The following is a 55,840-nucleotide window of genomic DNA, read 5'->3' as shown; positions in this document are numbered from 1 at the left end:
GGTACGCCGAGCTCGGCGACCTGAGCGGTCAGCGCGGCCAGGTACGCGTCGTCGACCGTCACCGGTGCGGACAGGTAGTCGTCGTGATAGCGCATCAAAAGAGTGCGAAGGGAGGCACGTTCGTCCGGGGTCGGCTCGCGCACGACCGGCGGACGCCTCGTCAGGAGCCGGTCGAAGAGGTGGAGAGCCTGCCAGTGCTGGGCGTCCCACTCGTCGCCCTCGCGGCAGACTTCGGGGACCTGGGCGTCACGGGTCGGGCCGTCGGGCCGTACTGCGACGTTGAGCAGGAGCTGATCGAGGTAGAGCGTGCCGGAGCGGCGCGGGGCGACGATGCGGACGGTGTCCATGGCGGGGTGCGGACGGCCGTGCATGTCGTAGCCGTACCGCACCCACGCGGTGCGCCAACCGGTGAAGCGGAGGCGGAAGTCGAACCAGGCGTCGGTGTGTTCGCCCCGGCCGAACTCGAAGCGGACCGTGTCCTCGACGGGCTTCTCGTTGAAGATCCACACCGAGAAGGTGTCCACCGTGCCCTGCCAAGCCTGGTCGTCGAGCGGCCGGTACGGGTCGGGTGCGTACTCCAGTCCGGCGGTTACGACGATGCGGGAGTGGGCCCCGTGGTCCCAGCGCAGCGCATGCCCACCGCAGACCGCCGCCCGGTCGCTGATGGTCAGTCGTGAACCGCGCTCGGCCGTCATGTGCGGCGGGACGGCGGTCTCCAGCAGGAAGGCGGGCGGCCGGAGGTCCAGCGCCCGCTGCTCGAGCCCGGCGGGGTCCATGGCGGTGACCTCGGCGGCCGCCACGCCGGAGGGCGCGTCCGCAAGACGATGCGAGGTCCCCGCGGCGGCGGGGAGGGCGAGCGTCCTGGCCGCGCTGACGGCGGCGGCGAGGACCGTACGGCGGGGCGTGCGTGCGGCGTCGTCCGACAAGGTGCGTTCTCCTCGGGTCACTTGCCTGCACTGACGTGCCTCTGAGCTGACGTGGATTGTGTGGTGAGTCTCCGTCAGCGTCAACCATCTTCGGGCGGCGCGTCGGCCCGCGGTGACCCGCGCCGCGGGGTCGGCCATTCGGTGACGGGTGCGCGTCCGGTTCGCCGGACGGGGCGAGCGTCGCCGCGGACAACCCGCCGAGGCCCCCGGCGGACCCGCGGAGAACCCGCGCCCTCGGGCACCGCCTTTCTCCTGACGCTGCCGTCTCATCTGCGGCCCGCCAACCGGACCAGCTGCCTCCGCGATCCGCGGCCACCGATCCGTCGTCACTCGGCGAATAGTGCGAACCTGAACGCATGGGTTGGGAAGAGGTCGCCGACCAGTTGTACGCGCTGCCGCCCGAGCAGTTCACCGCGGCGCGCGACGAGGCGGCCAAAGCCGCACCCCGCGGACAGGCGGCGAAGATCCGCGGGCTGCGGCGGCCCACCTTGGCGGCGTGGGCCGTGAATCTGCTCGTCCGCAGCGACCGGGACCAGATCTCCGCCCTCCTCGGCCTCGGTGAACAGCTCCGCCGCGCCCACCAGGACCTCGACGGCGGTCAGCTGCGCGAGCTGTCCCACCAGCAGCGCAAGCTGGTGACGGCGCTCTCCCAGCAGACCCGGCGCCTGGCCACCGAGGCCGGACACCCGGTGGGCGAGAGCGTGCTGCGCGAGGTGGAGACCACCGTGCAGGCCGCCCTCTCCGACCCGGATGCGGCCGAGGAGCTCGCCACCGGACGGTTGACCAAGGCCCTGACGCCGGCTGCCGGTTTCGGCCCGCCCGTCAGCGCGACCGTGCACCGGCTGCGTCCGCGCGAGCCCCGCACCCGTACCGGCGCGCGCCCGGGCAAGGGTTCATCGGGGTCCCCGGGCCGTACGGCCTCGGTGACCCACCTGGCCGAGCGGGCGGAGGAGCAGGAGCGCGCCGAGCGCGAACAGCGCGAGGCACTGGCCGCTGCCCGCGAACGCGAGGAGGAGCTGGAGCGCACCGCCCGCGCAAGCGAGCGGAAGTCGACGGACTCCCAGGACGACCTCGCCGATGCGGAGGACCGGAGACGGCGGGCCGAGGAGCGCGTACGGGAGCTGGAAGCCGAGCTCAAGGAGGCGCGGGCGGAGCTGACCGAGGCGAGGAGGGGCGAGCGGAACGCGCGCGTGCCGGCCCGGCGCGCGCGCGAGGCGGCCGAGCGGGACCGCAAGCGGGCCGATGACGCGGCCGACGATGTGGACCGGCTGGAGGCCGAGGAGCCGCGCGGCGGCCGCGGAACGCGCCGCTGACGAACCGCCGGCAGAACGCGGAATGCCGCATCGGCCCACGGGCCGGGGGTGCACGGAACGGGCCGCTGGGCCGCGCGGTACGGGCCGCGGGACGGGACTGCGCGGTACAGGCCGCTGGATCTGGCGCCCGTCAACTGCCGGCGGCCCGGCGCACGGGCCCATGTGCACGAGGGGAATCACCGACCGTCCGCGCCGGCCCGGCGCGGACGGGGCGCCGGAGCCGCCCGCTTCTTGCGGACCCTCATTGCACGGTGCGCGGTACACGCCTCCGCTTCTCCGTGCCGGTTCATTTGCTCTCGGCGCCCACGCCACTTTCCATGACAACACCGCGGCCCCCTGCCGTCCAGAGCTCGCCCCGCCGACCTTCCCGAAGGCTCCGCCGCACCCGCCGTGACCACCGGGCCTGCGCGTTCGGACGACCCCGGTGACACGCTGCGTACCCGGGCGCCCCGGCCTAGGCTTCCGTGCATGAGCGCACACTTTGACGTCGTGGTCCTGGGCGCGGGCCCGGGAGGATATGTCGCCGCGATCCGGGCCGCCCAGCTCGGCCTCAGCACGGCGATCGTCGAGGCGCGGTACTGGGGCGGGGTCTGCCTCAACGTCGGCTGCATTCCCTCCAAGGCACTGCTGCGCAATGCCGAATTGGCGCACATCTTCACCCAGGAGGCGAAGACGTTCGGTATCCGGGTCGACGGGCAGGTGAGCTTCGACTACCGCGAGGCGTTCAACCGCAGCCGCAAAGTGGCGGACGGGCGCGTCAAGGGCGTGCACTACCTGATGAAGAAGAACGGCATCACCAAGTACGAGGGCATCGGCAGCTTCATCGACGACCACACCCTGCAGGTCACGGTCGCCGACGGCAGTACGGACACCGTCTCCTTCGATCACTGCATCATCGCCACGGGCGCGACGACCAAGCTCCTGCCCGGTACGTCGCTGAGCAGCCGGGTGGTGACGTACGAGGAGCAGATCCTCAGCGAGGAACTGCCGCAGTCGATCGTGATCGCCGGGGCCGGGGCCATCGGCGTCGAATTCGCGTACGTCCTGCACAACTACGGCGTGCAGGTCACACTCGTGGAATTCCTCGACCGCATCGTGCCCCTGGAGGACGAGGAGGTCTCGGCCGAGCTGGCCCGCCGCTACCGCAAGCTCGGCATCAACGTGCTGCCCTCCACCCGCGTCGAGGCGATCGACGACTCGGGCGACAAGGTCCACGTCATCGTGACCACGGGCGGGCAGCGACAGACGCTCGAGACCGACAAGGTGCTGCAGGCCATCGGCTTCCAGCCACGGGTCACCGGCTACGGCCTGGAGAACACGGGCGTACGCCTGACCGATGGCGGCGCCATCGACGTCGACGCCCGGTGCCGCACGAATGTGCCCCACATCCTCGCCATCGGCGATGTGACGGCCAAGCTCATGCTCGCGCACGCGGCGGAGGCGATGGGGATCGTCGCGGCCGAGACCATCGGCGATGCCGAGACGATGGAGCTGGAGTACGTGATGATCCCGCGGGCCACGTACTGCCAGCCGCAGATCGCGAGCTTCGGCTGGACGGAGGCGCAGGCGCGCGAGCAGGGCTTCGACGTGAAGACGGCGAAGTTCCCGTTCAGCGCCAATGGCAAGGCCCATGGTCTCGGCGACACCGCGGGATTCGTCAAGATCATCAGCGATGCCCGCTACGGTGAACTGCTGGGTGCCCACCTCATCGGTCCCGAGGTCACCGAGCTGCTGCCGGAGCTCACGCTGGCCCAGCAGTGGGACCTGACGGTCCACGAGGTCGCAAGGAACGTCCATGGCCACCCGACGCTGGGCGAGGCGGTCAAGGAGGCCGTCCACGGCTTGGCGGGCCACATGATCAATATGTGACGGAGGCGGGGGCGGGCCGGGGTGCCGCCCCTCGTACCGGGGTATGCCTGCCCCCTCCCGTACCGGCCGGGCGACGGCTCAGGCGGCCCACTCCAGGAGCGGCTCGTGCCGCTCCGGCGCCCTCAGCTGGGCCAGCGCCTGCTTCTCGAGCTGACGCACCCGCTCGCGGGTCAGCCCGACGCGCTCGGCGACCTGGCCGAGCGTGTGCGGACGCCCGTCGTGCAGCCCGTAGCGGAGGGTGAGGATCATCGCCTCGCGCGGCTGCAGGGTGCCGATGGTGGCGCGGAGCTGCTCGGCGAGGGCGCGGTACTCCACGACCTCGGGCGCCTGCAGCACCTCGCTGTCCTCGATCAGATCGCCGACGACGGTCTCCCCCTTCTCGCCCACCGGTGTGTCCAGGCTGATCACATCCCGGCCGACGCGGCGCAGCCGGGTGACCTTGTCGACCTCGAAGCCGGTCTCGTCGGCTGCCTCCTGCGCGGTGGGCTCGCGGCCGAGCCGGAGCTGCAGGGCCCTCTCGGTCCGCCCGAGTTTGGAGAGGTCCTCGACGACGTGGACGGGTAGCCGCACGGTCCTGCCGTACTGGGCGAGGCCGCGCTCGATGGCCTGCCGGATCCACCAGGTGCCGTACGTGGAGAACTTGTAGCCCTTCGTGTAGTCGAACTTCTCCACCGCCCTCATCAGCCCCAGATTGCCTTCCTGCACGACGTCCAGGAAGGACAGACCTCGGCGGCTGTGCCGCTTCGCCACTGAGACGACGAGACGGAGGTTGGCCCGGATCATGTGGTCCTTGGCGCGCTGACCGTCGCGGGCGATGACCTCCAGCTCCTGCCGGTTCGCCCCCGCGGGCCCACACCCGTCGGCCTCGGCCTCGCGCAGGAGCCCGTCGGCGTACACCCCGGCCTCGATGCGCTTGGCCAGCTCGACCTCCTGCTCGGCGGTGAGGAGCGGGGTGGCGGCGATCTGGGCGAGGTACTGGCGCAGCAGATCGGGTTCCTCGTCCTGCCCGGCCGGGTCGCGGCGGCGGTTTTCGGTGGCGCTCGACTCCGTGGGCATGATGGCACCTCCTCTGCGAACCATGGCCCACACGGGTCCACCGGCGCCCGTCGGAACCATGGGCCACGAGCTGCACGTACCCTCACGGCCGCCCTTCACGCGCTCCGGGTCGCCCCCTTCACGCGCTCCCCGCCTCCCTTCGCGCTGCTCCGCCGAGGGCCTCCGGTCCCCAAGGCCGTTCGGCAGACCCGCGGCCGTGGAGCGCCACCGCCACCGAGGGGGACTGGGTGGCGGGGGCGGGCCTTCGGGGGCGGGATCAGCGCCGGGAGATGGGATCAGCGCTGGACGCGGTCAGCCCTGGGCGGGGCGGAACCGGCGGTGAAGCACGACGCCGCCCAGCAGCAGCCCGGCTGCGGCCGACAGGGCGGGGCCCGTCACGTCCGCTCCGGTGTGGGCCAGTGCGGCCTCGGTGTTCGTCTCGCCGGAGTGCGCGACGCTCCGCGGCGGCGCCGGGGTGTCCGCCTTCGGCGGCACGGAAGTACGGGGTGCCTCGGGGCGCTCCTCCGCCGGGACGTTCGAGGAGGAGTTGCCCACGGCGCTGTTGCCGACGCCGACGACATTGGCCGAGTTGCCGGTGACGTTCACCGGCACGTCCACCGGAATGCGCACCGCGTTGTCCGAGGCGGTGCCCGGGGGCCCTTGCCCCTGCGCCTGGGTGGCGCCGGGGGCGGGCCCGGCGCGGTGCGAGTCCTTCCCGTAGCTGCGGCCGGAGCCGTCCTGGCCGCCGGAGTCATGCGTGCATTCGTTGCCCGAGGCACGGTCGAGCAGACCCACGACGTCGACCGTATTCCCACAGACGTTGGCCGGGGACGTCGACCGGAAGCTTTGAGCCATCGGCAAGTTGACGATGCGACACGGATGAAGTCCGTTCACCGGTTGATCGCTTCTGGCGAACCGCCGGAGCCAACTCCCCCATGGCCGCCTCCCATTCATGCCCCCGTGTCGTCGAGTCGCGCCATCTCGTCCCCGGTGAGCATCAGTTCGGAAGCCGCCAGGGAGTCCCGTACGGTCTCGGGGCGGCTCGCACCCGGAATCGGGATCAACTGCGGCGACTTGGCCAGCATCCAGGCCAGGCAGACGCGCTGCGGGCTCACCCCATGCGCCCCGGCCACCTCCGCGAACGGCGCGAAGGGCGAACCGGGCGCGGACGCCTGCGCCACGCCGCCCAGGGGGCGCCAGGGCAGAAAGGCGATGCCGAGCTGATCGCAGAGGTCGATTTCCGGCTCACTGGAGCGGAAGTCGGGCGCGAACCGGTTCTGCACGGACGCCAGTCGGCCGCCGAGGATGTCGTTCGCGAGTCCGATCTGCGCGGGGTCGGCGTTGGAGATGCCCGCCATGAGGATCTTGCCCTCATCGAGGAGGTCACGGAGCGCGCCGATGGACTCCTCGTACGGCACTTCGGGGTCCGGCCGGTGGAACTGGTAGAGGCCGATGGCCTCGACACCGAGCCGCCGGAGCGAGAGTTCGCATGCCCGCTTGAGGTGTTCGGGCCGTCCGTCCAGGGCCCAGGCGCTGCCCCCCGGGCGCACGTGGCCGCCCTTGGTGGCGACCAGCACCTCGGAGCCACGCTCGTGGTTCGCCAGGGCTTTCGCGACCAGGCTCTCGTTGTGACCCACGTCCTCGGAACCGAGGCTGTACGCGTCGGCGGTGTCGATCAGTGTCGCGCCCGCGTCGAGCGCGGCGTGGACGGTGGCGATCGAGCGCTCCTCGCCGGGCCTCCCCCGGACCGACATGGGCATCGCCCCGATACCGATCGCGCTGACCTCGACGGTGCCGATACGGCGAGTCTGCATACGGCTGCCTTCCTCGTGCCCGATGTGACGTCCCGCGCCCGGGGACCGCGTCCGTGCCGTCCAGCCTCGCGCCGGACTCGTCCATCTGTCCAATAGGAGAATGTGAAAGCATTCAGCGACTAGGCTGCTGAATCGTGGAACTACGGCATCTCGAGCACTTCGTCGCCGTCGCCGAAGAGCGTCACTTCACGCGTGCGGCGCAGCGGCTCGTGGTCTCCCAGTCCGGGCTCTCGGCCTCGGTGCGCGCGCTCGAACGGGAGCTGGGCACCCAGCTCTTCGTGCGCACCACCCGCAGTGTCGAGCTGACCGGTCCCGGCCGCGCGCTGCTGGTGGAGGCATCCCGCGCGCTGGCGAGCGTGCGGGCGGCCAAGGAGGCGGTGGCGGCCGTTCAGGGTCTGCTGCGCGGCACGCTGTCCGTGGGCACCGAGCAGTGCATCGCGGGCGTGGACGTGGCCGCCCTCCTCGCGCGCTTCCGGTCGGAGCGTCCCGGGGTGGAGGTCCGACTCCGTCAGGCGGGGTCGGCAGGCCTGGTCGCCGAGGTGGCCGCGGGTCGGCTCGATCTGGCCTTCGTGGCGCTGTGCGGCCCGCCTCCCGTGGACGTACGCCTGCTGCCGCTCACCCATGAGCCGATGGTCCTGCTCTGTCACCCCGGGCACCGGCTGGCCGGGTCGGAGGAGGTGCACTGGGGCGAACTGGGCGGCGAGTCGTTCGTGGATTTCCATCCCGACTGGGGGGCACGGGGGTTGACCGACCGGGGGTTCGCGGAAGCCCGTACGGAGCGGCAGGTGGCGCTCGAGGTCGGGGACGTCCACAGCCTCATCGAACTCGTCGGCCATGGGCTCGGGGTCGCCGTGGTCCCGAGGCCGCTGGCCCGCAAGCCGCAGGCGGCCGGGTTGTCGGAGGTACGGCTGGCGGGTGGACCGGAGCCGATGTGGGAGGTCTCCGTCGCCGTCCCCGGCGGGGACCGGGTCGGCCCCGCCGCGCACGAACTGCTCTCCTACCTCGGCGCCGAACTCCCCTGACGGCGCGGCAGCATCCGTCTGCGGGGGACGGACGGAGCGGCGCCGACGGGTCGGCGGCGGGCCGGCACGCCGCCACCCGCCGCCGATGAGTTCGCCGATTGTCCGGGCCCGCCGGCCCTCACATCGTCTCCAACTTGATGTACCGCCGGATCCCTGGCGCCTCCGCCACGAGGGCCGTGATCACGGCGGCGGCCAGGAGGCCGACGGCGGCACGCACCATGACCGCCGGAATGAAGATGCCGTTCTTCATCGGGGATTCACCTCCTCTCCCCTGAGCAACTCCCCCACCAGGGATTCGACCAGGCGGACGGCCTCGTCGACGGCCGCCTTGACGGGCGGGCTCAGTCCGACGACCACATCCGGCTCGTCGCCGTTCATCCGCACCATCGGCTCGCAGCCGACGACGAGGATCCGGGGAAGCGGTCCCTCGCCCAGGTGGCGGGCGAGCGCGAGGACCTTCACGGGGTCCATGGCGTGCGCTTCGGGCGCGACGTCGCCTTCGGTGACGTCCGGCTCGATGACGCTCAGGGTGCCGGGCGCAAGGCCGCGCGGGGCTGCGTCCACGAGAAGGGCCACGTCGTATCCGTCGAGCAGCCGGTAGGCGAGGTCCATGCCACGGATGCCGAAGTCGGCGACATGAACGGTGCCGGGCAGGGAGACCCCGCCGAGCGCAGCGGCCACCGCGGGCCCGAATCCGTCGTCGGCCATGAAGACGTTGCCGATGCCGGCGACGAGGATCCGCGTACGGGCGGGGCCGCCGTCGGCGGGCGGTTCCGCGGGCTCCAGTTCCTCGGGCGCGAAGAAGAAGCGGTGACCGATCTGGCCGCTCGACCCGAAGTCACGGCCCGGATCGCCCTCCAGCACCACAGCGACATGGGTGTTTCCCTCGAAGTCCTCCTCGACGCCGTCCACTTCGGCGGTACGGCCGGAGAGCGCCAGATCGAAGATGTCCGCGCTGCGCGTGGGCCGCAGCCGCACCCGGCTCCCCTTGCTCAGCGTCACCCCGTCCACCGTGACGGTCCGGGTCCGGGACAGCCTGACGTCGTCCCGCGTCTGCTCGCTCACACGTCCTCCAGGGGCCGGAACTCACGGATGGTCCCGTGCAGGGCGATCAGTTCGTCGGGGGTGAGCCCGGCGCAGCGGTCCAGGATCTCCCGCGCCCTCGGGTCGCAGGCCCTGGCCTCCTGCTGCTCCTCCTCGGTCAGGCTGAGCACGCTGAGGACGAGCAGTTGATCGATCTCGGTCCCGTCGAACAGGTCGCCCGGACTCTCGGGCGCGACGGCCGGGAAGTCGTAGAGCGTGACCGGGGAGGAGAGCACCGTGTGCGCGCCGTCCTCGGTGTCGCCCTCACCGACGAGTACGGGCCAAGTCCCCTGGTTCTCACAGGACTTGGCCGCGGTGTGCAACCGCTCGGGCGGGTCGATGAGCGAGACGAAACGGCCCGGGGCGGTGTCCAGGACGGTGTGCGTCGAGACGAAGGCGTACGCGGCGGCCGCCTCGCGGGCGTGCCGGGCGCCGGGACCGGGCACGGAGCAGGGCGTGGTGTTCTCCACGCGTACGGTCAGCCGGTGCACCTCCTCGGCAACGCGCTCGGCGGAGACCTCCACGGCGCCGGTCAGCGCGTTCCAGCCGCGGACGAGCGCGCCCACGCGCCGGCCCGACACGTCGGTCAGGTCCTCCTCGTCGGTACCCGCCGGGATGTCGACGGCAGTCGTGACGGGCCCGCCGAGGGCGGCGCTCAGCCTCACGGGCACGGACACCTCACGCTCGGTCGCCTCCTGCCAGGCCACATGGCGCTCGCCGTCCACCGTCAGTTCGTCCACCGGCTCAGCTCCGTCCGGCCCGTCCCGGAGCACACCGCGGTCGACCACGTGCAGGAAGCGCACGCGGACCGACACCTCGGAGTCCGCCGGCCCCTCGATGAGGACCTGGGTCTGCATGCGGCTCGGTTCGCCGAGTCCGACAGCGCAGGACTGCGGGAAGACCCCGCCGAACGTCCAGCGCTTGGTGTTCTTCAGCGCGGACCTGCGGTACGGCCACAGCAGATAGCCCTCGTAGAGGCAGGTGCGCACGATCTTTTCCACGGCTCGGTCCGCGGTCTGCGGTACGGCTGCCTGCTTCACTGCGTCCATGGCGCTCCGGCGGTTGCGGGTGGTGCGGGGATGTCGGAAACTGCGGGGCCCTCCGGGGCGCGTGCCGCCGCGTCGAGCAGGCTGCGGACGGTGTCGTCCCAGCCCATGCGGACCTCGCGGGTCCGGTACGCGTCGAGCCGGTCGTAGGTCTCCCGGGAGAGCCGCAGCCAGGGGCTGCCGTCGAAGTAGCGGTCGGTCAGTTCGTGCCACAGCCCCCCGGGCATGCGGTAGCGGGCGTCGCTGTTCCAGGAGATCTGCGCCGTGCGCAACCCTCCGCCGGGCGCCTCGTAGAAAATCGTCCCGTTGAAGAGGAAGTCCAGCGGCACGTCTCCGTCGCGGACGGCGCGCAGGTACTTGGTGACGGCGAGCTCGGTGTCGTAGGTGCAGGGCACGCTCAGGGCCACCGTGGTGCTCTCGTCGAAGGGTGGCACGACGACCGTGACCTGCGTCCACGACAGCGGCCGCACGGTGCTGCCCCAGCGTTGCGGCTCGCCGAACAGCTCGGCCAGCGCCCGCTGTTCGGCGGCGTCGTAGCGGCGGCGTGCGACGTCGATGCGGATCGCGGTGGTGAGGGTGACCGAGCGGACGGGGCCGCCGCCCGCTCGGCCGATCTCCAGCCCGAACGTCAACGTGGGAACGGCCGCGAAACGCTCGGGTTCCACCCCCGTGACCGTGAAGACCAGGTCCGGGATGGCGTGCTGCGCGGTCACGCCGGGGAGAGGTTGGGCATGTCGGGGTCCACCGGGTCGCGGTGCTTGGCGTTGATCCCCGTGGACCTGCGAGCCGTGGAGCGGTCGTCCTTGCGGTGTCCCGGCTCGCGCTTGCGGTCTGTGTCGTTGCCTGCGCGGACGCCCTTGACGTGCGCCGCCTTGTCGGGCTTGACATCGGCCTTGCCTACGTTGATGTCGGCCATGACGCCTCCTTGGCTCCTGGGTGGGAGTCGGTGGACAGTTCGCGGAAGAAGCCTTCGATCCGCTGCCAAACGTCGGGACCGCCGCCCAGTCCCTTCCAGTGTGCGCGCACCAGGGCGACCAGGCGATAGCAGTCGTCCAGCGGCACCAGCCAGTGCTCGCGGGCGCCCCGGGCCCGGTGGACCAGCAGGGCCTCGACGTCGTCCGCGAGACCGTCCAGCGCGGGGTGGATCGCCCGCACTTCGGCCCAACTCTGCGGGTCGACGGCGGACCACAGCACGCCCAGCGGACTCGGGTAGCCCACGGAGACCTCGCCCGACGCCTCACCGCGGGTGAAGAACGCCAGGTCGACGGGCACCCCGAGCCCCGCCCAGAGCATGTCGTCGATCTCGCAGCCGTCCAGTCGCAGCCGTCGCTGCGGCAGCAGCCGGTAGTGGGCGCCCCCGGACTCCTTGCGGTCGAACAGCAGGGAGCAGGCGCGGCAGGCGCAGGAGACCCGGCCTTCCTGGATGTCCAGCAGATGGCGGTGGTCCGGGGCGAGCGCCTCGGCACACAGGTCGCACCGTTCCGGTGCCGCGGATCCCGCCGTCCCACCCGGCTCCGCGGAGCGGGAGGGACGGCGGGCGAGATTCCGCAGCCGGGGCGCGGCGAAGGAGGAGGCGGTCACCCGGCACCGCGTCCGCTGAGCGTGCGGTCCCGGAAGAGCGCGTCCACGGGGATGAGCGTCTCGGGCTCGGGGGCCTGCACGGTCTCGATGTCGATGCGTTCGGCCTCGGGGACCGCTCCGCCCACCGCGTCCCGTACGGCCTGCTCCAGGGCGTCCGGCGAGGACGAGCAGCCGCGGCCGCCGCCCTGCACCCGGATCCGTACCGTCCCGTCCTCCAGATCCAGCAACTCGGCGTCGCCGCCCAGCGATTGGAGTTGCGGCCGGACCTGCTCGACGGCCCGGCGGACGCGGACGTCCGCCGGGTCGGGATGCAGATCGTGCACCAGCAGCAGATGGCCGACGAGTTCGTCGTCCGCGAGCCGCCGGGCCAGGGCGTCGCCGCCCTCAGCGGACGCGGCGTGCTCCATCACCCGGCCGAGGCACTCGCCGTAGAGGTCGACCAGCGCCTCGACGCACTCCAGGGCGCGTGCGGCCGCGACGCCGTCCGGCAGGGTGTCCAGACCGGACAGCAGTTCCTCGGTGCGCGCGACGTGCCGACGCGCGTTCTCCTCGTCCCACGGCATGCGGCCCGCCTAGTTGAGTGCGCCGAAGGTGGGCGAGTGCGACTGGCGCAGGGTGCGCCCGCCGCCGAGGTACATGTGCACGCCGCAGGGAAGACACGGGTCGAAGCTGCGGACGGTGCGCATGATGTCGATGCCCTTGAAGTTGTCCGGGCCGTTCTCCTCGAAGATGGGTGTGCCCTGGACGGCGTCCTCGTACGGACCGGGGGTGCCGAACGAGTCGCGGGGCGAGGCGTTCCACGGCGTCGGCGGGTACGGGTGGTAGTTCGCGATCTTCCCGTCCTCGATGACCAGGTGGTGCGAGAGCACACCGCGGACCGCCTCGTGGAAGCCCACGCCGATCGCTTCCTTGGGCACCTTGAAGTCCTCGAAGACCTTGGTGCGTCCGGCCCGGACCTCGCCCAGCGCCTTGTCGACGAAGTGCAGGGCCATGCCCGCGGCGTAGGCCACGAAGTACATCCGGGCCCGGTTGCGCTCGATGGTGTTCGGGAACGGCGGCGGTGTCCACTCGAGACGGGTCTCGGGCATCCCAGGAGTCTTGGGAAGGTCGATCTGGACGCTGTGCCCGGTGGAGCGGACGTACGGAGTGTTGACCAGGCCACCGAGCGCGGTGGCCCACAGACGGGCGATGGGGCCACCACCGGTGTCCAGCGCCAAGTGGTCGCCGGTGCGCTTGTCGAACCATCGCGGGCTCATGACCCAGCTGTACTTGCCGCCCTCCAGGTCGCGCTTCTGCGGCGCGGGGAGGGTGGTCTGGTTCCAGGGGTGGCGGCGGTCCACGGGGTTGCCCAGCGGGTCCTTGTCGACGAACGTCTTCTCGTTCGTCCAGTCCTCGTAGTAGGAGCTGCCGAGCATGATGCGCATGCCGAGGTTGATGTCGACCAGGTCGGTCGTGATCAGCTCGTTGTCGACCACGATGCCGGGGGTGACGTACATCGCCCGGCCCCAGTCCGTCATCGTCCGGTAGTTGTAGTCGACCACGTCGGGGTTCTGGAACGCGCCCCAGCAGCCGAGCAGGGTGCGCCTCCGGCCGACCTCCTCGTAGCCGGGCATGGCCTCGTAGAAGAAGTCGAAGACGTCGTCGTTCATGGCGACGGCCTTCTTGATGAAGTCCATGCAGCGCATCAGACGCACGAGATAGTCGGTGAAGACCTGCGGCGTCGCGACGGTGCCCACTCCGCCCGGGTAGAGCGTGGACGGGTGGACGTGCCGGCCCTCCATCAGGCAGATCATCTCGCGTGTGACCCGGCTGATCACGAGGGCCTCGCGGTACACCTCGCCCTCGAACGGGTTGTAGGCGCGCATGATGTCGCCCACCGTCTTGTAGCCGTGCAGATCGCCGCGGGGCGCGGGCGTACGGTCGGCCTGCTCCATGACGCCCGGGTTGGTCTCCTTGACCATGCGCTCGCAGAAGTCCACGAAGACCAGGTTGTCCTGGAAGATCGTGTGGTCGAACATGTACTCGGCTGCTTCGCCGAGGTTGACGATCCATTCGGCGAGCGGCGGGGGCTTCACCCCGTACGCCATGTTCTGGGCGTACACCGAGCACGTGGCGTGGTTGTCCCCGCAGATGCCGCAGATGCGGCTGGTGATGAAGTGGGCGTCGCGCGGGTCCTTGCCCTTCATGAAGACGCTGTAGCCGCGGAAGATGGACGAGGTGCTGCGGCACTCGGCCACCTGGCGGTTGTTGAAGTCGATCTTCGTGTAGATGCCCAGGTTGCCGACGATCCTGGTGATGGGGTCGAACGCGACCTCGGTGAGGGTGCGTTGCTCGGGCGGGATGGTCTCACTCGTCGTCACAGAATTGGTCCTTGTCTCGCAACGTCAGCGGCCCGACCAGCGCGGCGCGAAGCCGGAGGTCAGCTCGGCACGGTTGTGGCGCCACTTGGGTTCGCGGTTCACCGTTCGGTTGGTGATGCCGCGCAGCGACCTGATGAGGGGCCCGTAGGTGGAGCCCAGTACGGCGGAGGAGAAGGAGCCGCCGGGGGGCTCGTCCATGAAGGGCATGAACATGTCGGGGAAGCCGGGCATGGTGCAGCCGATGCAGATGCCGCCGACGTTGGGGCAGCCGCCGAGGCCGTCCATCCAGCCGCGCTTGGGGACGTTGCAGTTCACGACGGGGCCCCAGCAGCCCGCCTTCACCAGGCACTTGGGCGAGTTGTAGTCCTTGGCGAAGTCGCCCTGCTCGTAGTACGCGGCGCGGTCGCAGCCCTCGTGCACCGTTTTCCCGAACAGCCAGGTGGGACGGCCCTGTTCGTCCAGCGGGATCGGCGGCGCCATGCCCGCGGCCTGGTAGAGCATCCAGGTCAGGGTCTCCATGAAGTTGTCGGGCTGGACTGGGCAGCCGGGGACGTTGACGATGGGCAGCCCGCTCGCGGACCGGAAGTCCTTGCCCAGGTAGTCGACGAGCCCCATGCAGCCGGTCGGGTTGCCCGCCATGGCGTGGATGCCGCCGTACGTGGCACAGGTGCCGACGGCGACGACGGCGAAAGCCTTGGGCGCGAGACGGTCGATCCAGGTGTTCAGGGTAATCGGCTCACCGGTGTCAGGATCGTTGCCCATCGAGGTCCAGTAGCCGTCCCCGTTGATCCGCTCGTTGGGGATGGACCCCTCCACGACGAAGACGAAGGGCCCCAGTTCGCCGCGGGCGGCCTGATGATAGGGCTGCATGAAGTCGTCGCCGGTCTCGTACGCCAGCACCTTGTTGTGGAGGTGGACCTTGGGCAGGCCTGGGATGGCCCCCATCACGACGTCTTCGATGCTCGGCAGCGACGCGGCCGTGACCGAAACCGTGTCGCCGTCACAGCTCATGCCTTCCGACGTCCAGAGGATGTGAACCTCATCGACGCCGCTGGGGGTCGAGGTGACGGTGCTCATGGGGCCTTCTTTCGTGGGACCGGGTTCTACGGAAGGCTGACATGACGTACATATACCTACAACTTGAACACGCTACGGGGGTCCTTCCGGACGAAGGCCCCGCGGAGGGCGTGGTACGGCGCCTCCGGATCGAAGAAAACCTTCCGCATCTGGGCCAGCTCCTCCACCCGGTACTCGCCCAGCGGCTTGCGTGCCTCGTCCCGTTCCCGCGCGCCCTTCTTCGCCGCGATGCGATCGCGCAGCACCGTCGAGGAGGCGAGCCTGAGCGCCATTCGGGTGGTCTCCGCCCCGAACTCCCCGGGCCCCGAGTCCACGACGCGGTCGACGAGTCCGGCGCGCAGCGCTCCGGCGGCGCTGACCGGCAGCGCCTCCCGGGTCAGCCGCTGCGCCTCGGCGTCCCCCACACGGCGCGGCAGGGAGTACGTCCAGTACTCCGAACCGTGGAGCCCCATGCGGCGGTAGTGCGGATTGAGCACGCTGCCGGTCCTGCACCACACCTCGTCCGCCGCCAGGGCCAGCATCACTCCCCCCGCGGCGGCGTTGCCGGCCAGCGCGGCGACGACAAGCCGGTCGGTCGTGGTCAGGATCTCCTCGACGAGGTCGTCCATGGCCTGGATGTTCGCCCAGGACTCGGCCGCCGGGTCGTCGGCGGCCTCGATGACGCCGAGGTGGATCCCGTTGGAGAAGAAGTCCCGCGCGCCGCCGAGCACGACGACGTCCGTGGGGCGGGAGCAGGCGAAGCGGTACGCCGTCAGGAGCCGCCGGCAGTGGTCCGTGCTCATCGCGCCGCCCGGGAAGGAGAACCGAAGGAAGCCGACCGGGCCGCTCTCGTCGTAGCGGATGTCGGACCAGGTGCCGTGACCGTCCTCCGGCCACAGGGGGGCGGGGATCTCGGGCACGTCGGGCAGCCGGGATCCGAGCGCCCGGGCGGCGGGCAGCTTGAACCTCCGGGGACCGCCCGGCCGACGCCGGGGGCGCAGCTCCGGGATCCACACCGCGCCGTCGGCCGTCGCCCGGCAGATCGCCCCTCCGCGCGTGGCCAGGACGCGGCCGGGCTCCCCCCGCAGCGCGTCCTCCGGATGGCCGCCGTGCAGGAACCACTCGCCGTCCAGGAACGTGTCCAGAATGCCCGGGCGTGAGTCGGCGGTGCGCAGCTTCCGCACCACGGTGTCGGTGGAGTCGGTGTCCCAGTCGACCCTGCGCAGGTCCTGGGCGAAGTACGGGCGCCAGCCGTCCCCGGTCGACGGCGCGTGCGTCCGCGGCACGTAGGTCCCCGAGGCCAAGCGCTCCACGGCGAGCAGGACGGCTCGCAGCGCGGCGTCGGCGGCCTCGCCTCGGTACAGGTCGCTCTTGGCCACACGCGCAGGAACCGGGAAGGACGCCGAGGCCCACACCGGGCCCGCGTCCAGCTCCGCGGCCGCCTGCAGCACCGTCACCCCCCAGTGGGAGGCGCCCTCGTGGACGGCCCAGTCGAGGGACGACGGGCCGCGGTCGCCGGGCGGCCCGGGATGCACGATCAGGCAGGTGTGCTCCGACCAGACGTCCTCGGGGATGGCGATCGTCAGCATCGGCGCGAGGACGAGGTCCGGGGCGTGCCGCCGTACGGCCTCCCGTACTGCCTCGTCGGAGGCCGCGAGCTCCACCTCGACCGAGTGGCGGCGGTCGCGGAGTTCTGCGAAGACCCGCTGCGTCAGGCTGTTGAACGCGCTCGGGACGAGCAGGATGTGCATCACGCCTCCTGGGCATGGCCGTTGCTCTCGGGGTCTTGGGACGGCGGGGGCCCGGGACGATGAGGTCCCAGGAGGGCGGGGCCTCTGCGGAGGGCGGGGTCCGGGGCTCCCGGGAGGCGATGGTGGCCAAGGAAGCGGGCGGCCGGGCGCTGGACGCGCCCGTGTTGGGCCGCCCGGGCGAATTCAGCAGCCCCCGTAGGCTCGCCGGAGTCCGGCGTGCCTCCGGCCGTGCCTACCGTGACGCTCCATGCATGAGCTCTCGATCGCCCTGTCCGTCGTCGAAAGAGCCGAGGAGGCCGCCCGCGAACACGGGGCCGCCTCGGTCGAGTCGGTGCGGCTGCGCATCGGTGAGCTGGCGGGGGTCGTGGCGGACGCCCTGCGGTTCTCCTTCGAACTGGTCGCGGAGGGCACGCTGCTGGCCGGGGCCGGACTCGTCATCGACGAGGTGCCGGCGCGCGCCCGCTGCACCGCCTGCGACGCGGAGTTCCCGGTGGGATCGCCACCACGGCTGTCGTGCCCCCGCTGCGAGGGGTGGGCGACCGAGCTGCTGACCGGACGCGAGCTGGAGCTGATGGACGTGACGCTGCCCGAGGGCGGCTCGTGCCCAGGGCCCGGGACCGCGCGGCACGCCGCGCGAGAGGGAGAGTGCTGCGCATGATGTGCCGTGTCGTCGACCTGCAACAGGCGGTGCTGGCGAAGAACGACGGGCTGGCGGCCGCGCTGCGCGAGGACCTCGCACAGCGCGGGGTCACGGTGGTCAACCTGCTGTCGAGCCCCGGCAGCGGCAAGACGGCGCTGCTGGAGTGCGTACTGCGCCGGGCGACCCAACGCGCTGTCCCGGTTGCGGCGCTCACGGCCGATCTCGCCACGGAGAACGACGCCCGCAGGCTGGCGCGTTCGGGTGCGCCGGTGAAGCAGGTGCTGACCGGCGGGCTGTGCCATCTGGAGGCCGACCAGGTGCGCGGGCATCTGGAGGGCTGGCTGCCGGAGGGGACGCGGGTGCTGTTCGTGGAGAACGTGGGCAACCTGGTGTGCCCAGCCTCGTACGACCTGGGCGAGCGGCTCCGGGTGGCGATGATGTCGGTGACCGAGGGCGAGGACAAGCCGGTCAAGTACCCGACCGCTTTCGGGCTCGCGAATCTGGTCGTCCTCGGCAAGACCGATATCGCGGAGGCCGTCGGGTTCGGCGAGAAAGAGTTCGCGGCAAGCGTCGAGCGCGTCAACCCGGGTGTGGAGGTGCTCCGTACGTCCTCCCGCACGGGCGAGGGCGTGGACCTGCTCCTGGACCGGGTCCTGGCCGTGTGCCACGGCGACCTGCCGCACCAGCCCCTCCTGGCCGCACAGCACCGGAGCGCGCATCGCCACGACCACGGTCCCGACGGCGGTCATGTGCACGACCACGCCGACGGCCTCACGCACCGTCACGGCCACGACCCTGCGCACGACCACAGCCATGGCCCCGTGGACGAGGACCCCGGTCCCGGTGCGGAGACCGCCCGCACCACCGGCGTCCCGGTCCGCTAGAGCCCGGGGGGCGAGGAGCGCGCCATGACGACGCTCGCTGACGACCGCCGGGCGCAGGGCTCCCCCTGCACGGCCGTCCGGAGACGTGTCACCGTACGAGGTGTGGTCCAGGGAGTCGGTTTCCGTCCCTTCGTCCACACGCTGGCCACCGGTCTGGGCCTGTCCGGCCATGTGGTCAACAGCGCCGCAGGCGTCGTCGCCGAGGTCGAGGGAGACCCGGCGTCGGTGGAGGCGTTCTGTCTCCGCGTCGGCACCGAGGCGCCGCCGCTGGCCGTCGTCTCGTCCGTCACGCACGAGGCGATGCGGCCCGAGGGCCCGTACGCGCCGGGTGGAGGGCACGCTCCCGGAGGCGGGGGGCGGAGCTTCACCATCCGGCCCTCCGAACACGGAGAGGGCCGGACCCTGTTGCCACCCGACACCGCGACGTGCGAGGACTGCCTGCGGGAGCTGGCCGACCCGGGCGACCGCAGGTACCGGCACCCCTTCATCACGTGCACCCACTGCGGCCCGCGACTGACCATCGCGACCGCGCTGCCGTACGACCGGGTGACCACGACCATGGCGGCCTTTCCCATGTGCCCGGACTGCGCGCGGGAGTACGGCGATCCGGCCGACCGCCGCTTCCACGCCCAGCCCGTCGCCTGCCTCTCCTGCGGCCCACGGCTCCGCCTCACCGGGGCCCCCGGCACCGAACTGCCTCTCCGCGAAGGCGAGTCGGCGCTCACCGAGGCGCGGATGATGCTGTCCCAGGGAGCGATCCTGGCCGTCAAGGGCATCGGTGGCTATCACCTCGCCTGCGACGCCACCGACTCCCGCGCCGTCGCCACCCTGCGCGAGCGAAAAGCGCGGGGTGCCAAGCCGTTCGCGGTGATGGCCGCCGACGCCGGGACCGCGGCGCGCCTGGCGTGCGTCGGCCCTGCCGAGCACGCGATCCTCACCGGGCGGCGGCGCCCGATCGTCCTCCTGCGCCGTCACGCCGACGAGAGCGGGGTTCCGCTGGCCCCCGAGGTGTGCCCCGGCAGCCCCGACGTCGGTGTGATGCTGCCGTACACCCCGCTCCACCACCTGCTGTTCGGGCTGTCCGGTGACGCACCGGGCCCCCGCGCCCTGGTGATGACCAGTGGCAACCGATCGGGCGAGCCCATCGTCACCGGTGACGAGGAGGCCCTCGACCGGCTCGAAGGGCTGGCCGACGCCTGGCTCTGGCACGACCGGGCGATCGAGGTGCCCTGCGACGACTCCGTGGTGCGCGTGCGCCCGGACGGCAGCGAGGTCGTGCTTCGCCGTTCCCGCGGATACGCCCCGGCGCCACTCCCCCTTCCCTTCCCGGTCCCTCCGGTGATGGCCGTCGGCGGAGACCTGAAGAACACACTCTGCCTCGCCGAGGACGACCGGGCCTGGTTCTCCGCCCACATCGGGGACATGGGCGACCTGGCCGGGCTTCGGGCGTTCGAGGGCGCGGCACACCGGTTGCAGACCCTGACCGGGGTCATCCCGGCGCTCCTCGCCTCCGACCGGCACCCCGGCTACCACTCCGTACGCTGGGCCCGCCGCCACCGGGACGGACGGCCGCTGCATCTGGTGCAGCATCACCACGCCCATGTCGCCTCGGCGATGGCGGAGCACGGTCTGGACGGCACCAGCCCGGTCCTCGGCTTCGCCTTCGACGGCACCGGCTACGGCGACGACACCGCCATCTGGGGCGGCGAGGTTCTGCTGGCCGACTATGCGGGCTTCCGGAGGTTCGCGCACCTGGCCTACGTCCCGCTGCCGGGCGGCGACGCCGGGGTGGGCAACCCGTGCCGGATGGCGCTCTCCCGCCTGCGCGCCGCGAGGATCCCGTGGGACGACAACCTGCCGTGCGTGGCGGCGTGCACCCCCGAGGAACGGCATCTGCTGGCTCGTCAGCTCGTACGCGGTACGGCGTGTGTGCCCACCTCCAGCATGGGACGGCTCTTCGACGCCGTCTCGTCGCTCGCCGGCGTGTGCCACCGGGCGGTCTATGAGGCGCAGGCCGCCATCGAGCTGGAAGCGGCGGCGGCCCGCGCGTGGCACGACTGCCGCGACGCGTACGCCTTCGGCCTGCGCCGCGGGGAGAACGCGGCACTGCTGGACGCGGAGCCGGTGCTGCGGTCGGTCGTCCACGACCTGCGCGCCGGCACCGGACCCGAGGTGATCGCCGCACGCTTCCACCGGGCGGTGGCGGACGCGGTGGCGTCCCTGGCCCGCCTTGCGCGCCGGGAGACGGGGGCGAGCACGGTGGCGCTGACCGGCGGTGTGTTCGCGAACGCACTGCTGGACGAGGCCTGTTCGGAACGGCTGGAAGCAGCCGGCTTCACCGTCCTGCGTCACCTGGAAGTCCCGTGCGGCGACGGCGGGCTGGCGCTCGGTCAGCTCATGGTGGCGGCCCGGCTCGGCAGCCCGTAGTCCCACCCGTCCCGTGCCTGCGGCATCGTACCGACGCGCCGCGCTTGTCCCTCTATGCCCTGACAACGACGAAGGGAGAACACCATGTGCCTGGCAGTGCCCGGCAAGGTGGTCGCCACCGAGGATCGTGACGGCACGCGCATGGCGCAGGTCGACTTCGGCGGCGTGGTGAAGGAGGTGTGCCTCGCCTACGTGCCGGAGGCCGAGGTGGGCGAGTACGTGATCGTCCACGTGGGCTTCGCGCTCCAGCGGCTCGACGAGGAGTCGGCCCGGCAGTCGCTGGAGCTGTTCGAGCAACTCGGCCTTCTGGAGGAGGAGTTCGGCGACGCATGGGGACGCGCGGCGGAGGAGGCCGGGGCGGAGCGCCCGGACACCCCCGGTCAGGGCTCTGCGGATCCGACGACGGCGGCGGCCGCACCGGCCGCCGCGACTGCGGCGACGGCAGCGACTGCGGCGGCACAGGAGGGCACCCGATGAAGTACATCGACGAGTTCAACGAACCGGCTCTGGCACGGCGGTTGCTGGACGACATCCACGCCACGGTCACCCAGCCCTGGGCGCTCATGGAAGTCTGCGGCGGCCAGACCCACTCCATCATCCGTCACGGCATCGACCAACTGCTGCCCGAGAAGGTCGAGTTGATCCACGGCCCGGGCTGCCCGGTGTGCGTGACCCCCCTGGACATGATCGACAAGGCGCTTGAGATCGCCTCGCGCCCGAACGTCATCTTCTGTTCCTTCGGCGACATGCTGCGGGTGCCGGGCACCGACCGGGATCTGTTCCGTGTCAAGGGCGCGGGCGGGGACGTACGGGTGGTGTACTCACCGCTGGACGCTCTCACCATCGCGCAGCGCAACCCGGACCGCGAGGTGGTCTTCTTCGGCATCGGCTTCGAGACCACCGCGCCCGCCAACGCCATGACGGTGCATCAGGCGCGACGTCTCGGCATCCGCAACTTCAGCCTCCTCGTCTCGCACGTGCGCGTGCCCCCCGCCATCGAGGCGATCATGCGGTCCCCGTCCTGCCGTGTACAGGCGTTCCTAGCCGCGGGCCATGTGTGCAGCGTGATGGGCACGGCCGAGTACCCGGAGCTGGCCGAACGGCACCAGGTGCCCATCGTCGTCACCGGATTCGAGCCGCTGGACATCCTGGAAGGCGTGCGCCGTACGGTCCACCAACTCGAGCGCGGCGAGCACCGGGTGGACAACGCCTACGGGCGCGCCGTCCGCGATGACGGCAACCCGGCGGCCCTGCGCATGCTCGAGGAGGTCTTCGAGGTCACGGACCGGTCCTGGCGCGGCATCGGCACCATCCCGGACAGCGGCTGGCGGCTGTCCGCGGCGTTCCGCGAGTACGACGCCGAACACCGCTTCCAGGTCGACGGCGTACGCACCTGCGAGTCCGCTGCGTGCCGCAGCGGTGAGGTGCTCCAGGGCCTGCTCAAGCCGAACCAGTGCGAGGCGTTCGGCACGGTCTGCACCCCCCGGAATCCGCTGGGCGCCACCATGGTCTCCAGCGAAGGGGCGTGCGCCGCCTACTACTTGTACCGGCGCCTGGAGCACGGGCCCGCGTCGCCGAAGGAGGCGAGCCCCGTTGGGTGAGACGGCTGCGACGACGGGCCGGGCGACCGATGTGCCCGCCCAGGTCAACCCCGCCGAGTGGTCGTGCCCGCTCCCCCTGCGCGACCACCCGGTGGTTGTCATGGGCCACGGCGGCGGGGGTGCGCTCTCCGCCGAGCTGGTGGAGCACCTGTTCACGCCCGCGTACGGCAATGCCACCCTTGCGGGTCTCTCCGACTCGGCGGCTCTGTCCCTCGGCGGGGCGCGGCTGGCGTTCTCCACCGACTCCTACGTGGTGCGGCCGCTGTTCTTCCCCGGCGGCAGCATCGGCGACCTGGCCGTCAACGGCACGGTGAACGATCTGGCGATGAGCGGCGCCCGGCCCGCGTACCTCTCCTGCGCCTTCATCCTGGAGGAGGGCATCGAGCTGTCCACCGTGGGCAGGGTGGCCGAGGCGGTGGGGGCCGCCGCGCTGGCCGCCGGGGTCACCGTCGCCACGGGCGACACCAAGGTCGTCGACGCCGGGCACGGCGACGGCATCTTCCTCAACACCTCCGGCATCGGGCTGATCCCGGAGGGCGTCGACATCCGGCCGCAGCGCGCCGTACCGGGCGACGTGATCATCGTCAGCGGGCCCATCGGGCTGCACGGCGTGGCCATCATGAGCGTCCGGGAGGGGCTGGAGTTCGGGGTGGAGGTCACCAGCGACACGGCACCGCTTGCAGGACTCGTCGAGGCGATGCTCGCGGTCACGCCTGACCTGCACGTGCTGCGCGACCCCACGCGCGGGGGCCTGGCCACCTCGCTCAACGAGATCGCCGCGGCCTCCGGCACCGGCGTCGTACTCACCGAGCGCACCCTGCCCGTACCGGACGCCGTCACCAACGCCTGCGGCTTCCTCGGTCTCGATCCGCTGTACGTGGCCAACGAGGGGAGGCTCGTGGCCTTCGTGCCCCGCGACCGGGCGGACGCGGTCGTCGAAGCGATGCGAGCCCACCCCCAGGGCACGGGCGCGGCGGTGATCGGCGAGTGCGTGGAGGAGCATCCGGGGATGGTGGTGGCCCGTACGGGGCTGGGCGGTACGCGGGTGGTGGACCTGCCGCTGGGCGAGCAACTGCCGCGTATCTGCTGACACATCACGGCAGGACGCATGTCGTCCTGTCACGGAGATGAGCCTGCGCCGCAGGAGGGTGCGCCTTCACGGCGGGGTCCGCGTTCAGGGCGCGCCTTCACGGCGGGGGCGTGCGCCCATACGGCGGGGTGACCGCGCGGCCGGTCCCGCGGCGAACGCGCCGCGGGACCGGCCACTGCCGTCTCAGGAAGGGACGGCTACCCGGCCCGTCAGCCGCAGCCGGACCTGGACCTCCTGATCCCCGGGTACGACGTGCCCCTCCTCTTCGGTGCGGAAGGAACGGGCGAGGGCTTCTTCGAGCCGGCGTACGGGACGGTGGCAGCCGAAGAGGTCGGCGGTCACCTCGCCGGCGAGGGCCTCGGGCTCCGCCGCACCCGATGTCCGTACGTCGAAAGTCTTGATCCACACCATCGGGTTGTCGAGCCGCGGATGCCGCTCGCAGTGCGCTCCGGTCTCCAGGTCGACGGCTGCGGGGAAGGCGGCGAGCAGGGCGTCGAAGACGGAGTCCGCGTCCCGCGGTGAGCAGTCGGTGAGGTGGACGCTGACGTGGTCCGAATGCTGCAGGGTGGTCATCGCGGGTCCTCCAGGTGCGCGTGCGGGTTCATGGGGCCGACGCGAGGGGACAGAAGACCGGCGGGCCCGGGCGGCCGGGCGGGGGCATCGAGGGGAACGATCCGGTACTCGGTCATGAGTCCCGCCTCCGATCGGATTCTCCTTCTCGATCGTCCGCCCGCCCCGGGAGGGCTGTCAACGCGTCCTCGTACCGCAAGATCGTCGCCGGGACCGCACGCGAACGGCAAGGAACCGGGTACGCGGGCTCTCCCCCGCGCACATCAGCGCACGCCCGCGGTGATCTCCCGGTACACGGAGGCGGCTCGGCCTCCGAACGCTGCATCTCTTCCGCACCGAGCTGACCGAGGCGGGTCCGCACCTCAAGTCGAAGGCGACGCCCCGGTCCTTTGGACCCGGCGGCCGGGCGGGTGTGTACGAACGATCCAGCGGGGCACCGATGACAGCCCGCCCCCGCGAGAACAGCTGAAATCCGTATCCCTATGCGGATTTGGGGCCGTCGGGTGGGCCGTCCCGCCGGTGTCGACTGACAGTCCACCTCGAATTCGCTCCTGGGCCGCCTCATTTCGGCCCAACTCCTCTACTCTGCTGCCACTTTCACCACCCCCCATGTCGAAGGTGGCATCGCATGAGCAGGATTCGCTCTGCAGGTTCGGCCGCGGCTCTGCTGTCCGCCGGGGCACTTCTCGCCGGAGCCGCGACGGCCGGAGCAGCGCCGGCCGGGGCCGGGGACTCCGGGAGCCTTTCGTACTCCGGCTCGACATCGGTCGGCGTCCACAACGCCTACGAGAAGGACACGTTCCGGTACTTCGCCGACGCCCTGGATTCCGGGGCGGGGCTGCTCGAAATCGACGTCTGGACGAACGCCCTGAGCAAGAAGTGGCGGGTCTCGCACAGCAACCCGGTGGGCAACGACAACAATTGCGAGAACGCCGGTTCCGCGGCCGAACTGCGCACCAAGGCACGCAATCAGAGCCTGGGCGGCTGTCTTTCCGATATGCGGGCCTGGCACGATGCCAACCCCGGCCACCGCCCCATCCTGGTCAAGGTCGAGATGAAGGACGGCTTCAACAACAAGGGCGGCCTCGGTCCCGATGAATTCGACGCCCTCGTCCGATCCGAGCTGGGCGACGCGGTGTTCGGCCCGGCCGACCTCATGGGCGGTCACTCCAGCCTCGATACGGCGGTGCAGGTGGGCGGCTGGCCCGAGCGGTCCGCGCTGGCGGGCAAGTTCCTCTTCGAACTCATCCCGGGCACGGTCGAGCAGAGCAATCCCTTCGACTCGTACTGGACCGACCGCGAGTACGCGGAGCATCTGCGCTCTCTGTCCGCCTCCGGAGGCCTCGGCTCCGCGACCGCCTTCCCCGCCGTGACCGGCGCCGCACCCGGTGACCCGCGGACCCGCTACGCGGACGCCTCGATCCGGCCCTGGTTCGTGGTCTTCGACGGCGACGCATCGACGTACGTCACGGATGCGGGCATCGACACCGCCTGGTACGACCGGCGCCACTACCTGGTCATCATGACCTCGGCCCATGCGGTGGCCCCGGAGATCGACTCGGTGAACCCCCCGGAGGCGGACGCCCGCGCCCGTGTCGCGGCCCTCGCCGCCGAGCACGGCTCCATCGTCACCAGCGACTGGTCCCCGCTGCCCGGCGTGCTGTCGACCGTCCTGCCGCGCGGCTAGGCCGTGCGTCACCGGTCGGGCGATGCCGTCTGTCGCTGATCGTCGCACTCCCGGACACTGGTCGAACACCCCTCCAACTACCGTTGGAAGGGCCCAGGCCCCAGGGGGCGGCGAGAGGGAGGCACGGCATGCGGGTGTCGGTCGACCGGTGGCACGGCGTTCTCACCTCACCGTGGCAGCGAGGTGCGGTGGCGGTGGCCGCGGGCGCGTTGCCCGCACTGGCCTTCCCCGAACCCTCCCTGTGGTGGTTGGCGTACGCATCCCTGGTGCCGTGGCTGCTGCTCGTCCGCACCGCGAAGACCTGGCGCCGCGCGGCGTACGACGGATGGCTGGGCGGCACCGGTTTCATGATCGCGGTGCATCACTGGCTGATGCCCAATCTGCACGTCTTCACCCTGGTGATCGGTCTGCTGCTGGGCCTGCTCTGGGCGCCGTGGGGCGTGCTGGTCGGACGGCTGCTGGGCGGCGCTCCGAGCCCGCGGCGTACGGCTTCCGCTCTGGTGCTGGTGCCCGCGGGCTGGGTCGCGGTGGAGATGATCAGGTCCTGGGAGGCCCTGGGCGGTCCGTGGGGCCTGCTCGGCGCCAGCCAGTGGCAGGTCACGCCCGCCCTGCGGCTGGCCTCGCTCGGCGGCGTCTGGCTGGTGACCTTCCTGATCGTGCTGCTCAACACGGCGATCGCGGTACTCCTTGCGCTGCCCGCCGCCCGTACGGCCGCGGTGGCCGGGGGGCTGACGGTGGCGGTGGCGGGAAGCGCGGCATGGGCGTGGGCGCCGGAGCCGGACCGTACGGGCAGCGTGCGCATAGCCGTGGTCCAGCCCGGTGTCATCCAGGGCGGGCCGGACGGCAGGGAGCGGCGGTTCGACCGCGAGGAGGAGCTGACCCGGCAACTGGCCGGGAAGGACGTGGACCTGGTCGTCTGGGGCGAGAGCAGCGTGAGTGCGGATCTGGGCAGCCGACCCGACCTACGGGACCGGCTCGCCGCCCTCTCGCGCGAGGTGAACGCGGAACTGCTGGTGAATGTCGATGCGCGGCGCTCGAACCGGCCCGGCATTTTCAAGAGCTCGGTGCTCGTGGGCCCGGATGGGCCGACGGGGGCGCGCTACGACAAGATGCGCCTGGTGCCGTTCGGCGAGTACATCCCGTTCCGTTCGGTACTGGGCTGGGCGACCTCGGTCGGCGACGCGGCTGCCGAGGACCGCAGACGAGGCACGGCACCGGTGGTGATGCGGATCCCGGGCGCGGGCGGACTGCGTGTCGGCCCGCTCGTCTGCTTCGAGACGGCCTTTCCCGACATGAGCCGCCGCCTCGTACAGGACGGCGCCGACGTGCTCGTCGCCCAGTCGGCCACCAGCACCTTCCAGCAGAGCTGGGCCCCCGAACAGCACGCGTCTCTCGGGGCACTGCGGGCGGCGGAGAGCTGGCGGCCGGTGGTGCACGCGACCCTGACCGGCGTCAGCGCGGTGTACGGCCCGCACGGCGAGGCCGTCGGGGAACGTCTCGGCACGGACAGCAGCGCAACCATGGTCTACGAGGTGCCGCTGGCCACGGGCACCAGCCCGTATGTGACGGCCGGCGACTGGGTCCTCTACGCGTCACTGGTGGCGCTGGCGGCCTACGGCGTCGTGGAAGGAGCCCGCGCGGTCAGGCGCCGGCCTGTTCAAGGACCTCCCGAACCACCCGTTCGCACAGTTCATGGGTCCGCAGGGCGTCCTCGGCACTGAGCAGCCTCCCGGTCCGTACGGCGTCCAGGAAGGCGTGCACGACCTGCTCGATCCCGCGCTGCCGGGCGACGGGCACCCAGTCGCCCCGGCGGCGGACGGTCGGCTGGCCCTTGTGGTCGATCACTTCGGCGAGATTGACCACCTGGCGCTTGGTGTCCTGTCCCGAGACCTCGAGGATCTCCTCGGTGGAGCCGCTCATCCGGTTCATGGTGCCGATGGCCGTGAACCCGTGACCCGAGAGCTGGAGCACCACGTGGTGCAGGAGCCCGTCCCGTACCCGGGCTCGGACGTCGACATGCTCGACGGTGCCAGGCGCCAGGAAGCGGAGCGTGTCGACGACGTGGATGAAGTCGTCGAGCACGAGCGTGCGCGGGGCCTCGGCCAGTCCGACGCGATTCTTCTGCATGAGGATCAGGTCGCGCGGGTGCTCCAGGCACTGGGCGTAGCCGGGCGCGTAGCGGCGGTTGAAGCCCACGGCGAGGCTGACGCCGCGCTGTCCGGCGAGCCGCACCAGCCGCTCGGACTCGGCGTACTCGTAGGCGAGCGGCTTGTCGACGTACGTCGGGACGCCCGCCTCCAGGAGCCGGGAGACGATCTCGGCGTGCGCCTCGGTGGCCGCGTGCACGAAAGCGGCGTCCGGCCCGGCGTCGATGAACGAGTCAAGCTCCGCGTGGCGCCGCTCCTCGGGGATGCGGTGGGCGGCGCCGAGGCGTTCGAGGGTCGCCCGGCTACGGGTCTGGAGGTGCAGGTCCAGCCCGGGCCGGGTGCTGAGGACCGGTAGATAGGCCTTCTCGGCGATGTCCCCGAGCCCGATGCAGCCGACCTTCACGGTTCGTCTCCTCACTGCCGGGTGATGCGCGGGTGCTCCGCCTCCCCTGTTCCGGCAGCATACGTGTGCGACGGCGGCCGCCAGTCGGCGATTCCCTCGAAGCTGCGCAGCGCGAAGTGGGGCCCGAACCGGCTGAGGGCACCGATGAGGGCGGAGCGCAGGGCGACGGCGGGACGGGAGGAGAGAGCCACGGCACGGCGGATCCGCGCGGAGCGGTGAACGACGTCCATGGTGCGGGGCAGCCGCTCAGCGGAGTAGGCGGCGAGGGCGGGACCGGGGTCGGGGGCGAGGGACGGTGCGGGGTGGGGTTCGGCTGTGTGTGCTGGGCGGTCGGCGGATCCCGTGGGCTCGGGACCGCCGACGTGTGCGGCGAGGACAACCGCGTCCTCGATGGCCTGGCAGCCGCCCTGGCCCAGCATGGGCGCCATCGCATGCGCGGCGTCACCCAGCAGGGCGACCCGTCCGCGGTGGAAGGCCGGCAACGGCACGGAGGACTCGTACAGGTCGTGGCGTAGGAAGGGGCCGCTGCCGGCCGCTCCGGCGGTGGCGAGCACGGCCGGGACGGGCTGGTGCCACGATCCGAACCGGCGCAGCAGCTCCGCCCGTTCGCCGTCCGGTGCCTTCCCGCCCTCCGGGACGACCGCGGCCGCGTAGGCGTAGATCCTGCCGTCGTGGAGGGGCTGGGTGCCCCAGAGTGCACCGCGCCCCCACGTCTCGTGCGGGGCGAACGGCTCGTCGAGCGCGGGGACGACGATGCGCCAGGCGGTGAGTCCGCTGTAGCGGGGGCCGGGGTGGGTGGGGAAGAGCGTGCGCCGTACGGTCGAGTGGATGCCGTCCGCGCCGACGACGAGGTCGGCCTCGATCTCCTCCCCGTCGCCTGCCGTGACGCGGGCGGGGCGGCGGGGGCCGCCGGCGTCGGCGAGTGCGGCCGGGGCCGCTGTGCGCACGGCTCCGGCGTTCAGCCGGGAAGCGAGCAGATCGATGAGGGTCGGGCGGTGCACCAGGACCATGGGGCCGCCGAAACGCCGCGCGAAGGCATCGCTGGTGGTGCGCGAGAGCCAGCGCCCGTCGGGGTGGCGCATCCCGCCCTCGTGCTGCCACATCGAAAGGGCGCGGACGTCGTCGCCGACGCCGAGCGTGTCGAGGGCCCGAAGTGCGTTGGGGGCGAGGCCGATTCCCGCTCCGACCTCCCCCAGCACAGGGGAACGCTCCAGGACGGTGACGGACCACCCGTGACGGTGTAGGGCCGCCGCGGCGGCGAGCCCGCCGATCCCGGCTCCTACGACGACGGCGCGGGGCGCGTTCATGGTTCCTCCGGAGGTCGCAGCTCACTACACCTGTAGTTGAACGCTACTACATGTGTAGTAGAGCGCGATAGGTTGGCCCCATGACCTCCGGCGCCATCCGCTTCCCCGACCGCCTCGCCCTCATCGCGGACACCGCGATCGACCTCCTCGCGGAGCGCGGCCTGCGGGGCCTCACCCACCGGGCCGTCGACGAGGCCGCGAGGCTGCCCCCGGGGTCCACGTCGAACCACGCCAGAACGCGCGCCGCCCTGCTGGAGGCGACGGTCAGGCGGCTGGCCGTACGGGACGTGCAGACGTTCCGGCTCGAGGCCGTACAGGTGACCTCCGGCGGTCCCGACGTGATGCCGGAAGCGCTCGCGCTGATCATTCACCGATACCTGACGGACTCCCGGCATCTGCTGATCGCGCGGTACGAGCTGGCTCTCGAGGCAACCCGGCGCAGGGAGTTGAGGGAGATCTACGACGCGGCTGGACAGGAGTTCCGGGAGATCCTGGTGGCCCTGACAGCACGGATGGGGTCCCGGGAGCCGGAGCGCCACGCCCTGTCCTTGTTCGCCTGGGCGGAGGGTGTGATGTTCTCGTGCGCCGCGGGCGCCCATCACGCGCGGACGCCGACGCGGGAAGAGTTGCGGAAGAGCGTCGGAGAGCTGCTGCGCGGCATGCTGCCGGCGGGCGGCGCCTAACACCACCGCCGGCGAACGCGCCATGCTGGAGGGCTGGCTGGAGTCCCACCGCGCCACGATGGCCGCCAAATGCACGGGCCTCGACGACACTCGGCTCCGCGAGGCGACCGTACCGCCGTCCTCGCTGTCCCTGATGGGACTCGTACGGCACATGGCGGAGGTCGAGCGGCACTGGTTCCGCCGCTGTCTCGCCGGGGAGGACGCGCCGCCCCTCTACTACACGGACGAGGACCCCGACGGGGAGTTCCGTCTCTCCGAGGAGGACACCTGGAAGGACGCCTGCGCCGCGTGGCAGGGCGAGATCGAGCGCGCCCGGGTGACCGCCGCCGGCCGTTCCCTGGAGGACTTCGCCGCCTCCAAACACCGCGACGGCTCCAGCATCAACCTCCGCTGGATCTACACGCACATGATCGAGGAGTACGCACGCCACAACGGGCACGCCGATCTCGTCAGGGAACGCGTCGACGGCTCCACGGGCGTGTGAGCGGGCCCCCACGGTCACCCGTGCGGGGTGCCTTTCCGTCGAACGGACGCCCCGCCGTCCACCGCACCAGCAGAGTTGCGCGGGTGCACCGACTCGTCTCAGCAGCGCTGCTTCTCGCAAGCCCGGCCTTCGCGGGCTGCGTCAGCGTCTCCGCCCCGCCGCCCGCGTCGGAGCCGTCGTCGACGCCACGTCCGGCGCCCGGAACGGCCCGGTCGCAGATCGCGGAACCGTCCGCGCACGAAGGGCCGGAGACCACGCCCTCCGGCCGGGCCCGCTCCTCGCCCGCGTCCCATCCGCGGGCCGCGGCCGCCCGCACCTCTGCCCACCCCGCCGCCCCGTCGGCACGCGCGCCGCGCGGACGGACGGTGTCGCGGTCGGGCACGTCCGTATGGCCCACGCCGCAGCCGTCCCGGGTAACGGTGCCCGGCCCGAGGCCGGTGGTGACCCCCGGCGTATGCGACCTCGGCGAGACCTACGGGGAGTGGGCTCCGGGCAGCACGCAGTCCCGCATCTGCCGCGATGTCTACGGCCCCTGATGGCCCCCCCGAGCGGGGCACGGACCGGGTGGCAGGGGCCTGGAGGCGCCCGGCCCCCCTGACGGCCGGCCGGGGCACGGGGTGAGCAGGGGCACGGGGTGAGCAGGGGCACGGGGTGGACGGTGCATTGGGTGTCGGGGGCACGGGATGGACGGGGGCCTGCTCGGCAGCGCGCACCGACGGACGCGACGGCAGCTCCCCCGTCGGACGCGGTGTCAGATGTGACGTCAGTCAGGCCGCCGGGCCCTCCAGCCGCAGCTCGAGGCGGGCAATGGCGGCACGGACGCCATCGCCGTACTCGTCGTCACCGAGCACCCCGGCTCGCTCCCGCGCCCGGTCCAGCTCACGCCGCGCCGCCGCGTGACGGCCCAGCTTCACATAGTCCGCGGCCAGGTTGAGGTGGAGCGAGGGGTAGAGGGCACGCAGCGCGAGGGTCCGGCGCTGCCCCGCGGCGCCGTGCCCCGTGGGGCGGTTGTCGGTCAGCGCTTCGGTGAGGCTGTCGGCCGCGCGCAGGGCCAGGACGTCCCAGGCCAGCTCGTCGGCCGGGTCGTCCTGGGTGTCGGCCATGTAGTGCGCGAGCGTGCAGCGGTGGAGCGGGTCTCCGTCCTCGCCGATCTCCTCCCAGAGTGCGGCGAATCGGTTGCGGGCCTCGTCCCGGTCGCCGCCCGTGTGGAGCATGACGACCTGCCCGATTCTCGTCATCAAGGCGTCCGGCGACGCCTCTCCCCGCTGCTCCTCCGCCACGTGACCTCCCGCGCTCGTCGCTGCGAGGTGACCCTTCCCTGCCGGAGGCGGACGCTAGCCCAGGTCGGGAATCCGCCAGTCGACCGGCGCATGACCCTGTGCCGCGATGGCCGCGTCGATCCGGCTGAACGGGCGGCTGCCGAGGAACTTCCTGGCGGAGAGCGGCGACGGGTGGGCGCCCTCGACCACCGCATGGCGTGCGGTGTCGATGAGCGGGAGCTTCTTCTTCGCGTAGTTTCCCCAGAGGACGAAGACGGCGGGGTCGGGCCGGGAGTCCACCGCCCGGATGACCGCGTCCGTGAACGTCTCCCAGCCCTTGCCCTTGTGCGAGTTGGCCTCTCCCCCGCGGACGGTGAGCACGGCGTTGAGCAGCAGCACCCCCTGCTCCGCCCACGGCATCAGACAGCCGTTGTCGGGCACGGGGTGCCCCAGGTCGCCGAGCAGTTCCTTGTAGATGTTCCGGAGGGAGGGCGGGGTCCGCACGCCCGGCCGGACGGAGAAGCAGAGGCCGTGGCCCTGGCCCTCCCCGTGGTACGGGTCCTGTCCGAGGATCAGCACCTTCACGCGATCGAACGGGGTCGCCTCCAGCGCCGCGAACACCTCGGCCCGCGGTGGGTACACCGGACCATTGGCCCGCTCCTTCTCGACGAACTCGATGAGCTCCCTGAAATAGGGCTTCTCCAGCTCCTCGCCGAGGACGCCGCGCCAGGACTCGGGCAGCATGTCGGTCACGTCAACAACCTCCGGTGTGCGGTGTGTTCTGCACGGCAGAACCTACCGGCGTCCACTGACAGTCCACTCGCACGGACGCGGTGGACGGCCACACCGGCCGTCCACCGCCGAACGGGTTCCACCCGCACCGGAATTCCGGCGCCGTCGACCCCGTTCCCGGTGCGCCGGTCCGCCCCCGTCACGGACCGGCTCTCCCTCAGCCGACGCCGGCGTTGAGGAAGATCCCACCGTCGACCTGGAGGGTCTGGCCGGTGATCCAGGCCGCGCGGTCCGAGAGGAGGAACTCGGCCGCTCCTCCCACGTCCTTGGGCGCGCCGAGCCGCTGCAGCGGGTAGGAGGCTGCCGCCTCCGCCTCGCGCCCCTCGTACAGCGCCTGTGCGAACTTGGTCTTCACCACCGCCGGGGCGATGGCGTTGACCCGTACGGACGGAGCCAGCTCCTGGGCGAGCTGGAGGGTGAGGTTGATCATCGCGGCCTTGCTCATGCCGTAGGCGCCGACGAACGGCGATGCGGAAAGCCCGGCGATGGACGCGATGTTGACGATCGCGCCGCCGTTGTCCCTCTGCCACGCCTTCCACGTCTGCTGGGCGAAGCCGAGGGCCGAGATGACGTTGGTCTCGAAGACCTTGCGGACCACCGCGAGGTCAAGGTCGGCGATCGGTCCGAAGACCGGGTTGGTTCCGGCGTTGTTGACGAGGTAGTCGACGCGTCCGAATGCGTCCATCGTCTGCTCGACGGCCGCGGCCTGGTGGGTCTCGTCGTGGGCCCTTCCGGCGATCCCGATCACCCGGTCGGCGCCGAGCTGCTCCACCGCCTCCTTGAGCGTGTCCTCGTTGCGGCCGGTGATGGCCACGCGGTCGCCGCGGCCGACCAGCGCCTCGGCGATGCCGTATCCGATGCCGCGGCTGGCGCCCGTGACGAGCGCGACCTTGCCGCTGGCCGGGACTTTCTCCGTCATGTCCGTGTCCGTTCCGTTCAGTTGAGCGGGCCGCCGGCCACGTACATGACCTGGCCGGAGACAAAGCCCGCCGCGTCGCCCGCGAAGAACGCGATGGCGTTGGCGACGTCCTCGGGGCGCCCGACGCGCTGGACCGGGATCTGTGTGGCGGCCGCGGCCTGGAAGTCCTCGAAGCCCATGCCGACGCGCTCCGCCGTGGCAGCGGTCATGTCGGTGGCGATGAAGCCGGGGGCGACGGCGTTGGCGGTGATCCCGAACTTGCCCAGCTCCTTGGCGAGCGTCTTGGTGAAGCCCTGCAGACCGGCCTTCGCGGCCGAGTAGTTGACCTGGCCGCGGTTGCCCAGCGCCGAGCTGCTGGAGAGGTTGACGACCCGGCCGAACCCGGCGTCCACCATGTGCTTCTGACAGGCGCGCGTCATCAGGAACGCGCCCTTGAGATGCACTCCCATGACCGTGTCCCAGTCCGCCTCGCTCATCTTGAACAGGAGGTTGTCGCGCAGCACGCCCGCGTTGTTGACCAGGACCGTGGGCGCGCCGAGCTCGGAGGCCACGCGCGCGACCGCGGCCTCGACCTGTTCGGCGTCGGAGACGTCGCAACCGACGGCGATGGCCCTGCCACCGGCCGCCGTGATCTTCTCCACGGTGTCCTTGCAGGCCGCCTCGTCGAGATCGAGTACGGCGACGGCGCGGCCTTCCTCGGCCAGGCGCACGGCGGTCGCCGCGCCGATGCCTCGGGCTGCGCCCGTCACAATCGCAACGCGCTGCTCGGTGGTGGACATGCGGGAATCTCCTCGACTCGAATGAAGTGAGCAACCGCTTAGTAGGTCGGTGGACGAAACGCTAGAAGCCGCGGCACCCTGTGTCAACGGGCCCTGCCCACACCGATGCCCCATGTCAGTCGCATGTCACATGCGGCCGGTGACATACGGCCCGTCCCGCACAGCGCTGAGCGGAGGCCGCAGCTGAGCGGACGGTCGCAGCTGAGCGGACGGCCGTACTCAAACGGCGGGTACGGCCTTCCGCTCAGCGCACCAGCAGGTCCAGCAGCCGCTCGACCTCCGCCTCCGGATCCGTCGTCAGCCCAGAGTGCACCGGGCCTGGCTGGACGACCGTACTGCGCGGCGCGATCAGCCAGCGGAACCGCCTCCCCGCGTCGTCCGCGCCCGCCGCGCCCGCCTCGTCCCCGCCGTGGCACACGCCCTCCACGGCGCGCAGCGCGGCGCGTACGCCGGCCACGTCCGCCGTCGGGTCCAGCGCCCGCAGCCGCTCCTCGTCGAGGTGCGTACGAGCGGTCACGAACGACCGCGCGCGACAGTAGACGACCACGCCCGCATTGATCAGCTCCCCGCGCTCGACGCGCGGCACGACGCGCAGCACCGCGTACTCGAAGACATCGCGTCCGCCCTGGGGCCCGGTCACGTCGCGGCCTTTCCGTCGACCCAAACGCGCAGCCACTCCGGCGCCCGCGACCGGTGCTTCTCCCGGGGCGCGCCGAGCGTGATCCGGGTGTGCACCGTCGCGGCCCGCGCGGCCAGCGCCTCCGCGTACGCACTGCGCACCGCGTCGGGGTCGGCGAACCCGGGCTCGTCGGTGAGCCACTCGTCGGGGACGTCGGCCACGACGGAAGCCAGCAACTCCTCCGTGACCAGCGGCACGAGTGCGGCGGCCGCCCCGGCCACATCGGGCGCGAAAGGGGCCAGGACGTGGTCGGAGGCGTCGTACGGCTTGGCGACCGAGGAGGCCGCGGTGGGCCAGTTGTGGTGCCAGATCATGGTGGCCCCATGGTCGATGAGCCAGAGCCCCTCGTGCCAGACGAGCAGGTTGGGGTTGCGCCATGACCGGTCGACGTTGTTGATCAGGGCGTCGAACCACACCACCCGCCCCGCCTCTTCGGGCCCGAGCTCGAAGGCGAGGGGGTCGAAGCCCAGCGAGCCGGGGAGGTAGTCCATGCCCAGGTTGAGGCCCCCGCTGGCCTTGAGCAGGTCCTGCACCTCCTCGTCGGGCTCGGCGAGGCCGATGATCGGGTCGAGCCGGATCCGTACGAGGTCGGGGACCCGCAGGCCCAGCGCGCGGCCGAGCTGTCCGCAGACGACCTCGGCGACCAGCGACTTGCGGCCCTGGCCCGCGCCGGTGAACTTCATGACGTACGTGCCGAGATCGTCGGCCTCGACGATGCCCGGCAGCGAGCCGCCCTCCCGCAGGGGCGTGACGTAGCGGGTGGCGGTGACTTCGGGAAGCATCCCCCCAGGCTAGTGAGTCGTTTCCGCGGGCGGACGCCTCTCACTCGTCCTCGGACGCCCACCGGCTCCCGCGCCCGCTGATGCCCGCCCACGGCACCGCGGACGACGACAAGGGGTGGCGCACAGCCCACGGCACTCGGCGGCGCCGCCTCCCTCTCTCGGCAGCGCCGTCGGCGGCCGCGCGACGCCCTCACGGGGTCCGCCCCGCCCTCCTGGGTCACGCATCTGGCGGCATCGGAGGATGTGGCCGAGAATCTCCTCCTGCTCCAGATCGTTTTCCTCCGTGAGGCGCTCGGTATCGCGGACGATCTGAACGCCTGAGCACCCCGGTCCGTACAGATGGACCGAACCGGCCGCGCGGGCCGGTCAGGGAAGACGCCCAGCCAGCGAAGGGGACGTAAGCACCATGACGGGAACTGAGGGGACCGGGCCGAACGCGAGCCGACGCGCCGTGGTCGCCGCGGCCGGGGCCACCTGTCTGGCCGCGGCGCTCGCCGCATGCGGCGACTCCGGTGACGCATCGCAGCCGAAGGAGGACAGCTCCGCACCGGACTCCGGCGGGGACGGCGCGGGCGCCGCGCTCGCGGCGGCGGCCGACATCCCCGTCGGCGGCGGCAAGGTGTTCCCGGACCAGAAGGTGGTGGTCACCCAGCCGACGGAGGGCGAGTTCAAGGCCTATGCGGCGATCTGCACCCACCAGGGCAGCGCGCTGAACGAGGTGTCCGGCGGCACCATCAACTGCCCGTTGCACGGCAGCAAGTTCGCCATCGCTGACGGCAGCGTGAAGAAGGGCCCGGCCACACAGCCGCTGCCGGGCAAGGAGGTCACCGTGGACGGGGATTCGATCAAGCTCGGGTGACCACCGAGCCCGACCGGATCCCGCCGGTCCGCCTCACGCGGACCGGTCCGGCCTGCTCCAGCGGGCCAGTACCTCGTCCGTCGCTGTGACCATTGCGACCAGGGCGAGGGTGTGCCGCACCATCGCGGGCGTGTACTCGGGGGGTACGCCCGCGATGGCGTCGGCCGGTACGACGGCGGTGTAGCCGAGGTTCACCGCGTCGAAGACCGCCGCCGGGACAGCGACGTTCGCGGAGACCCCGGTGACGACGAGAGTGCGGCATCCGAGGTTGCGCAGCAGGCCGTCCACGCCGGTACCGGCGACCGGGGACAGGCCGTGCAGGCGCCGCACGACGAGATCCTCCTCCGCGACCGTGACGGGTGCGGCGACGCGTACGGCCGCGGAACCGGCGAGCTGCCGCACGGGAAGCCGCTCGGCGGCGCGGAACAGGCGCGCGTTCCGGTTCGCGCCGCGTCCGTCGGGACGGCGCTCGGCCACGGCGTGCATCACCTGGACGCCGGCGTCACGGGCGGCGGTGACCAGCCGGGCGACATTGTCCAGGGCGCCGGACGACCGTGCCTCCGCGGCGAGTTCGGGGAGCGCGCTGACCGGCCCGACGACGCCTTCCTGGCACTCGACGGTGAGCAGCACCGTGGTCGCCGGGTCGAGCACCCCGGCCGGCAGGTCCCGCGAGCCCATGTGTCTCCCCACTCGTTCGGCACCGTCAACGGCGGCGCCTCCTTCATCCGTACGGCAGCCCGATCAGCCGCTGCGCTGCCCGGTCGGCGTGCGGGTGCCGGGGCTCCGGTACGGGTGTCCGTTCGGCGTGCGGGTGCCGGGTCCGCAGTACGGGTGTCCGGTCGGTGTGCCGGCGTACGGTCAGCCGGCCGGAGCCCGGTCAAGGGCGCCGGTTCGGCCATCCGCACACTCGCACGATCCATCGGTCAGGCCCGGACGTTAGCGGGACTTGCGCCGACTCGGAAGAGCGCCCCATGCTATTTCTGACACACCATCAGAACCTGAAAGAGGGACGGCCGATGGAAGCCACCCCGCGGGAAGCCGGTACGCAGCGGCGCGGACGCCGGATCATGATGACCGGCGAAGAGCTGGACGCCTTCCTGACGGAGCAGCGGACCTGCCGGATCGCGACGGTGGCCCCGGACGGGCGCCCGCACGTGAGTCCGCTGTGGTTCGCCTGGGACGGCACGTCGCTGTGGCTGTACTCCCTCACCCGCAGCCGCCGTTGGGCCGATCTGCGCCGCCAACCGCGCGCGGCAGTGGTGGTCGACGACGGACACGACTACGGGAAGCTGCGGGGCGCCGAACTGTCGGGCCCCGCAGTCCTCGTGGGCGAGGCGCCGCGTACCGGCGAGGCATGCCCCGAACTCCGGGACCCGGAGCGGTTGTTCGCGGCGAAGTACTTCGGCCTCGACACGATGCCTCACGACGGCCGCCACGCCTGGCTGCGGCTCACCCCGGACGCCGTGGCCTCCTGGGACTTCCGCAAGATGGCCTCACCGGAGGAACGGAACTCCTGACGGAGACGGCGCCGTGCAGCACCACCGCGGTGCGTCAGGTGCACGGGTCGTCCTCGATGACCGGCGCCGTCTCCCGGCGGCAGCCGCCCCTGACGAACTCGTGCGGCTCGGCGGGGATCGTCGCCGGGGATGTCGCCGGATGTCACCCCTCCCGTCACAACAGCCCGCCCTTTTTGCCCTTGTCTTCGCGTTCAGCTGTCGGGCTTGCCGAACCACCTGGACATCCGGCCGAGCAGTTCCTGCTGGTCGCCGCCGACCCAGGCCACGTAACCATCCGGCCGCAGAAGCGCAGCGGGCACGTCCAGCTCCTCGCTGACGTCGACGACGTGGTCCACCCGATCCGCCCAGCCCGCCACCGAAAGACGGCCGGTCTGGTCGAGGAGTAGCCCGCGGCCGCCGTGCATCAACGCGTAGAGGCGACCGCGCTTCAGCGCCACGTCCCGCAGCCGCCTGCCGAGCAGTTCATGTCCCTCACCGAAGTCGTAGCGGACCCCGATCGCGGTGATCTTCTCGATCAGGTACCGGTTGACCTCCTCGAAGTCCATCAGCTCGGCCATCAGCCGGCGTACGGCCTGGGGCCCCGGCTCGAGGGAGAGCAGTTCGGACTGCGCACGGATGTTGTCCAGCACGCCGGCGGCCACCGGGTGTCGTTCGGTGTGGTAGCTGTCCAGCAGCCCCTCCGGTGCCCAGCCGCAGACCTCGGCGGCCAGTTTCCAGCCCAGGTTGAACGCGTCCTGGACACCAAGGTTGAGTCCCTGCCCGCCCAGCGGCGGGTGGACGTGCGCCGCGTCGCCCGCCAGCAGCACACGACCGGTCCGGTACCTCTCGGCCAGCCGGGTGGCGTCGCCGAACCGGGACAGCCAGCGCGGTGAGTGCACGCCGAAGTCGGTGCCGGCGAAAACCCGCAGGCGCTGTCTGACCTCGTCGAGGGTCGGGGGGACCGTGCGATCCTCGGCCACCCCCGCCGCGGGCACGACCACGCGGTACACCCCGTCTCCGACGGGCCCGGCGCCGAACCTGTGATGGGTCTTGCGGACCTCGGCCACCACGGCGGCCAGCGTCTCCGGCTCCTCGGCCACCTCCATCTCGCCCAGCAGCCACTCGTTCCTGGCGGGTTCGCCGGGGAAGCCGACAGCGAGCAGCTTGCGCACCGTGCTGCGGCCGCCGTCGCAGCCGACGAGATAGCGGGAGCGCAGCCGCGTGCCGTCGGCCAGTTCGGCGGTGACCCCGTCGTCGTCCTGGCTCAGCCCGACCAGTTCGCAGCCGCGCCGGAGCTCCGCGCCGAGCTCGGCGGCACGCTCGGACAGCAGGCGATCGGTGGTGGGCTGCGGGATGCCGAGGATGTACGCGTGTGCGGTGTCCATCCGCTCCGGCCACGGCTTGTCGATGCCGGCGAAGTAGCCGCCGAGCGCGTACTGCTTGCCGTGCGCGAGGAACCGCTCAAGCAGGCCACGCTGGTCCATCACCTCGATGCTGCGCACGTGCAGGCCGAGCGAACGGACCGTTTTGGCCGGCTCCAGCTCCTTCTCCAGCACGAGCACGTGCACGCCGTGCAGTCGCAATTCACTGGCCAGCATCATGCCGGTCGGTCCGCCGCCGGCAACGATCACGTCAATCATGAGCCCCCCATTGGACAATGGTTCATATCGGCCAGCAACTCCGCGCAGCCATTCGACTCCCCGCGCGGCGGCGCGCACTCCCGCGCGTCCACGCCGGGTATCGGCAACCGCACTCAGGGCCACCGGTAGCGCGAATCCACCATTGGCGTCACGTCTCACCCGACATACATCGACAACAGCACACGCACTACACGAAACGCGAATTTGCACAGCTTCTGGCCTCGGCCGACGATTCTGCGGCACGACCCGGGGCTTGCCGCAAGGCCCCCCGTGCGCTATACATTGAGAGTGGCAAGGAGTAGGAACTCCTTGCCTTTTCCTTTTTGTGCGCTCAGGTCTCAACGACTCTTGCGCTCAGGTCTCAACGGCACTTGCGCTCAGGTATCCACGTCCAGCGCCGCCTTGCGCAGTGCGTCCACCGCGGCGCGAATCGAGGGCCGGCGGTCAGCGTCCACCCGCCACACCGCGTAGATGTGCCGCCGCATCGTGGAACGCACGGGCACCACCCGTACGTTGGCGGGAACCGGTCCGCGCCCGAGCCGCGGTGCGACGGCGACGCCGAACCCGGCGCCGACCAGGGTGAGTTGGGTGTGGTGCTCCTCGGCCGTATGCGTGATGCGCGGCTCGACGCCCTTGCTGCGCAGCGTGAACATCAGCCAGTCGTGGCAGAACTCGCCCTTGGGCCAGGAGATCCACTCGTCGTCCGCGAATTCCTCGAGGTCCACCTCTCTCCGGCCCGCGAGCGGATGGTCCGCGGGCATCGCGACATCGGCGGGATCGTCCAGCAGGGGCGCCTTGGCGAGTCCGTCGGGGAGGGAGAGCGGCTTGTTGTACCAGTCCAGGACCACGGCAAGATCGATGTCCCCGCGCACCAGGAGCGGAACCGACACATCGGGTTCGAGCTCCTGCAGCCGGACCTTCAACTGCGGGTGGACGGCGCGCAGTACGGCCATGGTGCCGGGGAAGAGACCGCGTACGGAAGTGGGAAACGCACCCAGGAGCAATTCGCCGACCGCCTGCCCGCGGTGCGCCTCCAGATCCGAGTGCGCCAGCTCGACCTGGGAGAGGATCCGCGCCGCATGCTCCGCGAGCAGCCGGCCGGCGTCGGTGAGCCGGATGCCGCGGCCGTTCTTGGCGAGCAGCTGCTGCCCCGCCTCGCGCTCCAGCTTCGCGAGCTGCTGGGACACTGCCGAGGTGGTGACGTGGAGCCCTTCTGCGGCACCGCTCACGGAACCGTGGCGGGCGACGGCATCCAGGGTCCTGAGGCGGTCGAGGTTCAACATGTAAGCAATACTAAGCGATGCATCTACGAAAACTCGCTTGTCCTACCAAGTCGTCCGCGTGAGTGTGGAGGGCATGAGCTCCGCCGCGACCTCCCGAATCCCCGAATCCACCCCGCAGTCCGCTTCGTCGTCCGCCTCGCACACCGCCTCGTCGGCGCCCGCTTCCGTCGCGGCCGGAACCGCAGCTCCAGGAGCCGGGGGCCTTCCTCCCGCTTCTCCTCCGAAGCCCATGGGCCGGTCCGGACCGGAGACGGGTTCGCCCTCCGTACCGCCCGTGCGACGCCCGGCCGTTGACTGGCGCATCCGGTTCGCCGTGCTCTCCCTGATCTGGGGCTTCAGCTTCCTCTTGATCAAGGTCGGCACCCAGGCGTACGTACCGCTGCAGGTCACGCTCGGGCGGATGGTCTTCGGTACGGCGGTGCTCATCGCCGTCCTTGCCGTCCGGCGGGAGCGCATGCCGCGCGGCGCCCGCACCTGGGGGCACCTGGCCGTGGCGGCGTTCTTCCTCAACGGGCTCCCCTTCAGCCTTTTCGCGTATGCGGAGCTGACCATCCCGTCCACTCTCGCGGGCATCTGCAACGCCACCACACCGCTATGGGGCATGGTGCTGTCGATCGTCGCACTGTCCGAGGACCGGCCGACCCGGCGCCGCGTCGTGGGCCTGGGCATCGGCTTCGCCGGGGTGCTGACCGTCCTGGGTGCCTGGCAGGGCTTCTCGGGGCAGGACCCGGCGGGGACGGTCATGGCACTGGTCGCCTCGCTGAGCTACGCGGTCGGCTGGGTCTACGTCCGGCGCACGCTGGCCGGTACGGGGAATTCCCACCTGGCCATGTCCGGCTCCCAGTTGCTGCTCGGTACCGCTCAACTGGCCCTCGTCACCCCGCTGTTCACCACCTTCCCCAGCGCCTTTCCCGTACTGCCGCTGCTGTCGGTCCTCGCCCTGGGGGCGTTCGGGACGGGCTTCGCCTTCCTCCTGCAGTACGGCCTGGTGGCCGAGGTAGGACCGACGACCGCCAGCATGGTGACGTACTTCATCCCGGTCGTCGCGACCGCCGCGGGTGTGCTGGTGCTGGGAGAAGCGATCACCTGGAACACACCGGTGGGCGCGCTGGTCGTGCTCGTCGGCGCGGCGTTGACGCAGGGCAGACGGCGGTTCGCGGGGCGCGGAGCGATCATGGCGAAGGGCGGTCCGGCTCGCAGTCCTGCCGGTCACCGGACCGGCATGGCGGGCGTCCAGGCGGACCGGTGACCGGCAGGACAGGTGACCAAGCGGACGTGACCGGCAGGACAGGCGACCACGCGGACCGATAACAGGCAGGACGGGTGACCACGCGGACGTGACCGGCAGGACACGCGACCGCGCGGACCGGTGACCGGCAGGACAGGTGACCAGGCGGACGTGACCGGCAGGACAGGCGACCACGCGGACCGGTGACCGGCAGGGCCGCGAGCCGCCCCGCCCCCGACGGGGATTGACTGCCGGTCCTCAGCCGTAGCGCCCCGCGGGCGCAGACGCGTTCGCGCAAGCCAACGCATCCGCGACGGCCTCGATGTCGTCGGCCGGCAAGGGCGAAACGGTCACCCGCACCCCCGGCGGCGAGGACATACGGAAGCGCGCCCCGGGGGCGACGGCCCAGCCCGCCTGCAGCAGCCGGGCGACGGCTCCCGTCTCGTCGGGAACAGGCACCCAGACGTTCATCCCACTGCGCCCGTGCGCGGCGATCCCCCGCTCGCGCAGCGCGCGCACCAGGGCGTCCCGCCGTGACCCGTAGGCGGCTGCAACGGACCGTGGATCGACGGCCCCTGTGCGCCACAGGTGCACGACCGCGTCCTGCAGGAGGTGACTGACCCACCCCGGGCCGAGGCGCTGACGCCCGCGGAGGCGGTCGATGGTGAGGGCGTCCCCGGTGAGCACGGCAAGGCGCAGATCGGGGCCGTAGGCCTTGGCGGTGGAGCGGACGAACACCCAGTGCCGCGTCCGCCCGGCCAGTGGATGGAGAGCGAGATCGACGATGCCGTGGCCGTGGTCGTCCTCGATCAGCAAAGTCTCCGGACGTTCCCGAAGAACGGAACGGAGCTCCGCCGCGCGCCGTTCGGAGACGGCGGCGCCGGTCGGGTTCTGCGCCCGGCAGGTGATCACGAGCGCGCGGGCGCCCTGACGGAGAGCACGCTCGACGTCCTGGGGCATCGGCCCGTCGTCATCCACGGCCACGGGGACCGCGCGCAGCCCCAGTGCCGGAATGAGGTCCAGTGCGCTGCCCCAGCCGGGGTCCTCGACCGCCACCGCGTCGCCGGGCCTGATGTGTGCGACCAGCACGCGTTCAATGGCGTCGAGCGCCCCGGAGGCGACCGCGACCGGGCCGTCCGGCACGCCGTCCGACGCAAAGGCGGCACGGGCCGCCTCCTCCAGCTCCGCGACAACGGGCACATCGCCGTACAGCGTCGGACGGCCGGCGTGACGGGCGGCCGCCGCGGCGAGCGCATCGCCGAGCGGGGGCAGGAGGGCGACGTCGGGGTTGCCCATCGACACATCGACGACGCCGGGCGGGGCTGCGACACCGATCGCCTCCCGCGGCGTGCTGGCGGGGCGCGACCGCACCCGGCTTCCGCGGCGGCCGGCCGTCTCGATCACTCCGCGGTCCCGGAGTGTGCGGTACGCGGCTGCCACCGTATTCGGATTCACCTCGAGCTGCCGGGCCAGCTCCCGCAACGGCGGAAGAAGCTGACTCGGGCTCAACTCCCCTGCGCCGACGGCCTGTTCGACGCTGGCCGCGATGTCTGCTGCACGCCGGCCCGAGATCCGATACTCTCCTAGCACAAACAACAGTATGCATTAGTGCAATGGAGCTTGCAAATGCCGGACACCCCCGCCGCTGCGGAAGCGGCCCCGACGGCGTACGAGTCCACCAGCCGCACCGTCCCGACCCGCGCCCCCCACCGCGCGGCCTACGACCGCGAACGCGTCCACGCGATACTCGACGAGGGCTTCGTCTGCCATCTCGGCTTCGTCCGCGACGGCGCGCCCGTCGTCCTGCCCACGCTCTACGCCCGCATGGGCGAGCGCCTCTACGTGCACGGGTCCACGGGCTCCCGTCCGCTGCGGATGAGCGGCGGGGCCGACCCGGGACTGCCCGTGTGCCTGACCGTGACGCATGTCGACGGCCTGGTGCTCGCACGGTCCGCCTTCCACCACTCCGTCAACTACCGCTCCGTGGTGGTGCACGGGACCGCCCGGACGGTCACCGACGCCGCCGAGCGGTCCGAGGCTCTGGAGGCGATCGTCGACCACGTCGTACCAGGCCGCGCGGCGGACTCCCGCCCGGCGAACGCCAAGGAGCTCGCCGCCACGGCCGTCATCCGGCTGGACCTGGAGGAGGTCTCGGCGAAGGTGCGGACGGGTGGGCCGGGCGACGACCCCGAGGATCTCGCCCTTCCCCACTGGAGCGGGGTCGTACCGCTCACGCGCGGCTACGGGGCACCGGTCCCGGCCGACGACCTCGACCCGGCCGTCGCGCTGCCGGACTACCTGAAGGCGCTCTGACCTCTCCCTTCGAGCCGTGGTCCCCAAACTGCCCTCAGGACAGACAGGTTGAGGCGACGGCGTGGCGGGGGACGGAAAGCCGCCCGCAACCGCCGAGCCCCGTCCGTCCGACACCGCCACCGGAGCGCTGACGGACGGCGCGGGGCACTCGCCGACCCGAGAACGGCATGCGCCCGCTCAAGACCCGGCACACGTCCACTCATGGCCCGCACATCTCCGAGCGGGTTCGGCACTGGTCCTCTCAGGGGCCTGGCACAGTCCGAGCACGCCCGGCACACGTCCGAGCAGATTCGGCGCACGCCCGCTCAGGGGCCGGTACACGACCGAGCACGCCGGCACACGTCCGTGCGGGACCGGTGCCTGTCCGCTCAGGACGTCGCCGGCCTTCGGGCAGCGGCCGCAAGCCGCGCCTCCGCCACCGCGAGCCCGGCCACGGCAACCAGCAGGAGACAGGTGCCGAGGACGGTTGCCGTGGTGAGCCGCTCCCCCAGCAGCGCAACCGCGATCACGGCGGCGCTCACCGGCTCGATGAGCATGATCACGGAAGCGGTCGCGGCGCGGACGACGGCCGCCCCGGCGAAGTACAGCGCATACGCGAGCGCCGTCGGCACCGCTGCCACGTACAGCACCAGCACCAGGACCCGCACCGGGTCAGCCGTGTGCGGCAGCAGTCCCTCCGCCAGGCCGAACGGCAACAGGCACACGGCGCCCACGGCGAACGCCCAGGCCGTGGTCGAGCGCGGGTCGGGGCCCGTACCGGTGCGTCCGAGCCAGCGGGTGAGCAGCGTGATCGCGGCATAGCCCGCCGCCGACACCAGAGCAAGGACGACGCCGAGCGGTTTCACGACACCGCCCCCGCTGCCGAGCACGAGCACGGCGAGCCCGCCGAGCGCTCCCGAGACGGCCAGGACGCCTCCGCCGCCGAGGCGTTCGGCCATGACGAGCCGGGCGCACAGGGCGATCAGGACGGGCCCTGCGCCGAGCGTGACAACGGTGGCCACCGCCAGCCCGGTCGCCTGCACCGCGGCGAAGTAGGCGGTCTGGAAGACCGTCAGGCCGAGGCCCGTACCGACGACGCGCAGGACCCACCGGCGCCGGGACTCAGCGACGACGACAGGCACGACGGGTACGGGGGCGACGGCTGCGCGGCCCCTGAGTACGCCGTCACGCACGGCATGCGCGCGGCCCCTGAGCCGTACGCCGGCACGCACGGCATGCGCGCGGCCCCTGAGCCGTACGCCGGCACGCACGGTATGCGCGGACAGCAGCAGGGCGAGTCCGCCGACATAGCGCCAGAACGACAGAGCGACAGGGCCGAGGTCGCTGAACCGGTAGAGCATGGCCGCCGCCGCGCCCGCAGTCCCCCAGGCGACACCAGCGACGATCAGATAGCACAGGCCGCGCCCGACGGGCAGACCGGCAGCAGAAGAGGACACATTCGACACGTGAGAGTTCTCCGCGGAAGAAGGATGGGTCGCGAACGCTCCGTCTGCGGGCAGCAGCGACAGACCCGGGCAAGGCCCGGGTCGAACAACCTCCGTGGAGTGGCCGCCCGCCTCAGGCGGCGGGGGGCGGAAGAACGAGCGCAGTCGAATGCATGATGCGGACCCTACGTCGCCCTGCTCGTCTCGGGCAACTCGCTTTCGCCCTGCTCAGCGGACGTCCCAGGACCCGGCTCGCCGGACGGCCCAATGCCTCGTTCCACTGCCGCCCCGGGGCCCCGCTCGCCGGACGGGCCGTGGTCCGGCGCGGAACCGGCCACCGGAGCGCCGGAGGCAGCCTTCGGCGTCGAGGTCTGCGCGATGAACGCCCCGGCCAGGACGGCCGCCCCTCCGACGACCTGAGGTGCAGCGAGGTGCTCACCGAGGATCACCCAGGCCAGTACGGTCGCGACGACCGCCTCCAGACAGGCGACGACCCCGGCGACTTGCGGCGACAGGCGCCGGACCGACAACACACCGGAGAAGTAGGCGACGACGGTGGCGACAAGCACGACCCAGGCAAGGAGCAGGCCCGCCGGAACCACCGTGCCGTCCATGTCGGCCTGTCCCGCAAGCAGCGACCATTCCATGGTCCAGGGCCGGGCGAAGACGGTGAGGAAGCCCGTACCGATGAGCAGGCCGTACGCGATGACGCCGATCGGGTCGGCCGGGTTCTCGCCACCGCTGCCGTGGTCGGAGAGGACGAAGTAGGACACCTGGCAGCAGGCCGCACCGAACGCGAGCAACAGGCCCAACGCATCGAACCCGAGACCGGACCACACCTCGACGACACAGGCCAGTCCGCCGACGGCGAGCACGACGCCGACGGCCGCCGCCCGGCTCACCGGCCGCCGTTGGACGAAGCGGACCCATCCCAGCAGCAGGGCGGGGCCCAGGTATTCCACGAGCAGGGCGACCCCGACAGGGATACGGGAGATCGCCGCGAAGTAGCAGGCCTGTACGCCCGCCACGGCGAGCAGTCCGAATCCGGCCAGCAGAGCTGGGCGTTGGCGCACCAGCGCACGGTGGCGCCAAGCAACGGGCAGCATGACGAGGGCCGCCCCTGCGGCGCGCAACCAGACCACGTGCAGCGGGTCCAGCCCCGCCTCGATCAGCGGTTTGGCCGCGACCCCTGATCCACCGAATGCGAACGCCGAGACCAAGGCGAGGCCAAGGCCGACGCTCCTCCCCTGAGACGCGTGCATCCGGCCATGATGACATCGAACGACAGGAGCGTCACCTCCGATACCCCTGACATCCCTTCAGTCCCCCGCGCCCATGGTCGGACTCTCCCGGCCGGAGCGCGGATGCGCGACCCGCGCCCGATCCGCACTCGCGCGCCGGGCCGCCGGTGCCGCACTCGCGCGAATCGACGCCGGTGCCGCACTCGCGCCCGGGAACGCCGATGCCGCACTCGCGCGCCGGGACGGGAGCGCATCCTTCGCCCCGGCCGGGGCCGTGTCGCGGCGGACCGGTCCAGGGTCACCACCGGCTCCGAGCCCACCGGTTGCCGGAACCGTGTCACGAAGCCGCCCCGACAGCCGTTCGCGATCGACACCGGCCCGGCGCAGCACCTCCGCGGCGCGGCTCTCCGGATCTGTGGTCAGCGCCGCCAGCAGATCGACCCCCTCGGCGCCCGGCAGGCCCCGGCCGCGCGCCCGCCGCTCGGCCCAGTCCAACGCTGCAGCTGCTGCCGGTGACCAGCCGGGGATGCCGAAGCCGTCGCGGGCCGGGCGTACGCCCGGGGAGCCCTCGACCGAACCGCGCCACCGGAGGCCGTAGCCGATGCTGCGCTGTACGAGATAGCCGAGGAGCCGGGCGACCACCTGCCCGCCGCCGACGACCGCCCGGACCTCCGGGTCCGCTTCGAGGAGGGTGTGCAGGAGATGGGCCGTGTCGACCTGGCGGTCGGTATCGCGGATCGCCCGCCGACGTGCACCGCTGACCACCGGCGCCAGCACCGCGCCGGCCCCAACGCCGGGTGCGGGGCGGGTCGACAGGTCAGCAGGGGGCGGGAGCGAACGGTCGTACACGCTCCCATCCCATCAGTCCCTGAAGGCCGGTACATCCACGGGAGGGAGCATCCGCCCCTACCACGTGGGGTGGGGACCCTTGGCGGCATCTCCTCCCTGCGGATGAGCGCGCTCTCAAGCCGCCGGATACAATACGCATCTGACGTCACGTCAGTCTTGAATGTTCGAGCCCCCGGGGCTACGGTCCGCGAGCGCCCGACGCAGCGGACGGAGAAGGGGTGGTCGTATGGCCGAGGTCAGCGCCGAGACAAGGATCGAGGCACCGGCGGAGAAGGTCTGGGAACAGCTCACGGACTTCACGTCGTACGGGCAGTGGAACGCGACGCACACCGGCTTCCCCAAGGGCGCCCCCTCGTCCCTGGCACCGGGCTCCACCTTCGAGGAGAACATGCGACTCATGGGCTTCCCCGCCGAAGTCACCTGGACCGTCGCAGCCTGCGAGCCCGCCCGGCTGCTCCACATCAAGGGCCAGGGCCCCATGGGCGTGAACGTCGGTACGCGGTACGCGCTGACGCCGGACGGGGACGGGACGCGGGTACGTATCGACGGCGAGTTCACCGGTGCGGCCGTCTCGCTGATGGCGGGCAAGCTCAAGGACTCGGCGACCGCGGCGCTCAACGAGTCGCTGCGCAAGCTCGGCGGCCTGGTCGCATAACCCTCGCTCGACTTGAGCGCCGTTGGCCGCACCGCACAGGACCGGCGGGGAGGGAGGGGCGGCCCGCGGGCCGCCCCTGGGGCGCATCCCTCTCCGAAGTGGCCAGGAGGGGTCGGGGCGGGCCCGTGGAGATGCCGCCCCTTGAAACCGTCAGCGCACCTTGAAACCGTCAGGGCACCTTGAAACCGTCAGGGCACCGTCACCTTCGTGGTGCGGCCGCCCGCGGTGAACTCGTACTCCCCGCGCTCGACTCGCGGAGTCCCCGCCCCGTCGATGTCGCCGGGCGTGACAGCGAGCATGCGTGCGGGGACCGTCCACACGACCGTTCTCGACCGGCCCGCCTCGAGTGCCGCCTTGGTGAAGGCGGCCAGCTTCCGCGCGGGCGCCACGACGTCGCTCACCGGGCGCGACACGTACACGGGGACCACCAGGTCGCCGTCGCGCATGTTCAGCGCGAGGCCGCCGCCCGGCGGGCGGACGAACCGTCAACTCGGCTTATCGCGGCCGGATTTGGCCATGTGATACCCGGTCAGTCCTCCTCGGCGAGGATCAGATACAGCTCCTTCCGGGCCTTGTTGACGACCGCGAGGGCCTTGTCCCGCTGCTCCGGGGTGCCGGTGGCCCACACCTGACGGAACGCCTCGACGAGCCCTCCGCCCGCCTTCCGGATCTCGTTCATGGCCTCCCAGTCGACACCGCGCCCGGCCTGCTCCCAGGGAGCCTCGGGGCCGGCGTCCGCCTCGGCGCGGCCGGCCTCGGTGAGCTCGAAGAGCTTCTTGCCGCCGTCGCTCGTGCTGCTGATCAGGCCTTCGTCCTCCAGGAGCTGCAGGGTCGGATAGACCGAGCCTGGGCTCGGCTTCCATGCCCCGCCGCTGCGCTCGGCGATCTCCTGGATCATTTCGTACCCGTGCATCGGGCGGTCCTTGAGCAGCGCGAGGATTGACGCACGCACATCGCCGCGCCGCGCCCTTCCGCGCGGTCCGCCGCGCCCGCGACCGCCCCAGGGAGGCGGCCCCCCAAAGGGCGGGCCGAAGGGGCCGAACGCCCCTCGCCGTGCATCGAACTCACCCCGGCCCGCATGACCGGGCCCGCAGTGTTCGTGTGCTCCGTGTCCATGTCCGTGAGAACGCATGATGACGCTCCTTCCATCGTTGATCTGTCGCGATGCCTCAACGATATATCGGGATCGCTCGTACGACAAGCCCCCGACAGAAGCCGGCTTCCTGGCGCGCCGATGCCTCTCCCGCCCTGGCGGACGCCATGCCGGGACGGCGGAGCCTCTGCCCTGGGCCAAGCCGAGCGCCCTGGATCGGGGCGAGCGTTCGCCCGGGACCGGGGCGAGCCTCGCCATCGGTCGGCCCCGCCACGCAGGCAGGTCTGCCCCGCCGCAGGCATCCGTCAGCCCCGCCACGCACGCAGGCCGGCCCCGCCACGGGCACAGGGCCGTGTCACCGCGCCCCGCGGTCCGCCCTGACGCCCGGGAACAGCGCGGCTCCGTAGCGAGGGCGGCAACGCCCCCTGGGCCAGGGCGACTTGACCGCCACCGTGCCATCACCGCTCCCACCGCGGGAGTCACCATCGCGTGAGCGGGACGATGAACCGGACGCGAACGCTTCGCGCCGCCCTCCCGACATGGCGAGGCCTGACCACCCTGCATATGATGGATAAGGAATTTCAGCGCCCGTCGGTCGCTCCTCGAACAGTCGGACCGCGGCGGCGGTCATCGGTATCTCTGCGCTCGAGGTCGTGCCGCTTCCAGCGCGTAGCGTGACACGCCGGTATTCGGCGAGTGCGCCGAGCCGAATGACCGTACAAGAAAAGCGCGTTCGCCGCCCTGGCCGCACAACAACACCTGGGAGACGGGCGTTGCCGGGAAACACCGATAGCGCCACGTGCTGGTTGACCGAGTTCGGTAGGCGGTCCGTCGGACGACTGAATCGTCGTGAGGGAGATCAGTTCCCATGGACCTCAACACCATCACCGAAGTCGTCCGGCGACCGACCGACCGGCCGGGCGTGGACTGGCGGGAAGGCGACGCCTGGCTCGCCGGCGGAACGTGGCTCTTTTCCGTGGAACAGCCGGACCTGCGCCGCCTGATCGATCTGACATCGCTGCGTTGGGATCCCCTCGTCCCGAACGACACGGGTCTCGAAATCGGCGCCACGTGCACCATCCGCGATCTGTATGCCTTTGCCCCGCCGGATGAATGGACCGCGGGCACTTTGATCACGAAAAGTTGCGAGGCGTTCCTGTCCTCGTTCAAGGTGTGGAACTCGGCGACCGTCGGAGGCAATATCTGCATGTCGTTGCCCGCCGGTCCCATGATCACGCTGACGGTGGCGCTCGAGGCGCAGTACGAACTGTGGGCTACGGACGGGTCCGCGCGCACCGTCGACGCCCTCGACTTCGTGACCGGCAACAATCAGAACATTCTTGCTCCCGGGGAAATCCTGCGGCGCGTCCACATCCCCGCGCGCGCCCTGAGGAAACGCACCGCACACCGCCGCTTCGAACTCACCCACATCGGGCGTTCGACGGTATTCCTCATCGGAACTCGGACGCCGGGCACGGGCGATCTGCTGCTCACCATCACAGCCGGGACCACGCGGCCTGTGCGCATTGCTTTCGACGCCCTGCCCGATGCCCGGACTCTACGGCAGAGCATCGACGTCATCCCCGGCGATACCTGGTTCGCGGATCCCAACGGGACCCCCGACCACCGCCGCCATCTGACACACCACTTCGCCGAAGAGATTCGTCGCGAACTCAACACCGGGGGCCAGGCATGACCTACATCGTGAACGGCAGAAGCTTCGACGAGGAACCGGCCCCCGGTCAGTGCCTGCGCACGTTCCTCCGCTCACTCGGCCACCACGGCGTCAAGAAGGGCTGCGACGCGGGTGATTGCGGCGCGTGCACGGTGTGGCTGGACGGCAAACCCGTACACAGCTGCATCACCCCCGCGTTCCGCGCCGACGGTCATGCGGTGACGACGATCGAGGGCATCGGAGCACCCGGAAATCTGCACCCGATGCAGCAGCAGTTCCGCGACGCCCCCGGGTTCCAGTGCGGTTTCTGCACAGCAGGAATGATCATGACGTCGGCGACGTTCACCGAGGCCCAGAAAGCGGATCTGCCACGGGCGTTGAAGGGCAATCTGTGCCGTTGCACCGGCTATCGAGCGATCGAGGATGCCGTGAAAGGCGTCGTCGGTGTGGAGACTGCCCGGCCGGGAAAGGCGGTCGGGACAAGCGTACGTGCACCGGCGGCCAACGACGTGGTGACCGGTCACGCGGAATTCACGATGGACACCCACATCGAAGGAATGCTGCACCTCAAGGTGCTGCACTCACCCCACGCACACGCCCGGATCGTCTCGATCGACAAGAGCGCCGCACTCGCTGTTCCGGGCGTGCATCGCGTCTACACCTGGGAAGATGTGCCGCGCAAGCGGTTCACGACGGCGATCCACACCGACCATCTCGTCGATCCCGACGACACGTTCATGCTCGACAACAGGGTCCGCTTCGCCGGGCAGCGCGTCGCTGCGGTCCTGGCCGACACGCCCGGCGCGGCGGAAGAGGGCTGCCGCAGGGTCGCCGTCGAATACGAGGTACTGCCCTCGGTGTTCGACCCCGAAGAGGCCATGGCCGAGGGGGCACCACAACTGCACGGCACAAACGACCCGTTCGTCCGCGATCCGGTCCGCAACATCCTCCTCGAGCTCCATGGGCACATCGGCGATATCGACGCCGGATTCGCAGAAGCGGATGTGATCCATGAAGGCACGTACGTCTCACCGCGGGTGCAGCACGCGCATCTCGAGACCCACGGCTCGATCGCATGGATGGAGGACGGTCGTCTCAACGTCCGCACCAGTTCGCAATCGCCGTCCATCGCGAAAGGCAAACTGGCCTATCTGTTCGCGTTGCGCCCCGACCAGCTCCGCGTGTTCTGCAAACGCGTCGGGGGCGGCTTCGGCGGCAAACAGGAAGTCATCTCGGAGGACCTGGTCGCCCTCGCCACCTTGGACACCGGACGCCCCGTCTGCCTGGAGTACACCCGCGAGGAGGAGTTCACCACGGCCTCCCCACGGCACCCGATGGCCCTGACGATCCGGCTCGGCGCGAGGGCCGACGGAACGCTCACCGCGTTCCAGGTGCGCAATGTGTCGAACACGGGCGCCTATGGCAACCACGGCGGCGAAACGCTGTACGCAGGCGGTGCCGCCGTCATGATCTATCGCTGCCCCAACAAGAAGTACGACGCCTTCTCCGTCTACACGAACACCGTTCCGAGCGGGGCACTGCGCGGCTACGGGATGACGCAACCGGCCTTCGCCGTGGAGTCGGCGATGGACGAACTGGCACGCGCATTGCACATGGATCCCTGCGAATTGCGGCGCCGCAATGTCGTGCGGCCGGGTGATCCACTCGTCGCCATGGATGACGGCCCCGACGACGTGACGTTCACCGAGGACGGCTTGGCGAAGTGCATCGATCTGGTGGATGACGCCCTGGCCCGTACGGCCGATGAGCCGCCCCCCGGCCCCGGGTGGCTCGTAGGGACCGGTGTCGCGAGTTCCGTGCACGAAACCGCGCCGCCGACCGAGCACGTCTCGGAGGCCTGGGTCACGCTCGGCGACGATCTCGTGTACGAACTGGCCGTCGGAACGGTCGAGTTCGGCGAAGGCACCTCGACCGCCCACGTCCAGATCGCGGCCAATCAGCTGGGCACGACGCCGTCGCGGATTCGGCTGGTGCAATCCGACACCGACCGCACCGGATTCGACACCGGCGCCTTTGCGAGTGCGGGTCTCTTCGTATCGGGCAATGCGGTGCTCCGCGCGGCCAACGCCGTGCGCGACCGCATTCTGGAGTTCGCTGCCGCCCACACCGGCGTCCATCTCGTGATGTGCTCGATGGCCGACGAGAGCGTCGTCTGCGGCGACCAGCGCGTGTCGTTGGCCGAGCTCGTCGCCCTGGCCCGGGGGCGGGGAATCCGCTTCACCGCAGCCCGCAAGGCCTACGGCTCGCCTCGGAGCGTCACCTCCAATACGCAGGGGTTCCGCATCGCCGTCCATCAGGTGACGGGTGAGATACGGATCCTCCGCAGCGTCCAGGCGACCGACGCCGCCGTGGTCATCAACCCGGCACAGGTCCGGGGGCAGGTGGAAGGCGGCGTCGCCCAGGGAATCGGGTTCACGCTGACCGAGAACCACCACGTCGACGAGGATGGCGTCATGGTCAACCCGAACCTGCGCAACTACCGCATCCCCACTTACGCCGATGTCCCCCGTACCGACGTCCTCCTGGTGGACTCGGCGGATTCCGTCGGCCCGTTGCGGTCGAAGGGGGTGGCCGAATGCTGCATCAACCCGGTGGCCCCCGCATTGGCGAATGCACTCCACGACGCCACGGACGTCCGCTACCGCACGCTGCCCCTGACTCCGGAACGGATCTACAGCCGCCTCATCGAAAAGCAGTCGGTGCGGACCGGCTGAGGCCCGGTCGGTCCACCGGACACCATCCTCCTGCTCGCCTGTCGGCGGTACTTCGCCACATTCGCCACCGGGCACCGCCCGTACGCGTACGGCCACTTGGCCCCCGGCCCTCGTCACGCCCTGCAGGCGCGGCCGCGGAGTGGCAGCAGCGAACCACCGGAGAGGTCCAGGAGGTCGTGATTGGCCTTGTTCCCGGCTGTCGCCCCCGCCCTACGCTCGCGACCATGCGCATCAGAATCGTTGACGCCTTCACCGACCGTCCCTTCGCGGGGAACCCGGCCGGGGTGCTGCTCCTGGACGCCACCGGCTTCCCCGACGACCGCTGGCTGCAGCGCGTCGCAGCGGAGGTCAACCTGTCCGAGACGGCCTTCGCGCACCCCCTGCCCCCGGGCGGGGAAGCCGATTGGGGCCTGCGCTGGTTCACCCCCGTCACCGAGGTGAACCTGTGCGGGCACGCCACGCTCGCCACCGCCCACGTCCTGCACACCACGGGCACCGCGACCGGCACCCTCCGGTTCGCCACCCGCAGCGGCGTGCTCACCGCGACCGCCCACGACGACGGCTCGATCACCCTGGACTTCCCCACCGCGCCGCTCACGGCCCGCGAGGATCTCCGCGCCGATGCGGCCGCCGCCCTGGGAAGCGAGGTGCTCTCCGCCCACGACACCGGCCCCGACATCGAGGACCTACTCGTGGAACTGCCCGGTGAGAAAGCCGTACGCACTCTCGCGCCCGACCTCGCCGCCGTCGCCGGGCTCGGTCACCGCGGGATCATCGCCACCGCCCCGCCCGAAGACCCGGACGGCGGGTACGACTTCGTCTCCCGGTTCTTCGGACCTGCCGTCGGCATCGAGGAGGACCCGGTGACGGGCAGTGCACACACGGCGCTGGCTCCGTTCTGGTCCGCCCGACTGGGCCGCGACGACCTGACCGGTCTCCAGGCGTCGGCGAGGACCGGGCTCGTGCGCACCTCCCTACGCGGTGACCGCACCCTGCTCTCGGGGTCCGCGGTCACGGTCATCGACGGCGAACTGCTCACCGCCCCCTGACCACCAGGCCCGCGGGCCCTCGCGCGAGGCCGCCGGCACCGGAAGGCCGGGTCGAGGGTCAGGAGCGGCAGGCCCACCATGAGCGCTGCGTACCGGTCGCGCAGGACGCGTACGGGGGGGGCGGCCGGACGGGTCGCGGCCGGACGGGAGCGGACGGACGGGGGGGCGGCGGCCGGACGGGAGCAGGGCCACACGGGGAGCACAGCGGACGGGAACAGGGCCACACGGGGAGCACAGCGGACGGGAACAGGGCCACACGGGGAGCACAGCGGACGGGAACAGGGCCACACGGGGAGCACAGCGGACGGGAA

General features: G+C 71.4%; 52 protein-coding genes and 1 pseudogene (1 of these 53 running past the window's edge). 21 read left to right on the top strand and 32 right to left on the bottom strand.

Annotated elements, in window-relative coordinates; all coding sequences use genetic code 11:
* Positions 1-926, bottom strand: partial view of a chondroitinase family polysaccharide lyase gene (locus AB0M26_RS21750; protein WP_365263463.1) — the start only. It extends 2,341 nt beyond the left edge of the window; 926 of the gene's 3,267 nt are visible here — the first part of the coding sequence; it begins with the start codon at positions 924-926; the stop codon falls past the left edge of the window.
* Positions 927-1,282: 356 nt separating this feature from the next.
* On the opposite strand from AB0M26_RS21750, the gene AB0M26_RS21745 reads away from it, so the two are divergent.
* Positions 1,283-2,239 carry a hypothetical protein gene (locus AB0M26_RS21745; RefSeq protein ID WP_365263462.1) on the top strand — a complete coding sequence of 319 codons (957 nt, stop codon included), beginning with the start codon at positions 1,283-1,285 and terminating at the stop codon, positions 2,237-2,239.
* 468 nt (positions 2,240-2,707) lie between these two features.
* Positions 2,708-4,108: a dihydrolipoyl dehydrogenase gene (lpdA, locus tag AB0M26_RS21740; protein WP_365263461.1), complete on the top strand. Its 1,401-nt coding sequence runs from the start codon at positions 2,708-2,710 to the stop codon at positions 4,106-4,108.
* Positions 4,109-4,186: 78 nt separating this feature from the next.
* Here the strand turns inward: lpdA and AB0M26_RS21735 are convergent, their stop codons facing one another.
* From AB0M26_RS21735 to AB0M26_RS21725, 3 genes are all read right to left on the bottom strand, one after another.
* Positions 4,187-5,164 carry a sigma-70 family RNA polymerase sigma factor gene (locus AB0M26_RS21735; protein ID WP_365263460.1) on the bottom strand — a complete coding sequence of 326 codons (978 nt, stop codon included), beginning with the start codon at positions 5,162-5,164 and terminating at the stop codon, positions 4,187-4,189.
* Positions 5,165-5,455: 291 nt separating this feature from the next.
* Positions 5,456-5,998: a chaplin family protein gene (locus tag AB0M26_RS21730; RefSeq protein ID WP_365263459.1), complete on the bottom strand. Its 543-nt coding sequence runs from the start codon at positions 5,996-5,998 to the stop codon at positions 5,456-5,458.
* Between the two features lie 95 nt (positions 5,999-6,093).
* The gene (locus AB0M26_RS21725) at positions 6,094-6,957 is read right to left on the bottom strand and encodes an aldo/keto reductase (RefSeq protein WP_365263458.1); all 864 of its coding nucleotides are present in this window, start codon (positions 6,955-6,957) and stop codon (positions 6,094-6,096) included.
* 134 nt (positions 6,958-7,091) lie between these two features.
* Between AB0M26_RS21725 and AB0M26_RS21720 the strand changes: the two genes are divergently transcribed.
* Positions 7,092-7,979 carry a LysR family transcriptional regulator gene (locus AB0M26_RS21720; RefSeq protein ID WP_365263457.1) on the top strand — a complete coding sequence of 296 codons (888 nt, stop codon included), beginning with the start codon at positions 7,092-7,094 and terminating at the stop codon, positions 7,977-7,979.
* A 118-nt stretch (positions 7,980-8,097) separates the two neighbouring features.
* On the opposite strand, the gene AB0M26_RS21715 is transcribed toward AB0M26_RS21720, so the two are convergent.
* The 10 genes from AB0M26_RS21715 to AB0M26_RS21670 are packed head-to-tail and all read right to left on the bottom strand — an operon-like array spanning position 8,098 to position 16,856.
* Positions 8,098-8,229, bottom strand: a complete 132-nt coding sequence (locus tag AB0M26_RS21715) for a hypothetical protein (protein ID WP_365263456.1) — start codon at positions 8,227-8,229, stop codon at positions 8,098-8,100.
* On the bottom strand, positions 8,226-9,044 hold the full coding sequence (locus AB0M26_RS21710; RefSeq protein ID WP_365263455.1) for a hydrogenase maturation protease: 819 nt from the start codon (positions 9,042-9,044) through the stop codon (positions 8,226-8,228). The genes AB0M26_RS21715 and AB0M26_RS21710 overlap by 4 nt, the downstream gene beginning before the upstream one ends.
* Positions 9,041-10,111, bottom strand: coding sequence for a hypothetical protein (locus tag AB0M26_RS21705; protein ID WP_365263454.1), 1,071 nt, complete (start codon positions 10,109-10,111; stop codon positions 9,041-9,043). Before AB0M26_RS21705 ends, AB0M26_RS21710 begins: the two co-directional genes overlap by 4 nt.
* Positions 10,099-10,821 (bottom strand): DUF6084 family protein, encoded by a 723-nt coding sequence (locus tag AB0M26_RS21700; protein ID WP_365263453.1) that lies wholly within the window; start codon positions 10,819-10,821, stop codon positions 10,099-10,101. Before AB0M26_RS21700 ends, AB0M26_RS21705 begins: the two co-directional genes overlap by 13 nt.
* Positions 10,818-11,024 carry a hypothetical protein gene (locus tag AB0M26_RS21695; protein WP_365263452.1) on the bottom strand — a complete coding sequence of 69 codons (207 nt, stop codon included), beginning with the start codon at positions 11,022-11,024 and terminating at the stop codon, positions 10,818-10,820. The genes AB0M26_RS21700 and AB0M26_RS21695 overlap by 4 nt, the downstream gene beginning before the upstream one ends.
* Positions 11,006-11,689: a DUF5947 family protein gene (locus AB0M26_RS21690; RefSeq protein WP_365263451.1), complete on the bottom strand. Its 684-nt coding sequence runs from the start codon at positions 11,687-11,689 to the stop codon at positions 11,006-11,008. The genes AB0M26_RS21695 and AB0M26_RS21690 overlap by 19 nt, the downstream gene beginning before the upstream one ends.
* Positions 11,686-12,252, bottom strand: a complete 567-nt coding sequence (locus tag AB0M26_RS21685) for a NifU family protein (protein ID WP_365263450.1) — start codon at positions 12,250-12,252, stop codon at positions 11,686-11,688. The genes AB0M26_RS21690 and AB0M26_RS21685 overlap by 4 nt, the downstream gene beginning before the upstream one ends.
* Before the next feature lie 9 nt (positions 12,253-12,261).
* Positions 12,262-14,049, bottom strand: a complete 1,788-nt coding sequence (locus AB0M26_RS21680; protein ID WP_365263449.1) for a nickel-dependent hydrogenase large subunit — start codon at positions 14,047-14,049, stop codon at positions 12,262-12,264.
* Between the two features lie 24 nt (positions 14,050-14,073).
* Positions 14,074-15,126, bottom strand: a complete 1,053-nt coding sequence (locus tag AB0M26_RS21675) for a hydrogenase expression protein HypE (RefSeq protein WP_365263448.1) — start codon at positions 15,124-15,126, stop codon at positions 14,074-14,076.
* Between the two features lie 56 nt (positions 15,127-15,182).
* On the bottom strand, positions 15,183-16,856 hold the full coding sequence (locus tag AB0M26_RS21670; RefSeq protein WP_365263447.1) for a hydrogenase maturation protein: 1,674 nt from the start codon (positions 16,854-16,856) through the stop codon (positions 15,183-15,185).
* Between the two features lie 247 nt (positions 16,857-17,103).
* On the opposite strand from AB0M26_RS21670, the gene hypA reads away from it, so the two are divergent.
* From hypA to hypE, 6 genes are all read left to right on the top strand, one after another.
* Positions 17,104-17,514, top strand: a complete 411-nt coding sequence (hypA, locus tag AB0M26_RS21665) for a hydrogenase maturation nickel metallochaperone HypA (RefSeq protein ID WP_365263446.1) — start codon at positions 17,104-17,106, stop codon at positions 17,512-17,514.
* Positions 17,514-18,380 carry a hydrogenase nickel incorporation protein HypB gene (gene hypB / locus AB0M26_RS21660; RefSeq protein ID WP_365263477.1) on the top strand — a complete coding sequence of 289 codons (867 nt, stop codon included), beginning with the start codon at positions 17,514-17,516 and terminating at the stop codon, positions 18,378-18,380. The genes hypA and hypB overlap by 1 nt, the downstream gene beginning before the upstream one ends.
* A 24-nt stretch (positions 18,381-18,404) precedes the next feature.
* The gene (gene hypF / locus AB0M26_RS21655; protein ID WP_365263445.1) at positions 18,405-20,807 is read left to right on the top strand and encodes a carbamoyltransferase HypF; all 2,403 of its coding nucleotides are present in this window, start codon (positions 18,405-18,407) and stop codon (positions 20,805-20,807) included.
* An 84-nt stretch (positions 20,808-20,891) separates the two neighbouring features.
* Complete coding sequence (locus tag AB0M26_RS21650; RefSeq protein ID WP_365263444.1) at positions 20,892-21,284, top strand: HypC/HybG/HupF family hydrogenase formation chaperone; 393 nt, start codon at positions 20,892-20,894, stop codon at positions 21,282-21,284.
* Positions 21,281-22,408, top strand: coding sequence for a hydrogenase formation protein HypD (gene hypD / locus AB0M26_RS21645; RefSeq protein ID WP_365263443.1), 1,128 nt, complete (start codon positions 21,281-21,283; stop codon positions 22,406-22,408). Before AB0M26_RS21650 ends, hypD begins: the two co-directional genes overlap by 4 nt.
* A gap of 100 nt (positions 22,409-22,508) precedes the next feature.
* Positions 22,509-23,498: a hydrogenase expression/formation protein HypE gene (hypE, locus tag AB0M26_RS21640; RefSeq protein WP_365263476.1), complete on the top strand. Its 990-nt coding sequence runs from the start codon at positions 22,509-22,511 to the stop codon at positions 23,496-23,498.
* Between the two features lie 183 nt (positions 23,499-23,681).
* Here hypE and AB0M26_RS21635 read toward each other — a convergent pair whose 3' ends face one another.
* A complete protein-coding gene (locus AB0M26_RS21635; protein ID WP_365263442.1) occupies positions 23,682-24,071 on the bottom strand; it encodes a hypothetical protein in 390 nt (129 codons plus the stop codon).
* 625 nt (positions 24,072-24,696) lie between these two features.
* Here AB0M26_RS21635 and AB0M26_RS21630 point away from each other — a divergent pair.
* Complete coding sequence (locus AB0M26_RS21630) at positions 24,697-25,755, top strand: phosphatidylinositol-specific phospholipase C domain-containing protein (RefSeq protein WP_365263441.1); 1,059 nt, start codon at positions 24,697-24,699, stop codon at positions 25,753-25,755.
* 128 nt (positions 25,756-25,883) lie between these two features.
* Positions 25,884-27,476 carry an apolipoprotein N-acyltransferase gene (gene lnt, locus AB0M26_RS21625; RefSeq protein WP_365263440.1) on the top strand — a complete coding sequence of 531 codons (1,593 nt, stop codon included), beginning with the start codon at positions 25,884-25,886 and terminating at the stop codon, positions 27,474-27,476.
* Here lnt and AB0M26_RS21620 read toward each other — a convergent pair.
* The gene (locus AB0M26_RS21620; RefSeq protein WP_365263439.1) at positions 27,397-28,305 is read right to left on the bottom strand and encodes a Gfo/Idh/MocA family oxidoreductase; all 909 of its coding nucleotides are present in this window, start codon (positions 28,303-28,305) and stop codon (positions 27,397-27,399) included. The two genes, lnt and AB0M26_RS21620, sit on opposite strands and share 80 nt — an antisense overlap.
* Before the next feature lie 11 nt (positions 28,306-28,316).
* On the bottom strand, positions 28,317-29,612 hold the full coding sequence (locus AB0M26_RS21615; RefSeq protein WP_365263438.1) for an FAD-dependent monooxygenase: 1,296 nt from the start codon (positions 29,610-29,612) through the stop codon (positions 28,317-28,319).
* 80 nt (positions 29,613-29,692) lie between these two features.
* Between AB0M26_RS21615 and AB0M26_RS21610 the strand changes: the two genes are divergently transcribed.
* Entirely contained in the window at positions 29,693-30,295 is a 603-nt protein-coding gene (locus AB0M26_RS21610; protein WP_365263437.1) for a TetR/AcrR family transcriptional regulator, read from the top strand.
* A 22-nt stretch (positions 30,296-30,317) separates the two neighbouring features.
* Positions 30,318-30,779, top strand: coding sequence for a DinB family protein (locus tag AB0M26_RS21605; RefSeq protein WP_365263436.1), 462 nt, complete (start codon positions 30,318-30,320; stop codon positions 30,777-30,779).
* Positions 30,780-31,546: 767 nt separating this feature from the next.
* Here AB0M26_RS21605 and AB0M26_RS21600 read toward each other — a convergent pair.
* From AB0M26_RS21600 to AB0M26_RS21575, 6 genes are all read right to left on the bottom strand, one after another.
* Entirely contained in the window at positions 31,547-32,059 is a 513-nt protein-coding gene (locus AB0M26_RS21600) for a hypothetical protein (protein ID WP_365263435.1), read from the bottom strand.
* A 54-nt stretch (positions 32,060-32,113) separates the two neighbouring features.
* Positions 32,114-32,782, bottom strand: coding sequence for a uracil-DNA glycosylase (gene ung / locus AB0M26_RS21595; RefSeq protein WP_365263475.1), 669 nt, complete (start codon positions 32,780-32,782; stop codon positions 32,114-32,116).
* A gap of 205 nt (positions 32,783-32,987) precedes the next feature.
* Positions 32,988-33,749 carry an SDR family oxidoreductase gene (locus AB0M26_RS21590; protein ID WP_365263434.1) on the bottom strand — a complete coding sequence of 254 codons (762 nt, stop codon included), beginning with the start codon at positions 33,747-33,749 and terminating at the stop codon, positions 32,988-32,990.
* A 17-nt stretch (positions 33,750-33,766) separates the two neighbouring features.
* Positions 33,767-34,528, bottom strand: coding sequence for a 3-oxoacyl-ACP reductase FabG (gene fabG, locus AB0M26_RS21585; RefSeq protein ID WP_365263433.1), 762 nt, complete (start codon positions 34,526-34,528; stop codon positions 33,767-33,769).
* A 244-nt stretch (positions 34,529-34,772) separates the two neighbouring features.
* Positions 34,773-35,168 carry a DUF3037 domain-containing protein gene (locus tag AB0M26_RS21580; RefSeq protein ID WP_365263432.1) on the bottom strand — a complete coding sequence of 132 codons (396 nt, stop codon included), beginning with the start codon at positions 35,166-35,168 and terminating at the stop codon, positions 34,773-34,775.
* Positions 35,165-35,989 carry a HipA family kinase gene (locus tag AB0M26_RS21575; RefSeq protein ID WP_365263431.1) on the bottom strand — a complete coding sequence of 275 codons (825 nt, stop codon included), beginning with the start codon at positions 35,987-35,989 and terminating at the stop codon, positions 35,165-35,167. Before AB0M26_RS21575 ends, AB0M26_RS21580 begins: the two co-directional genes overlap by 4 nt.
* A gap of 406 nt (positions 35,990-36,395) precedes the next feature.
* Here AB0M26_RS21575 and AB0M26_RS21570 point away from each other — a divergent pair, with 406 nt between their 5' ends.
* Positions 36,396-36,848, top strand: a complete 453-nt coding sequence (locus AB0M26_RS21570) for a Rieske (2Fe-2S) protein (protein ID WP_365263430.1) — start codon at positions 36,396-36,398, stop codon at positions 36,846-36,848.
* Positions 36,849-36,881: 33 nt separating this feature from the next.
* Here the strand turns inward: AB0M26_RS21570 and AB0M26_RS21565 are convergent, their stop codons facing one another.
* Positions 36,882-37,526, bottom strand: a complete 645-nt coding sequence (locus AB0M26_RS21565; protein WP_365263429.1) for a cysteine hydrolase — start codon at positions 37,524-37,526, stop codon at positions 36,882-36,884.
* A 338-nt stretch (positions 37,527-37,864) separates the two neighbouring features.
* On the opposite strand from AB0M26_RS21565, the gene AB0M26_RS21560 reads away from it, so the two are divergent.
* The gene (locus AB0M26_RS21560; RefSeq protein WP_365263428.1) at positions 37,865-38,365 is read left to right on the top strand and encodes a pyridoxamine 5'-phosphate oxidase family protein; all 501 of its coding nucleotides are present in this window, start codon (positions 37,865-37,867) and stop codon (positions 38,363-38,365) included.
* Between the two features lie 191 nt (positions 38,366-38,556).
* Here the strand turns inward: AB0M26_RS21560 and rox are convergent, their stop codons facing one another.
* The gene (gene rox / locus AB0M26_RS21555) at positions 38,557-39,984 is read right to left on the bottom strand and encodes a rifampin monooxygenase (RefSeq protein ID WP_365263427.1); all 1,428 of its coding nucleotides are present in this window, start codon (positions 39,982-39,984) and stop codon (positions 38,557-38,559) included.
* A gap of 377 nt (positions 39,985-40,361) precedes the next feature.
* A complete protein-coding gene (locus AB0M26_RS21550) occupies positions 40,362-41,267 on the bottom strand; it encodes a LysR family transcriptional regulator (RefSeq protein WP_365263426.1) in 906 nt (301 codons plus the stop codon).
* A gap of 229 nt (positions 41,268-41,496) precedes the next feature.
* On the opposite strand from AB0M26_RS21550, the gene AB0M26_RS21545 reads away from it, so the two are divergent.
* A complete protein-coding gene (locus AB0M26_RS21545) occupies positions 41,497-42,516 on the top strand; it encodes a DMT family transporter (RefSeq protein WP_365263425.1) in 1,020 nt (339 codons plus the stop codon).
* Between the two features lie 237 nt (positions 42,517-42,753).
* Here the strand turns inward: AB0M26_RS21545 and AB0M26_RS21540 are convergent, their stop codons facing one another.
* Positions 42,754-44,085, bottom strand: a complete 1,332-nt coding sequence (locus tag AB0M26_RS21540; RefSeq protein WP_365263424.1) for an aminotransferase class I/II-fold pyridoxal phosphate-dependent enzyme — start codon at positions 44,083-44,085, stop codon at positions 42,754-42,756.
* A gap of 36 nt (positions 44,086-44,121) precedes the next feature.
* Between AB0M26_RS21540 and AB0M26_RS21535 the strand changes: the two genes are divergently transcribed.
* Positions 44,122-44,808 carry a pyridoxamine 5'-phosphate oxidase family protein gene (locus AB0M26_RS21535; RefSeq protein ID WP_365263423.1) on the top strand — a complete coding sequence of 229 codons (687 nt, stop codon included), beginning with the start codon at positions 44,122-44,124 and terminating at the stop codon, positions 44,806-44,808.
* A 368-nt stretch (positions 44,809-45,176) separates the two neighbouring features.
* Here AB0M26_RS21535 and AB0M26_RS21530 read toward each other — a convergent pair whose 3' ends face one another.
* The 3 genes and pseudogenes from AB0M26_RS21530 to AB0M26_RS21520 form a co-directional block, all read right to left on the bottom strand.
* Positions 45,177-46,253 (bottom strand): EamA family transporter, encoded by a 1,077-nt coding sequence (locus AB0M26_RS21530; RefSeq protein ID WP_365263422.1) that lies wholly within the window; start codon positions 46,251-46,253, stop codon positions 45,177-45,179.
* 164 nt (positions 46,254-46,417) lie between these two features.
* Positions 46,418-47,494 (bottom strand): EamA family transporter, encoded by a 1,077-nt coding sequence (locus AB0M26_RS21525; RefSeq protein ID WP_365263421.1) that lies wholly within the window; start codon positions 47,492-47,494, stop codon positions 46,418-46,420.
* 321 nt (positions 47,495-47,815) lie between these two features.
* A pseudogene (locus tag AB0M26_RS21520) lies at positions 47,816-48,289 on the bottom strand (Clp protease N-terminal domain-containing protein); the annotation flags it as partial.
* 259 nt (positions 48,290-48,548) lie between these two features.
* Between AB0M26_RS21520 and AB0M26_RS21515 the strand changes: the two are divergent.
* The gene (locus AB0M26_RS21515; protein ID WP_365263420.1) at positions 48,549-48,977 is read left to right on the top strand and encodes an SRPBCC family protein; all 429 of its coding nucleotides are present in this window, start codon (positions 48,549-48,551) and stop codon (positions 48,975-48,977) included.
* Between the two features lie 188 nt (positions 48,978-49,165).
* Here AB0M26_RS21515 and AB0M26_RS21510 read toward each other — a convergent pair whose 3' ends face one another.
* Together AB0M26_RS21510 and AB0M26_RS21505 are read right to left on the bottom strand one after the other, a co-directional pair.
* Positions 49,166-49,423, bottom strand: a complete 258-nt coding sequence (locus tag AB0M26_RS21510) for a fibronectin type III-like domain-contianing protein (RefSeq protein ID WP_365263419.1) — start codon at positions 49,421-49,423, stop codon at positions 49,166-49,168.
* Positions 49,424-49,506: 83 nt separating this feature from the next.
* Positions 49,507-50,109: a PadR family transcriptional regulator gene (locus tag AB0M26_RS21505; RefSeq protein WP_365263418.1), complete on the bottom strand. Its 603-nt coding sequence runs from the start codon at positions 50,107-50,109 to the stop codon at positions 49,507-49,509.
* Positions 50,110-50,938: 829 nt separating this feature from the next.
* On the opposite strand from AB0M26_RS21505, the gene AB0M26_RS21500 reads away from it, so the two are divergent.
* The 3 genes from AB0M26_RS21500 (at position 50,939) to AB0M26_RS21490 (ending at position 55,529) form a co-directional block, all read left to right on the top strand.
* Positions 50,939-51,766, top strand: coding sequence for an FAD binding domain-containing protein (locus tag AB0M26_RS21500; RefSeq protein WP_365263417.1), 828 nt, complete (start codon positions 50,939-50,941; stop codon positions 51,764-51,766).
* Positions 51,763-54,480: a molybdopterin cofactor-binding domain-containing protein gene (locus AB0M26_RS21495; RefSeq protein ID WP_365263416.1), complete on the top strand. Its 2,718-nt coding sequence runs from the start codon at positions 51,763-51,765 to the stop codon at positions 54,478-54,480. Before AB0M26_RS21500 ends, AB0M26_RS21495 begins: the two co-directional genes overlap by 4 nt.
* A gap of 224 nt (positions 54,481-54,704) precedes the next feature.
* Complete coding sequence (locus AB0M26_RS21490) at positions 54,705-55,529, top strand: PhzF family phenazine biosynthesis protein (protein WP_365263415.1); 825 nt, start codon at positions 54,705-54,707, stop codon at positions 55,527-55,529.
* Positions 55,530-55,840 lie beyond the last annotated feature (311 nt).

The organism is Streptomyces sp. NPDC051776, assembly GCF_040681345.1.
In the GTDB taxonomy this organism is placed as follows: Bacteria; Actinomycetota; Actinomycetes; order Streptomycetales; family Streptomycetaceae; genus Streptomyces.
Note: the sequence above shows the minus strand (reverse complement) of the source record. Positions and strands in the feature narration are given on the sequence as shown.

What these genes read in the sequence shown, in the direction of transcription:
- hypF (WP_365263445.1), top strand. Translation starts at nt 18,405, where the DNA reads ATGACGACGCTCGCTGACGACCGCCGGGCGCAGGGCTCCCCCTGCACG.
- AB0M26_RS21565 (WP_365263429.1), bottom strand. Translation starts at nt 37,526, where the DNA reads ATGGGCTCGCGGGACCTGCCGGCCGGGGTGCTCGACCCGGCGACCACG.
- rox (WP_365263427.1), bottom strand. Translation starts at nt 39,984, where the DNA reads ATGATTGACGTGATCGTTGCCGGCGGCGGACCGACCGGCATGATGCTG.
- AB0M26_RS21650 (WP_365263444.1), top strand. Translation starts at nt 20,892, where the DNA reads ATGTGCCTGGCAGTGCCCGGCAAGGTGGTCGCCACCGAGGATCGTGAC.
- AB0M26_RS21630 (WP_365263441.1), top strand. Translation starts at nt 24,697, where the DNA reads ATGAGCAGGATTCGCTCTGCAGGTTCGGCCGCGGCTCTGCTGTCCGCC.
- hypD (WP_365263443.1), top strand. Translation starts at nt 21,281, where the DNA reads ATGAAGTACATCGACGAGTTCAACGAACCGGCTCTGGCACGGCGGTTG.
- AB0M26_RS21525 (WP_365263421.1), bottom strand. Translation starts at nt 47,494, where the DNA reads ATGCACGCGTCTCAGGGGAGGAGCGTCGGCCTTGGCCTCGCCTTGGTC.
- AB0M26_RS21730 (WP_365263459.1), bottom strand. Translation starts at nt 5,998, where the DNA reads ATGGCTCAAAGCTTCCGGTCGACGTCCCCGGCCAACGTCTGTGGGAAT.
- lpdA (WP_365263461.1), top strand. Translation starts at nt 2,708, where the DNA reads ATGAGCGCACACTTTGACGTCGTGGTCCTGGGCGCGGGCCCGGGAGGA.
- AB0M26_RS21490 (WP_365263415.1), top strand. Translation starts at nt 54,705, where the DNA reads ATGCGCATCAGAATCGTTGACGCCTTCACCGACCGTCCCTTCGCGGGG.
- hypA (WP_365263446.1), top strand. Translation starts at nt 17,104, where the DNA reads ATGCATGAGCTCTCGATCGCCCTGTCCGTCGTCGAAAGAGCCGAGGAG.
- lnt (WP_365263440.1), top strand. Translation starts at nt 25,884, where the DNA reads ATGCGGGTGTCGGTCGACCGGTGGCACGGCGTTCTCACCTCACCGTGG.
- ung (WP_365263475.1), bottom strand. Translation starts at nt 32,782, where the DNA reads ATGCTGCCCGAGTCCTGGCGCGGCGTCCTCGGCGAGGAGCTGGAGAAG.
- AB0M26_RS21705 (WP_365263454.1), bottom strand. Translation starts at nt 10,111, where the DNA reads ATGGACGCAGTGAAGCAGGCAGCCGTACCGCAGACCGCGGACCGAGCC.
- hypE (WP_365263476.1), top strand. Translation starts at nt 22,509, where the DNA reads ATGGGCCACGGCGGCGGGGGTGCGCTCTCCGCCGAGCTGGTGGAGCAC.
- AB0M26_RS21685 (WP_365263450.1), bottom strand. Translation starts at nt 12,252, where the DNA reads ATGCCGTGGGACGAGGAGAACGCGCGTCGGCACGTCGCGCGCACCGAG.
- AB0M26_RS21575 (WP_365263431.1), bottom strand. Translation starts at nt 35,989, where the DNA reads ATGCTTCCCGAAGTCACCGCCACCCGCTACGTCACGCCCCTGCGGGAG.
- AB0M26_RS21725 (WP_365263458.1), bottom strand. Translation starts at nt 6,957, where the DNA reads ATGCAGACTCGCCGTATCGGCACCGTCGAGGTCAGCGCGATCGGTATC.
- AB0M26_RS21545 (WP_365263425.1), top strand. Translation starts at nt 41,497, where the DNA reads ATGGGCCGGTCCGGACCGGAGACGGGTTCGCCCTCCGTACCGCCCGTG.
- AB0M26_RS21610 (WP_365263437.1), top strand. Translation starts at nt 29,693, where the DNA reads ATGACCTCCGGCGCCATCCGCTTCCCCGACCGCCTCGCCCTCATCGCG.
- AB0M26_RS21495 (WP_365263416.1), top strand. Translation starts at nt 51,763, where the DNA reads ATGACCTACATCGTGAACGGCAGAAGCTTCGACGAGGAACCGGCCCCC.
- AB0M26_RS21570 (WP_365263430.1), top strand. Translation starts at nt 36,396, where the DNA reads ATGACGGGAACTGAGGGGACCGGGCCGAACGCGAGCCGACGCGCCGTG.
- AB0M26_RS21510 (WP_365263419.1), bottom strand. Translation starts at nt 49,423, where the DNA reads ATGCGCGACGGCGACCTGGTGGTCCCCGTGTACGTGTCGCGCCCGGTG.
- AB0M26_RS21550 (WP_365263426.1), bottom strand. Translation starts at nt 41,267, where the DNA reads ATGTTGAACCTCGACCGCCTCAGGACCCTGGATGCCGTCGCCCGCCAC.
- AB0M26_RS21500 (WP_365263417.1), top strand. Translation starts at nt 50,939, where the DNA reads ATGGACCTCAACACCATCACCGAAGTCGTCCGGCGACCGACCGACCGG.
- AB0M26_RS21635 (WP_365263442.1), bottom strand. Translation starts at nt 24,071, where the DNA reads ATGACCACCCTGCAGCATTCGGACCACGTCAGCGTCCACCTCACCGAC.
- fabG (WP_365263433.1), bottom strand. Translation starts at nt 34,528, where the DNA reads ATGTCCACCACCGAGCAGCGCGTTGCGATTGTGACGGGCGCAGCCCGA.
- AB0M26_RS21590 (WP_365263434.1), bottom strand. Translation starts at nt 33,749, where the DNA reads ATGACGGAGAAAGTCCCGGCCAGCGGCAAGGTCGCGCTCGTCACGGGC.
- AB0M26_RS21535 (WP_365263423.1), top strand. Translation starts at nt 44,122, where the DNA reads ATGCCGGACACCCCCGCCGCTGCGGAAGCGGCCCCGACGGCGTACGAG.
- AB0M26_RS21615 (WP_365263438.1), bottom strand. Translation starts at nt 29,612, where the DNA reads ATGAACGCGCCCCGCGCCGTCGTCGTAGGAGCCGGGATCGGCGGGCTC.
- AB0M26_RS21605 (WP_365263436.1), top strand. Translation starts at nt 30,318, where the DNA reads ATGCTGGAGGGCTGGCTGGAGTCCCACCGCGCCACGATGGCCGCCAAA.
- AB0M26_RS21505 (WP_365263418.1), bottom strand. Translation starts at nt 50,109, where the DNA reads ATGCGTTCTCACGGACATGGACACGGAGCACACGAACACTGCGGGCCC.
- AB0M26_RS21675 (WP_365263448.1), bottom strand. Translation starts at nt 15,126, where the DNA reads ATGAGCACCGTCACCTCGACCCCCAGCGGCGTCGATGAGGTTCACATC.
- AB0M26_RS21515 (WP_365263420.1), top strand. Translation starts at nt 48,549, where the DNA reads ATGGCCGAGGTCAGCGCCGAGACAAGGATCGAGGCACCGGCGGAGAAG.
- AB0M26_RS21695 (WP_365263452.1), bottom strand. Translation starts at nt 11,024, where the DNA reads ATGGCCGACATCAACGTAGGCAAGGCCGATGTCAAGCCCGACAAGGCG.
- AB0M26_RS21560 (WP_365263428.1), top strand. Translation starts at nt 37,865, where the DNA reads ATGGAAGCCACCCCGCGGGAAGCCGGTACGCAGCGGCGCGGACGCCGG.
- AB0M26_RS21670 (WP_365263447.1), bottom strand. Translation starts at nt 16,856, where the DNA reads ATGCACATCCTGCTCGTCCCGAGCGCGTTCAACAGCCTGACGCAGCGG.
- AB0M26_RS21745 (WP_365263462.1), top strand. Translation starts at nt 1,283, where the DNA reads ATGGGTTGGGAAGAGGTCGCCGACCAGTTGTACGCGCTGCCGCCCGAG.
- AB0M26_RS21715 (WP_365263456.1), bottom strand. Translation starts at nt 8,229, where the DNA reads ATGAAGAACGGCATCTTCATTCCGGCGGTCATGGTGCGTGCCGCCGTC.
- hypB (WP_365263477.1), top strand. Translation starts at nt 17,514, where the DNA reads ATGTGCCGTGTCGTCGACCTGCAACAGGCGGTGCTGGCGAAGAACGAC.
- AB0M26_RS21735 (WP_365263460.1), bottom strand. Translation starts at nt 5,164, where the DNA reads ATGCCCACGGAGTCGAGCGCCACCGAAAACCGCCGCCGCGACCCGGCC.